We start from the raw sequence: 57,671 nt of genomic DNA, 5'->3' as shown, positions 1-57,671 counted from the left end.
AACCAGCTCACCGGCTCGGTGGTCAATTCCGGCGCTGACAGGCTGGAGAATGCGGGCAGAGCCGGCATTCCCCAGATCGTCGCGCCCGGGGCGATCGACATGGTCGACTTCCCGGCATGGCTTGGGGTTCCGAACGAGGTGTCGGATCGTCCATTCCACGCGCATAACCGGCTGCTTGCGTCGGCAACGTCGGGATCCACTGATCGCCAACGGATCGCCCGCGCGATTGCCGAGAAACTGTCCCAGGCTAGCGCTCCCGTTGCCTTCGTGCTGCCCGCCGGCGGCATCCAGCAATGGGATCGCGAAGGCGAAGCCTTGCACGATCCCGACGCCCTCGCCGCCTTCGTCGACGCCATGCGGTCGGCGATCAAGGCGCCGGTCGAACTGCACGAGATCAAGGATCACATCAACAGCGCGGCATTCAACGAAACGGTGCTCGGTATCTTCGACCGATGGGTCGCTGCCGGCATTGTCCCTCGCGGCCGCACCACGGCTGCCGCATGAGGAGGCAGCTTGCCCAGGCGCTGGTGCTCGACTTCGGCGGGGTGATCTCGAAGACATTGTTCGAGACCCATGACCTGACCGAGCGTACGCTCGGGCTCGCCCCGTGCACACTGAAATGGCTCGGACCGTTCGCGCCCGACAGCGATCCGCTCTGGACTTCCATGCAGCGTGGCGAAATTTCTGAGCGCGACTACTGGCTGACCCGCAGCCGCGAGGTCGGGCGCCTGGTCGGCGAGGACTGGCGCGACATGGAGACCTTCGTGAAGCGCGCGCGCGGCGCCGATCCCGACACCGTGATCCGCCCCGAGGCAGCGCGCGCGATCACCCTCGCCGCCGATGCCGGGTTGCGCCTCGCCATTCTCTCGAACGAGCTCGACCTGTTCTACGGTGCCGATTTCCGCAGCCGTCTTTCTATCCTCAAGCGCTTCGACACCATCGTCGATGCCACGCATACCGGGATCTTGAAACCCGACCCTCGCGCCTACCAAAGCGTGCTGGACGAACTGGCGCTGGAGGCAGACAATTGCGTCTTCGTTGACGACCAGCGCCGCAACATCGCAGGCGCCGCCGCATGCAACATGCGCACGGTGCTGTTCGATGTGCGCAATCCTGCCACGTCCTACAGCGAGGCGCTGCGGCATTTCGGGCTGCAATTCGACTAAAGCGCTTTCGAGCGAAGCGAGTACCGGTTCGCGTGAAGAAAGCGCATCAAAACTAGAATCTGGAGCCCCGTCCCGATTCCATCGGAACGGAAAAAGGCTCCAGCCGGACAGGGAACGATCATGCGCGACAGAAACTTCCTGGTTGAGAACAACGCCAAGCCGATCTGGCACCCGATGGCCCATCCCGCCGAAATGCGGGCGCAGCCGCCGCGGATCGTGATGAAAGGCGAAGGCGTTGAAGTTACCGATATCGACGGCAAGACCGTGATCGATGCGGTCGGCGGGTTGTGGAATGTCAATCTCGGCTACAGCTGCGATCCGATCAAGCAGGCGATCGCGGACCAGCTCAGCGCGCTGCCGTATTATTCGGGCTTCCGCGGCACCTCGAGCGGCCCCTCGATCGAGCTCGCCTACGAGCTCACCGAATGGTTCAAGCCGGAAGGCATGGTGCGCGCCTTCTTCACCTCGGGCGGATCGGACTCGGTCGAGACCGCACTGCGGCTCGCGCGGCAATACTGGAAGATCAAGGGCCAGGCCGACCGCACCAAGTTCCTGGCGCTGAAGAAGGGCTACCACGGCACCCATTTCGGCGGCGCCTCCGTCAACGGCAACGCCAATTTCCGCCGCAACTACGAGCCGATGCTGCCCGGCGTGTTCCACATCCCCGCGCCATCGACCTACCGCAATCCCTTCAGCGAGACCGATCCCGCAAGACTCGCGCAGCTGTGCGCAGCGGCGATGGAGGAGGAGATCGCGTTCCAGGGCGCCGACACCATCGCGGCCTTCATCATGGAGCCGGTGCTTGGGGCCGGCGGCGTGATCGTGCCGCCGGACAGCTTCATGAAGCTCGTGCGCGAGATCTGCGACCGTCACGGCATCCTGATGATCGCGGACGAGGTCGTCACCGGCTTCGGGCGCACCGGCGCGTGGTCGGGTTCGCGGCTCTGGGACGTGAAGCCCGACATGATGACGATGGCCAAGGCGATCACGTCAGGCTATTTCCCGCTCGGCGCGACGCTGATCGGCGAGCAGATCGCGGAGGCCTTCGAGGCCGACACGACCACGTTCGGCTCGATCGGCCACGGCTACACCTATTCCGGTCATCCGGTCGGCTGCGCCGCAGGTCTCGCGGCGCTCGCCGAGACCCGTCGCCTCAAGCTTGACGAGAATGCCGCCGCGCGCGGCGAGGAGCTTTCGCGGGCGCTCGCCGCGCTCAAGGCGAAGCATGCGCTGGTCGGCGACGTCAGGGGCAAGGGTTTGATGGCCGCGATCGAGCTGGTCGCCGATCGCGACAGCAAGAAGCCAGCCGACAAGAAGACGATGGCAAAGGTCGCCGATGCCGCCTACGAGGCCGGCGTGATGCTGCGCGTCTCCGGCAACAACCTGATCCTGTCGCCGCCCCTGATCCTGACGTCGACCGACGTGAGGCGGATCGCCGAAGGGATCGACGCCGGCCTCTCAGCGGCTTCCTGACAGCGCACTCACACAAGTCATGGCGCGCTCGAACAGCGCGCCATCCGCCTTGTCGCGGTCGAGGCAATCGGCCAGCGATATGGCCGACATGCGCTGGTCGGTGCAGAAGATGCGCATGAAATCGGCCGCCAGCGCCACCTTGCGCGGTGCAGACTGTCGTTCCCAGTCGCTACTGCTCAGATAGAGCAAGGACGCATCGTCAACCCTGCTTTCAGCCGCCACGCCGGCAGCGGCCGATCCTATCGCGAGCAACGCCAGCAGCGCGCCGGCCACCGCTCCGATGCGATGCGCGCGGCCGCTCATTTCGTCTCCCTGGCATTCACCATCGGCGGCACGTCGAGCGCGGGATTGCGATCGAAGAAGTTGAACGGACGCAGCCGGAAGCCATGCCACAGGCCGGGCATGACCGGCCAATCCTCGGCGCGCGGCACGTGGCGGAAGCCGACCGTATACCACAGCACGAGGTCGCGGTCCTCGATCGGCCGCTTCGCCGCGGTCCATTTCGGCAGGCCGTCGACCTCGGGGTTTCCGTTCGGATACATGCCCGCAGCGTAGCGCTCGTCCTTGGCGTAGGCCGAGGTCCACAGCGTGTAGGCGCTGAAACCGGCGCGCAGCTGGATCGGATCGTCCTTGGCGAGCAGCGAGACGTCGGAGTGACCGGGCATCAGCTGATAGCTCGTGCGATAGCCGCGGCTATTGGTCTTGCCCGTGCTCTCGATCCTGAACTGCGCCGCGTTCAGCGGCATCGTGATCGGCCCTTCGGTCGCAACCGGCCTGGTGTCGACCTGCCAGAGGCTCTTGCGCTGACCCTGCTCCAGCCGGCGGACATTGAAGCGATCCTCGACCAGCCGGTTCGAGGTGCCGTCGACGTCCATGTCGATCCGAAACGTCATGTAGTGATCGTGATTGACCGCGAGCAGCCGTTCGTCGACCAGCGTCCCAAAGGCGGTATCCTGCGCAGCCGTCGGGTCGCTCAGTGTCTTGCTCGCGACGCCCTTGGTCGCGTCGATGCCGTAGGCGCCGAGCCGCACGTCGATATTGCCGGCACGGTCGAACACGTAGTCCACCAGATAGTCGTAATTGCCGACCACCGGCGCCATCCGCACCACCAGCTCGTTGTTCGGCCGCACCTCGGCGGTGTTGTTGATCAGCTCGCTGTGGCGCCAGATCGGATCGCCGGTCGGGCGCTCGAAGATGCAGACCGCGCCCTTGGACACGACCGGCGCGCCCTTGGTATCCGAGATCGTCAGGTCGAGATAATGCGCGCCTTCGGGACAATCCACGCCGCGCTGCAATTCGCTGGAGAGCACGCCAAAACCGTACTCGCCGATATCCATATAGGCGCGGAACGACCAGGTCGGCGCAGGATCCATATAGGGCACGAACATCTCGCTCGCGGAGATCTGGTAGGCGATGTCGCGGAGCGTGCCGTGGTCATCGTAGCGGATCAGCGACAGCACGGCGCCGACGCGCGGCTCGAGGCGGACGTGGAACGACCAGTTGTCCCAGCGGACCTGGCCGCCCTCCACCTTCACATTGCTGCCCTCGGGCGCTGCGATTTCGATCGGCTTCGGCGGCTTGCGATATGTTCCGGAGTCGGCATAGGCGTGCGAGGGCGTCTGCGGCGGTGGCGGCACCACGCCGAGATCGGTCACCGACAGCACCGTCTTGCTCTTGAGATCGACCTGGGCGAACAGGTTCTCGATCGGCTTGCCCCAGAGATTGTTGGCGGCGCCCGTGGTGTCGACACAGGGAACGTTGAGCAGGCGGCGACCCCTCAGGGCCGGGTCGCTCACCGGCCCGACCGTCAGCGGCAGACACATCACGTTGCGGAAATCAGTGATGCCGCGCTTGGCCATCGCGGCGATCCAGCGCGGGTCCTGCTTCGGCAGGTCGCCGGCGGAGATCAGCTCGTCGATGGTCAACGCGGCCTCATGATCCCTGACTTCCTGCCAGCCGAGCAGGCTCCGCGCGGCGAGATCGATATGCGCCTCGTAGAGATGCCCGCCGCTCAACAGCGTGGCGCTGGCCCGGCGCGTGAATGGCTGTCCGGGCTTCCACGCCCGCACCTCGTCCTTGGGATCCTCCTCGACCGACATCGAGACGACCCGCGCCGAATCGTCGAGCTTGCCGGCGCTGCGAAGGATATCGGAGACCGAGCGGATTTCGTCGGTGGTGAGCCCGTCCATCGGGTGCGTTGCGGCCGCCTGCGGCCACATCCGGCGCTCGGCCTGCGCCGGCAGCGGCGCCGCCAATGTCGCGACCATCAGACCGGCCACTGCCGATACGCCATGCCTGAAAATCAGAGCCATTCCGCCCTCCACTCAAAGCCAGAACCGTCAGAATACAAGCAACGGTGGCGACGTGAAGGCCCGCCTCATCCGGTAACCTGTTCCGACGCCGCCGGCAGGATCGCGGCCGCGGCCGGGCGTGGCGCGGCGCGGTGGACATCGAGCAGCCGCACGCCGATGCGATCGCGCAAGGCCGGCCAGATGCCGCGCGGCGCCACGATCATCACCACGACGGCGATGATGCCGAGCCCGACCAGATACCAGCCGCCGGACAGCCCGAGCGGTCCGGTCATCAGTTCGCGCAGGCCGAAGAAGATGATGACGCCGAGGATCGGGCCTTCCAGGGTTCCGATACCGCCGATGATCACGATGAACATCATGTAGACGGACCAGTTGACGTCGAAGGCCGCGAGCGGCGCGATGAACAGATTGCCCATGAAGCTGAGCGCGCCGGCCAGCCCGCATCCCGCCGCCGAGAGCACGAAGGCGACGAAACGATTGTGCCGGACGTCGACGCCGACGCTCATCGCGGCAAGATCATTGTCGCGCACGCTCATCAGCCCGAGCCCGAAGCTCGACGTCATCATCCTGTACAGCGCCGCGATGGTGACGAGCGTGAGGCCGCCGGCGAGCCAGAACATGGTCGGCTCGAACCAGTCGAAATCGATCAGCTTGCTGGTCGCGAGCGGCACGCCCGATGTGCCGCCGACGGCCTGCGACTTCATCGTGAACGCGCCGATGATCTCGGCGAACACCCACATCGCGATCGAGAAATAGGCGTCGCGCAAGCGAAACAGCGGAAAGGCGATGATCGCCGCAACCGCGCCCGCCACCAGCGGCGCGACCGGCAGCACCCAGATCGGCGTGACCTCGAGCCAGCCGGAAGTCAGGAACAGCGCATAGGCGCCGAACGCGATGAATACCTGGTGGCCGAGCGACACCAGCCCGGCATAGCCCGCCAGCAGGTTCCACATCTGCGCCATCGTCAGCAGCAGCAGGCACTCGGTCGCGAGCCGCAGAAAACCCTCGTTCAGCACGAAGGGCGCGCCGGCAATCATCGCGACGAGCACGATGGCAGAGGCGGCAAGAATGGTCCGTGTCGGCATCGGCGTCACACCCTGCTCGACACGAGACCCGACGGGCGGATCAGCAGCATGATGAAGAACAAGAGGTGCGCGTATAGCAGCCCGGCATTCGGATCAATTTTCAGCCCGATCAATTGCGCCATGCCGAGCGCGATGCCGCCGAGCAGCGCGCCCCAGAACGAGCCGAGCCCGCCGAGCACCACGACCTCGAAGGCGATCAGGAGCCGCTCTGCGCCCGAGAACGGCGTGAAGCTCGAGCGCACCGCAAGCAGCACGCCGCCGATTGCGCCGAGCGCGAGCGACAGGCCCATGACATAGTTATAAACCCGGTCCGGCTTGATCCCGGACAGCCGGACGATGTCGCGGCGGTCGGCGGTGGCACGCACGATCCGGCCGAACTCGGTATGACGCAGCACGAGCTGCAGCGCCATGAACAGCAATGCGGCGAGCACCAGCGTCAGCAGCGGCATGATGCCGATGTTGAGGCCGGCAATCTCGAGGCTGGCGCGCGACAGCTCACCGACCTGGAGGCTGCGCACGTCGGCGCCGAACACCTCGACCATGACGTTGCGCAGTATCACCGAGACGCCGAAGGTCAAGAGCAGCGGCGACAGCGGATCGGGCGACGTCACGACGCGGTTGACGATGGCGGCCTGGTAGAGCCATCCGACCGCAAAGGACAGCGCAATCACCGGGATCAGCATCAACAGCGGCGAGACCTGCGGAAACAGATTGGCGAACAGCACGGCGCAGAACGCACTCAGCACCATGAACTCGCCATGAGCGATGTTGACCACGCGCATCACGCCGAACACCAGCGCGAGCCCGATGCCGAGCAGCCCATAGAGCCCGCCGAGCAGGGCCCCGTTGATCAATGTCTCAACCCAGATCATGTCGTGCCAATCCTGGCTAGTTACCGAAATAAGCGTGCGTCAGCTGCTCCGGCTGCAAGCCTTGCGCGGGGCCGGTCAGCGACACCCGCCCCTTCAACAGGCAATAGATCCGCTCCGAGGTCGCGAGCGCTCGCTTGACGTCCTGCTCGACGAGCACGACGGCGGTGCCCTCGCGGCGGATGTCGGCAAAGGAGCGGTAGATCTGCTCGACCACGACGGGAGCGAGCCCGAGCGAGATCTCGTCGCACAAGAGGAGCCGCGGATTCGACATCAGCGCGCGGCCGATCGCCGCCATCTGCTGCTGGCCGCCGGAGAGCTGGCCGGGAAACATCCGCCGCCGCTCCTCGAGGATCGGGAACAGGTCGAACACCCGCCGCAGGGTCCAGCTCCCTTCGCGCCGGTTGACGCTGCCCATCAGCAGGTTCTCCTCGATCGTCAGCGAGTCGAACAACAGGCGGCCCTCGGGCACCATGATGAGGCCGAGCCGCGACACCTCTTCGGCCGGCATCTGCGAGATGTCGACGCCGTCGAACTGCACCGTCCCTCGCCGCTCCTCGTTGAGACCGACCAGCGCCTTCAGGAACGTCGACTTGCCGGCGCCGTTGGCGCCGACCAGCGCCACCGCCTCGCCGTCCGCGACGGTGAAGTTCATGTCGAACACGGCTTGCAGATCGCCGTAGAAGATCTGCAGGCCGTTCACATCAAGCAACGCCATCGGCCTTCAATCCCATGTAGATCTCGCGCACCACCGCGCTGTCCATCACTTCGGCCGGCGGCCCCTCCAGCACCTTGCGGCCAAAGTCGAGCACCAGGATGCGGTCCGACACCGCGCGCAGCGCGTGCGGAATGTGCTCGATCCAGATCATGGCGTGATCGGCCTTCACCGACTGGATGATGGCAACAAGGCGCTCGACCTCCGGCTCGGTCAGCCCGGCGGCGATCTCGTCGAGCAGGATCAGCTTCGGCTTCGAGGCCAGCGCCTTGGCGAATTCCAGCCGCTTGCGGTCGATCAGCGGCAAGGCGCCCGCGAGCTTGTCCGCCTTGGCGTCGAGCCCGGTCCGCTGCAACACTTCCATCGTCCAATCTGAAGCCGCCTCGCCGGTGAGGCCCGCGCCGTAGGATGCCGCGATCAGCGCGTTCTCATAGACCGACAGATGCGGGAACGGCTGCGGAATCTGGAACGCCCGCCCGAGCCCCATCCGCGCCCGGCGATGCGGCGGCAGCGCGGTGATCTCCTTGTCGTCGAGCATGATCGAACCGCCGTCGGCCGTGAGCAGGCCGACGATCAGGTTCAGCAGCGAGCTCTTGCCGGCGCCGTTCGGGCCGATCACGCCGAGGCACTCGCCGCGCGCCAGCGCGAAGCTGACATTGTCGGCGACCACGATCTCGCCAAAGCGCTTGGACAGCCCGCTGACGCGCAGAAGCGGTGCCATCTCAGACCAGCTTGGAGAGCAGCTGGAGATCGGCCTGCTTCGGGATGAACGGCGCCGTTCCGTTGTGCACGATCAGGAGCTCGTATTTCGACTTGCCGCCCTTGGCCTTGCGCCATTGCCCCCCCGACAGCGAGGTCACCGCGACGTTCTTGATCGGGCTGTCCTTGAACTTGACCCGGCCGACCACGGTCTCCATGTCGAGGCCGGCGATCGCATCGCGCAATGAGTTCTTGTCCTTGGGATCGCTGTTCTGCAACGCCGCGAGCCCGACCTCCCACAGCGCATGGGCGTAGCCGATCGGCTGCGTCCACTGCTTGCCGGTGGTCTTCTCCCACTCTGCGGCGAGTTCGCCAGCGCTCTGCCCGGTCAGCGAAGACTTGAACGGATAGGCCGGCGTCCACCACACCTCGGTCGACATGCCGTCGCCGCGATCGCCGAGCGCATTCACCGCGGCCGGGAACAGGAAGGCCGCCGCCACCGTGCAGATCTGCGGCTTGAAACCGGCCTGCGCCGCCTGATTCCACAGCGTCACCCAGTGGTTGCTGAAGGTGAAGCCGGAGACGATATCGACGCCGTTGTTCTTGAACAGCGCGATCTGGTTGGTGAAGTCGTCGGTCGCGATCTGGAATTTGCCGGCCGAGAATTCCTGATAGCCGGCCGCCGAGATGCCCGCCGGCAGGCCGAGCTTCGGATCGGAGAACGCCTGGCCCGGCGGGTTGTCGATGTAGAGCGTGCCGACCTTCTTGTTGGTCTCGACCGACTGCCACATGCCCAGGAAATTTTTCGCGACGTCGTCGGCGCCCCAGAAGAAATGGTAGCTGTACGGAAAACCCTTGTCCGGCGTCGACTTGCGCGGGAACATCCAGCCCTGCCACGGCACCATGGTCGAGATGGTGGGAATGCCGCGCGCGTCGGCGAGCTCCTGCACCGGCGGCTGGGCATCGCCGTCCTCGATCAGGATCAGGTCGCACTTTTCACGCAGCACCAATTCACTAGCGATCACCGACGAGCGGTTCGGATCGGATTGGTTGTCCTTGAACACCAGCTCGACCTGGTAGGTCTTGCCGCCGATCTTCAGACCATCCTTCAGCCGCGCCTTGATGCGCTCATGGATCCAGGGATCGGGCTCGGCGAACTGCGCCCGGACGCCGGAGAGGCAGCCGACCCAGCCGATCTTGATGGTATTGCCGGCGGCCCGCGCGACATTGACCAGCGGCACGTTCATCGCCGATGCGAGACCGGTGGCCCCGGCCGCCTTCAAGAGCGTGCGCCGATTGAGCCGGCCCGATGCCGTATCGTTCTTTGTCTCAGTCATGTCCCTCTCCCTCCACAACCAATGATGAAAATGCCTGACGGCGGCTCACGCAGCCGATCGCTGGATCGCCGCACGGCTCACCGCGGCGAATTTGCATAAGGTGTTTTCGATGATCTGGCGCGGGATGCCGCGCACGATGAAGACGAGCCGCGAGCGCCGGTCGGCCGACGGCCAGTCGGCAAGCGTGATCGGCGGATGGAACACGTGCTGCACGCCGTGCACCACCATGGGCGCGTCGGGCTGCTCGGCAACGTGCACGATCGCCTTGAAGCGCAGCAGGTCCTCGCCTTTGAGCGCCGCGACATAGTCGAGCCAGCGCGCGAACGACTCGCGCTGGATCGGCTCGTCGATGATCAGGCTGTAGGATGACACGCCGGCATCGTGGGCATGATGGCTGTGGTGGCCGCACGCCTCGCCTTCGCAGTGATGATCCCCGTAATGGTGCGGCGCGTTGGCCGCCTGCGACGCCAGATCGAACCAGCGCACCACATCGGCGGAGCGCGCCGCCGGATCGAACAGCCCGGCATCGAGGACCTTTGCCGGATCGACGATCCCATTCCGCACTTTCGTGCGCGTCGCGACCGGATTGATCGCCGCAAGCTGCGCATCGAGCCGCGCCAGTGCGTCCTCGGCGGCCAGGTCGGTCTTGGTCACGAGCAGCCGGTCGGCGACGGCGATCTGCCTGACGGCTTCGCTGTGCGCCGCAAGAGTGTGCGTACCATTAACCGCATCGACGGTCGCGACCACGCCGTCGATCCGGTAGCGGCCGACGACATCGGGCGCCGTCATCAGCGTGTGCAGCACGGGCACGGGATCGGCGAGCCCGGTGGTCTCGACCAGCACCCGGTGGAATGGTGGGATCGTGCCGTCAGCGCGGCGCGATGCGAGGTCGGCCAGCGTCTCGATCAGATCCTCGCGCACCGAGCAGCAGATGCAGCCATTGTCGAGCAGCGCCAGGCGGTCCTCGCTGCTCTCGACCAGCAGATGATCCAGCGCCACCTCGCCGAACTCGTTGATGATGGCGACGACGCCGCCGAGCTCGGGCTGGCGCAGCAAATGGTTCAGCACCGTGGTCTTGCCGCTGCCGAGGAAGCCGGTCAGCACCGTGACCGGAATCTGATCCACCGCAATCATCACGCGCCCCGCTCGTAGACCTTGCGGCCCTCGAAGAAGGTCATCTCGACCCGCGTATCGGCCAATTGATCCGGCGGGATGTCGAAGATCATCTGGTCGAGCACGATCAAATCGGCGGATTTGCCGACCTCGATCGAGCCGATCGACTGGCCGAGCCCGGCCGCGCGTGCGGCGTCGATGGTGTAGATGTCGATCACGGTTTTGAGGTCGAGCGCCTGCTCCGCCCACAGCGACTTGCCGGGAAAATCCCCGGTCGGATTTTGCCGCGTCACCATGCCCTCGATGCCCTGCCAGGGATCGGGGATCGGGATCACCGGCCAGTCCGAGCCGCCGGCCATCAGCGCGCCGGCCTCTTTCAGATCCCTGTTCGGCCAGAAGCGCTGCGCGCGCTCCTCGCCCATCGCGGCCTTGTGCGCCTCGAGGAAGATGGTCGGATACCAGATGATCGGCGACAGATCGGCCGCGACCCCGAGCTCGGCGAAGCGCCGGACATCGTCGGGCGCTATATAGCTCGCATGCGCGATCTGATGGATCAGGTGAGTCGGGCCGTTGAAGCTGCGCACGACATCGATGGCGTCGAGCGCCTGGGTCACCGCGGCGTCGCCCGCGCAATGGATCTTCGCGGCAAGGCCGAGCTTCTCGCAGCGCCCGAGCCAGCGGATCAGGTCCGGCACGGTCAGCATGGTGGCGCCACGGAAGCAGCAGCCGCGCACGGGATCGGCCACATAGGGCTCGTGGAAGGCCGCGGTCTTGGCACCCGGCACGCCGTCGAGGAACACCTTCACATAGTCGGGCTTCACATGGGCGCCGCGGTAATCCTCGCGCAGCGCAAACAGCTCCTCGCCGGCCTTGCCGAACATGAAGCCCGGCTCGACCACCGGCATCGCGCAGACCGCCCAGGCGGAGAGCTCGCCGCGGTCGTCGAGCCCCTTCAGCGCCGCCATGATCGGCTGCATGCTGGCGGCGTCGATGAAGGCGGTGACGCCATATGCGTTCAGCACCGAGATCGAGCGCGCCACCGCCGCGCGATCCATCTCGGCCGTGTAGTGACCGGAGGCCGCGAGCGCCCGCTCGACCAGGCCGGAGGCGGCCTCGATCATGATCCCGGTGAGCGTTCCGGTCTTGAGGTCGCGGCCGATCTCGCAGTCGGTCGGATCAGGAGTGTCGGCCGCAACACCGGCCAGCCGCAACGCCGCCGAGCTCGCCCAGCGATTATGATAGGTGTCGTCGCGCAATACGACGGGATGCCCGAGGCAGGCCGCATCCAGCAGAGCGCAGGATTCCGCGGTGTTCATCTCGTTCAGCAGGTTGTTGCCGAACTGCCCGCCGACGATCCAGGCGCCCGGCGCAGCCACCGAGGCAGCCTTGTGCAGGGTCTCGGCGATCCTTGGAATGCTGTCGGCGTTGGAGAAGCGCAGCTCGTAGAGATCGGCCTGCCCGCCCATCATGATGTGATTGTGGATGTCGACGATCCCCGGCATCGCCATGCGTCCGCCGAGATCGACCGTTGCCGTCCCCTCGCCGATCAGCGTCGCGACGTCGCGCTCCTCGCCCACGGCGATGAACCGGCCGGCCTTGACGGCCGCCCAGCTTGCCCAGGGTTGCCCGCGGTTCGACGTGTAGATCCGGCCGTTGCGGAAGACCGTGTCGGCGAATGTCCTGTTCATACGGATCAAACTTCTCGATTGGGAAAGCCTGGAGCGATCAGCCTCTCGCCGTGCGGTGCACAGGGCTGAACCGCGCACGACGCCGGCATGATGGCCAAACGTTCGGCATGTCGGCATTTGGAACAATCCACCGTCCGGTGGATGCTCCGCCGTCTGCCGCGATACGGGCGGCGGCACGGCATAGAGCGCGGTGACTTCATTTCAAATCGTGCGGCAGGCCCCGCTTCACCTCGCCCCGCTTGCGGGGAGAGGTCGGAACGCATCGTAGATGCGTTCCGGGTGAGGGGGAGCCTCCGCAAACGCACTATCGCCGGATACGCAGAGACAGCCCCTCACCCCAACCCTCTCCCCGTAAGAACGGGGCGAGGGCGCAGTTCCGTTGCGGCCGTTAGTCGATATAGTCCCGTCGCCCTTCAGAAGCCCAGCGCCAGACCGTCCTTGCGGTGGTCGGAAGCGCCAAACAAGACACCCCTGGCATGGTCGATGCGGATCGCCTGGCAGCCGCCGATCGGCTCCTCCGAGAACCGGGCATCGTGGCCGCGGGCGCGTAGGTCGTCGCGTATCCCGGGAGAAATGGTCGTCTCCAGCGACAGCGCGCCGTCGAAGGCAAAGGAGCGCGGCGCCTCGGCCGCCGCCTGGATGTCCATCTGCATGTCGAAGATGTTCGACAGCAGATTGGCATGGCCCGCGGCCTGGTAATGCCCGCCCATCACGCCGAACGACATCACGGTCTTGCCGTCCTTGCGCAGCAGGCCCGGGATGATCGTATGCATCGGCCGCTTGCGCGGCCCGAGCGAATTGGGATGTCCGGGTTTGGCGCGAAAGCTCCAGCCGCGGTTGTGCAGCAGGATGCCCGACTTCGGCGCATAGATGCCGCTGCCGAACGGATAGAACAGCGAGTTGATCAGCGACACGGCGTTGAGGTCGCGGTCGACCACCGTGACATAGACGGTGTCGCGATGCTCGATATCGTCCCAGGTCACGGGCGTGGACGCGCGGCCCATGTCGATCTTGCTGCGGATCCTCCCGATATAGTCTTCGGCAAGGAAAGCGGCCGGATCGATCTTACTCATGGCGGGATCGCAAAAGAAGGCGTCGCGCGCGCGGTAGGCGGCCTTGGTGGCTTCGGCCAGCAAATGGATGCGATCGGCCTCTCCGAGCTTGCCGACGTCGAAGCCGGCAAGCGTACGCAGGATCATCAGCGCGGCCAGGCCCTGCCCGTTCGGCGGACACTCGACCACATCGTGGTCGTGGTAGCGTGCCGAGATCGGGCGTACATAGTCGGAGGTCTGGGCGGCGAAATCGTCGGTGCTGTGGGCGCCGCCCAGGGCGCGCAAGATGGCCACCATCTCATCGGCAGTCTCGTCCGCGTAGAACGCGTCGCGCCCGTGCTGCGCGATCCGGCGAAGGGTGCGGCCGAGCGCGGGCTGCGTGCGGATGTCGCCGACCTCAGGCGCCTTGCCACCGGGCAGAAACTGCGCCGCCGCATTGCCGTCGATCTCGATCCGGGCCCGGAAGCGGCGCCAATCCTCCGCGACGCGCGGCGTCACGCAAAAGCCCCGCTCGGCGGCCGAGATCGCCGGCCGGAAGATCTCCTCCAGTGACCTGCTGCCATGATCGGCGACCAGCCGGCACCACGCATCGATTGCGCCGGGCACGGTCACGGCCTCGGGCGCGGTCGGCGGAATGTCGCGCGCGCCACTTGCGGCAAATTTCCCGGCATCGGTCGCGGCCGGCGTGCGGCCCGAACCGTTCAGCGCGATCGGCTCGCCGGCGTCAGGCGAATACAACGCGAAGCAGTCTCCGCCGATCCCGGTCATCTGCGGCTCGACCACGCCCTGCACCGCGACCGCCGCCACCGCGGCATCGACGGCATTGCCGCCGGCCTTCAGCATCTCGACCGCGGCCAGCGTCGCCTGCAGGTGCGAGGTCGCGGCCATGCCGCGCTCCGCAACCGCCACCGAACGGCCGATGGCCATGAAATCGCGCATGTCGAATCCTCTGATGTTGCGAGCGGCAGCCGCTCGCCAACATTGTCGAATACGACACCGGTCCTTGCGGGACTCTCGGTCAGCGGCCAGGCAGGCAGCAATCCACCTAACGGTGGATCGGTGAATACGGACGAGGGTTGTCCCCGCCAGACGCTTCTTGGACGCGGCGAGTTGATCCGGCGTCAAACCTGCGCGTGATAAATTCTTTCGGTCTATCTTGCGTGCTCGCGGCAATTCTGTGGTGGGTAACTGGTTGCCAAGCCCGGAGCGCGATGGCACGTTGCCATGATCAATTTAGCTCATGTCGATTGCCAATGCCGATGTCATCTCTCAAAGAGCTTCGTGGCGCCAGACGAAGTCGGTTCGGTTGCGAGGCTGGTTGGTTACGCATTGCCTCGTCTCTGGTTTCACTGTCATGCTGCGCCGTCGTTCACAACGTGCGTGCAGCGTCACCTAATGAGGCGTCGAGTCGACAGGTGACGGCATCCGAACCGTCGGCTCAATCCGATGCCAACGGGAGCATATTGCCAGATGAGGATTACGTGATCGGAGGGATGGATCGAGCCTTCAGGCTAAAGCTGTTCTATTTGCTCCATGCAGGGGAACAGGCCGGACTGGCACCCGGGATCACAAGCGGATTCCGCGATGACTACCGCCAATCGATTGCAAACGGGCTGAAGGCCGCAAATGACAAATCTTATCACGGGGGCAGCTCGCGTGGAGGCTATGGTCACGGACTCGCCGCAGACGTCGTCAGCATGAATGGCGGCAGCAAGGAGGAGCGTGCAATCGAGACCAAGAGATTGTGGAAATGGATCGACGAGCACGAAAAGCAGTTCGGAGTTGGACGTCCATATTTGAATGGAGACCCTGCGCATCTCGCACCGGTCGATGGTCGGGAGTATGCTGCTCATCGTACGGTATCAAGGCACACAAGGCTGGCCGGCAAGCGACATACCCGAATTGCAGCATCTTCCAGACATGGCGTGACGACGCGCGCAAAGTCAAAGGCAGCGTCGAGAGCCGCGACGACGAGACTCAGCTCGCGCCTCTGATTGGCCTCTCCCTCCTGCGCTTCGTGCACTCCGGCGCGCCCCAGCTCAGGGGGTGAACTGGGGCTAACGGCGGCTTCGGAGGCCGTAGCGGCCAGCCTCCACCCATGACATTAGGCCTCTCTCCTGAATCTCATCTACCAGGAACCGCGATTGCTGCGCCGCGCTACTACTTCTGCGCTGTGGAGCCTGCTTGCCGCTGAATCCGTTACTCAGGGCTAGTCCAGAATGGCAATTGCCGCGTGCGCTTGTCGATTTATGATGTCCCTAGTCGTGCGGATTGGCCGACCTTTACCCACACCCGACCATGCACCTCGCGCGATCAGGGATCGCCGCTTCGGGCCCACGAAGCGACGGTCCCGCCCAATTCCGGATGCGACAGATCAGCCCGACGGGCAACTCAGCAAAACCTGTCAATCCTCGCGCGCGAAAATATTTCGCTTTATCCGAATCACAACTCGGTATATGGTTTCCCGGTCTCACCCGATCGAGGGGCGCTTCGCGGTCGTCACGAACGTGGGTCGAGATGCGGTGGACGCTGCGCGTGGTACTGACGAGAGCACGCAAGGCGGACGGCGAAATCGTGCAGGCCTGACGCCCTAGCGGCAGGTGTCCTCTCGCAAAGCGCGCCAGCACAGTCCGCGCCACACACTCCATGTCGTCCTGGCGAAAGCCAGGACCCATTACCCCAAATGAGAGTTGTTGCGCGACGCTGGGGCCACGATCCCGTTCGTGATCAAATGCGGTGGTTATGGGGTCCTGGCTTTCGCCAGGACGAGTGCTGAAAGAACCGCGAACCCTAATCGACAGCCCGCGCGTCAATGCGGCCGCGACATCATCGCCACCACGGCGGAGCGGGTCTCGACGCCGAGCTTCTCGAAGATATGGATCAGATGCGTCTTCACCGTCGCGAGACCGATGTTCAGGCACTCGCCGATCTCGCGGTTGGTTCGGCCGCAGCACAACAGCTCGACGACTTCCATCTCGCGCGAGGTCAGGCCAAAGCGCGCCGGCTCGTCGGCGTTCGACGACAGGCGGCTGGTCAGGTTGAACTCGAGATAGTCGTGGATCTTCTCCGCAATGTGCATGCTGCCGTCGGGAATCGCGCAGCCCGGCGCCCACAGCACGCTCATTCCGGCGACGATGCGGTCGTTGCGACGGAAGAAGAACTCGATCATGTCGGCGACGCCGCATTGGCCGGCGAAGGCGCGGTAGGTTGCGGCCTCATGGGTCGCGCATTGGTCGAGAGCTGTGCTCAGCCGCGCAATCGGCCGGTTGCTCGCCGAGCGCGGATGCAGCGGATCGAGCCGGTTCATGCCGGCAAGATACTGGTCGTGGAAACTCGGCGGCACGTTGCTGCTGAGCACGAAGCGGTTGAGGGTCAAATTGCCGTCGACCTCGTAGAACGCGGTCGCCGATCCCTCGAGAATGCCGCGCGCGAACTGAATGGCCTGCGTGGTTGCCGGATCCGGTCGGCCCAGAAGCGCGATCATGACCTACCTCCCGATGTTTCCCGATGGCGAACGTCTGCGCGTCGCATGCCCGTCACGCTGGGGCAGCCGCGGGCCATAGTCAAGCAAATTGCGGGCCAACCGCACGAAGCGCACATCCGGGGAAACGGTTACGCCGAAGTAACCCAACGGCCCCCTCCACCATCCGGTTGATTGCGAGCGACGCGAGCCATGCGGAACTTTCGCACATCATCCGATGTCATTGCTGGATCAAGAATGAATTCGCGTCGCATCATGGCCGCCTTCCCGTCGGCGGCCGACGAACAGGTCACGCTCGCCAACTGGTGTCAGCATCCTTTCAGCGAGTGGGCATTCCGCAATGTCCGCGAATTGCTGCCCACCGCGAATATCGCGCGCGCCGCGGCGCCGGCGCCGCTGTCCTTTGCGCCGCGCTATCTCGACGACGTCAGCTTCGCCAACCCGCGCGGCGAGACGGTCGGCGTCGGCGAAGCCCTGCGCGCCAGCTACACCGACGGCATCGTGGTGTCGCATCGCGGACAGGTCGCGTTCGAATGGTATGCCCATGGCCTCACGCCCGATACCCCGCACCTGATCTTCTCCGTCAGCAAGTCGGTCGCCGGAACGCTCGGCGGCATCCTTGCCGATCACGGCAAGCTCGATCCGGATGCTCCGGTGACGCGCTACATCCCGGAGATGGAAGGCTCGGTCTATGGCGGCAGCTGCACGGTGCGGCATCTGCTCGACATGAGCGTCGGCATCCGCTTCGACGAGGATTACATGGCGCGCGACGGCGACGTCATGAACTACCGGCGCTCGACCGGCTGGGAGCTGCCCGATCCGGCGATTCCGCCGAGCAATCTGCGCGACTATCTGCGCACGCTGCGGCCGAACGGCGCACCGCATGGAGAGACCTTCCACTACGTCTCGACCAACACCGATGTGCTCGGCTGGGTCTATGAGCGCGCCTGCGGCCTGTCCTACGCAAAAATCCTCTCGCACTATCTGTGGCAGCCGATGGGCGCCGAGCACGACGCCTACATCACGGTCGATTCACGCGGCGCAGGCCGCGTCGCCGGCGGCATCTGCGCGACGTTGCGCGATCTCGCCCGCTTCGGCGAGATGATGCGCAATCACGGCATCAGCAACGGACGACAGGTCGTCCCCGGCTGGTGGATCGACGACATCAGGCAGAACGGCAATGCCGAGGCCTGGTCGCGCGGCGACCTGACGAAGGTGTTTCCAAACGGCAATTACCGCAACAAATGGTACACGCTCGATCGACGCGAAACGCCGTTTGCCGCGGTCGGCATCCATGGCCAGTGGATCTATATCGATCCGGCCAACGAGACCGTGATCGCACGCGTCTCCTCGCAGCCGCTGCCGATGGATCTCGATCTCGATCACATGTGGATGCGCGGCTATCGCGCGATCGCGGCCAGGCTTGCCGGCAAGAGCTGACCGATTGCGACAGGGGGACACCATGGGACCATCGATCGACCGGCGCCGTCTGTTGCAGATCGGTGCGGGAGCAAGCCTTGGCATTGCGATGCCACGCATCGCGCGGGCCAGTTCGAAGACGATCACGGCCGTCATGCACGCTCCGCTGCGCGCCACCGATCCGATCATGACGACGGCGTGGACCGCGCGCAACCACGGCTACATGATCTACGACACGCTGTTCTCGACAAATTCGAAATTCGAGATCAAGCCGCAGATGGTCGAGGCCTGGGAGGTCTCCGCCGACGGCCTGACCTACACGTTCCGCCTGCGGCCCGGCCTCAAATTCCATGACGGCAGCGCGGTGACGTCGGCCGACGTGATACCCTCGCTGCAGCGCTGGGCCCGGCGCGACACGATGGGCCAGAAACTGTTCGAATTCGTCGCCGAGCTGAAGGCGGTCGACGAGCGCACCTTCCGCATGGTGCTGAAGGAGCCGTGCGGCTTCGTATTGGCGGCGCTCGGCAAGCCGACCGCCAATGTGCCCTTCATCGTGCCGGCGCGGATCGCCGCGACGCCCGCCGACCAGGCCATCACCGATCACCTCGGCTCCGGACCGTTCCGCTTCGTGACGGCGGAATTCCAGCCCGGCGTCAAGGCTGCCTACGAGAGGAACCCGGATTACGTCTCGCGCGACGAACCGTCCGACGGCACCGGCGGCGGCAAGGTCGTCAAGATCGGCCGCTACGAATGGATCAGTGTGCCGGATTTCCAGATCGCGACCAACGCGCTCGTCAACGACGAGATCGACTATTTCGAGGTGCCGCCGCACGACCATCATCCGATACTCGCGCGCGCTGCGAATGTCGAGCTGACCGATTACAACATGCTGGGCTTCTCCGGCATGTGCCGGATGAACTGGCTGGTGCCGCCGTTCGACCGGCCGGAGATCCGCCAGGCCGTGCTGCACGCGGTGAACCAGAAGGACTGGCTCGATACCCAGATCGGCAATCCCGATTACTACAAGATCACGCCGGCGATCTTCGTCGCCGGCACGCCGTTCGAAAGCGCGGTCGGATGGTCGACCAAGGCGGACACCGCGAAAGCCAGGGAGCTGCTCAAGCAGGGCGGCTACAAGGGCGAACCGATCACGATCCTGCACGCGACCGACGCCCCGATCATCACCGCGCTCGGCACGGTCACCGCCGAGGCGCTGCGGTCGATCGGCATGAACGTCAACCTGCTGGCGATGGATTGGGGTTCGGTGGTGGCGCGGCGCGCCAAACAATCGATGCCGGCCGAGGGCGGCTGGTCGCTCTACCATTCGACCTGGGCCAGCGCCGACCTCGTCAATCCGATCGGCAACGCCTGCGTCAACGGCGAGGGCAAGAACGGCGGCTTCTTCGGCTGGGTCGAGGACGCCGAGCTCGAGCGGCTGCGCGACAGCTTTGCCCGCGCCGTGGCGCCGCCGGACCAGAAGGCGCTGGCCGACAAGATCCAGGCACGCGCCTACGAGGTGGTCACCCACGTCCCGACCGGGCAGTACAATCAGCCGGCCGCGACGCGCAAGGCGCTGAAGGACATCGTCCGCGCGCCGGTGCCGCTGTTCTGGAATGTCGACAAGACCGGTTGAGGATCCCCTATTCGATCGGCGGCCGCCGCGTATGCCAATCCGTCACCGACTGGAACGCGGCGCCGGCGCGGACCAGGACGTCCTCGGAGAGATGCGGGCCGACCAATTGCATGCTGAGCGGCATCTGGTCCGAGGCCATGCCCATCGGCAGCGTGATGGTCGGGCTGCCGGAGAAGTCGAACACCGCCGTGAAGCGCAGAATGCTCAGGAGCACGCTGGGGTCGGCGCCGTATTCGCTCATCTTGGTCAGCGTCGGAATCGGCACCGGCATCGTCGGGATCAGCAGCAGATCGATATCTTCGAACATGGCGGCGAGGCTGCCGCTGAACTTCAGCCGCTCGTGATGGATCGCGGCAATATCGACGCCGCTCGTCGCCCGGCCCTGCTCGATCAGCTGCGCGAGGTCGGGTCCGTATTCCGACTTGCGCGACGGGTAGGTGTCCAGATGCGCCTCGGCCGTCTCCACCGAGCACATCGCAATCCACTGACTGACGAGCTTCTGATAGGGCGGGAAATGCACCTCGCGGATGTCGGCGCCGAGATCGGCGAGGGTGCGCTCGGCTTGCACCAGCGCGGCGACGACGTGCCGATCGATGCCCTCCTGGGTGTACCTGCGGTCAACGCCGATCCTGAGGCCCCTGATGCCGTCGTCGATGCCGGCCAGATAGTTCGGCACCGGAGCCCGCAAGGCGGTCGGATCGTTGATATCAGCACCCGCGATGACGCCGAGCATCGCCGCGGCATCCGCAGCGCTGCGGCACATCGGCCCGACGTGATCGAGCGAGTCCGCGAGCGGAAAGACGCCGTGCCGGCTGACCCGTCCCCAGGTCGGCTTGATCCCGGTCAACCCGCAGGTCGCCGACGGAAAGCGGATCGAGCCGCCGGTGTCGCTGCCGATCGCGCCGTAGCAGAGCCCCGCCGAGGTCGCGACGCCCGATCCGGTCGACGAGGAGCCAACCCAGTAGTTCACATTCCACGGGTTGAGCGGGGCCTGGATTGCAGGATGGTGGCTGGTGTAGGCCCCCTCCGTCATCTTCAGCTTGCCGAGCGTCACCGCGCCGGCGACTTCGAGCCGGTCCACGATCGTGGCATTGAAGGACGGCACAAACTTCGCATGGATCGTGGTGCCGCCCGCAGTCGGCGCAAACGAGGTGTAGCAGAGGTCCTTCAGCCCGATCGGAACGCCATGCAGCGGGCCGCGCCAGATGCCCTTGGCGATCTCCGCATCGTACTGCTTGGCCTGGGCCATCGCCCGCTCCGCAAGGACCAGCGCATAGCCGTGAAACTGTCCGTCCAGCTTCGCAATCCGGCCCAGCATCGCCTCGGTGATCTCCGAGGGCTTCGCCTCCTTGCGGCGAATGAGCTCGGAAATCTCGGTGATGGATTTGTAGTGCAATGAATCCGCTGACATCTGACGCCCTGCTGTTATCGGAATATGCCTGCTCGGACCGCCGCCGCGGGCGGCGATCTCACGGCTCTGCTGACGGCGCGCCCCGCCTAGAACTGGACGCCGCGCGTCAACGCGCCGTCCACCACGAGGTTGGTCCCCGTGATGAAGCTCGCCGCCTTGCTCGCCAGAAACACGGCGGCGTTCGCCATCTCCTGCGGCGTGCCCATGCGGCCGGTCGGATTGAGCGCCAATGCGGTCTTGTACAGTTCGGGATTGCCGTCCTTGATCATGTTCCAGACGCCGCCCTCGAAATAGGTGTTGCCCGGCGACACCGAATTGGCCCGGATGCCCTTGGAGGCGAGCTGGTAGGCGAGGCCCTGCGTGTAGTGGATGATCGCGGCCTTGAACGTTCCGTAGGGACCGCTGGCAAAATCGACCTCGCGTCCCGAGACGCTCGAGATGGTGACGATCGCGGCAGCGCCGCTCTTCTCCAGATACGGCATCGCCGCGTTGACGAGGCGCACCGTCCCCATCATGTCGGTGGAGAATTCCTTCTCCCAGCTCTCCTCGTCCTGCCCGATCGAGAGCGCGCTGACATTGGCGACCACGACATCGATGCCGCCGAGCTTGGACGCCATGTCGGCGACCCAGGCCTTCAGGGCCGGCCCGTTCGAGACATCGACGGCACTACCGAATGCCGCAACGCCCTTGGCCTTGAGCGCTGTGACCGCAGCATCGACGTCGCCCTGGTTGCGCGCGCAGATTCCGACATTGGCGCCTTCGGCCGCGAACGTGTCGGCGATCGCCCTGCCGATACCCTTGGTGCTGCCGGTAACGAGAACCTTTGCTCCCTTGAGTCCGAGATCCATGTCCATTCCCTCCGTTATTATCAATTATGCAACGCACTGATCCTCACCGCATGGCGCGGTCGATCACAGCAACAGCTGTGCGCGAACGTTGTCCGCGTTGACCTCCTCACCGGCCAGCGATCGCGTGATCTTGCCCTTCTCCATGATGTAGCAGCGCTGCGCGATCTCCAGGATGGTGTCGAGGTTCTGCTCGACGAACACGATCGTGGTCCCGAGCTCCGCCCGGAACGATTTCAGCGCCTCGCAAATGTGCTGCACGATCGACGGCTGGATGCCCTCCGACGGCTCGTCGAGGATCATCAGCGCCGGATTGCCGATCAGCGCGCGGCCGATCGCAAGCTGCTGCTGTTCGCCGCCCGACATGGTGCCCGCGATCTGGCGCCGGCGCTCCCTCAGGCGCGGAAAATACTCGTAGACGAGTTCGGGCAGCTTCTTGCCTTCGGGCCCGCCGATCAACTCGCCGACCTGCAAATTCTCCTCGACGCTCATCTGCGGAAACACGTCGCGGCCCTGCGGGATGTAGCCGAAGCCGGCGCGCGCCCGCGCATCGGCCTCGAGCTGCGTGACATCCTGATCCATGAAGCTGATGGTGCCGCGCCAGGTCTGCAGCAGACCGATCAGGCACCGCATCAGGGTGGACTTGCCGACGCCGTTGCGGCCGATCACGCCGACGATCTCGCCGCGCGAGACCGACATGCTGACGCCCTGGAGGATCGGCGTCGCGCCGTAACCCGCCCAAAGTCCCGACACCTCCAGAATGCGATCAGTGGGCATGAGTCTTACCCAGGTAGATTTCAGCGACTTTCTCGTCTTCCAGGATGGCCTCGAGGCTGCCGCGCGCGAAAATCTTGCCAAGATGCAGGACGGTGACGCGCTGGGCGACCTGACGCACGAACGCCATGTCGTGCTCGACAACCAGGACGGTCATGCCCTCGGCATTGAACGACTTGATCAGCTCACCGGTCTTGAAGGTCTCCTCGGGCGACATGCCGGCGGTCGGCTCGTCCAGCAGCAACAGCTGCGGCTGCAGCGCCAGCGCCATCCCGATCTCCAGCCATTGCTGCTGGCCGTGCGACAGCGCACCGGCGAGCTTGCCGCTATCATCAGCCAGATTGAGCAACGCGAGCAGCCGCTCCTCTTCGGCACGGCATTCCGCGCCCGAGATGCGTTCCTGTAGCGCGATCTGGATGTTCTGCCGCACCGGCAGTTCCTTGAATACGCTCGGCGCCTGCATCTTGATGCTCATGCCGCGCTGCACCCGCGCGTAGGGCCGCTCGGCGGTGATGTCGATCGAGTCGAAAAAGATGCTGCCCGTGGTCGGCGGATAGAGCCCGACAATCAATTTGAACAGCGTGCTCTTCCCGGCTCCGTTGGGCCCGATCAGGCAGTGCACCTCGCCGGCATTGACCGTCAGGTCGACATCGGACACGGCGGTCAATCCACCGAAACGTTTCGATACGCCTTTTACGTCGACCAACGCCATGATTCAGGTCTCATCCGATTGCAGGCGGGCGGTATCGGCCAGCGCGGGGGCCTCGTCGCGGCGCCGACGCCGCGTCCACCAATCGACGACCAGCTTGCCGATGCCGAGCACGAAGCCCTGCGGCGCCAGCATCACGGTGGCGAGCAGCAGCACGCCCATCAGCACCAGCGCCGCCTGCTGGCTGTAAACCGTGATGGTCTGGAAGCCGAACAGCAGCAGGAACGACCCGACCAGCGTCGCGGTCAGATCGTTGCGTCCGGAGAACGCCACCCACACGATCGGCATCGCGGCCGCCGGCAGGCCGATGCTGGATGGCGTGATGAACTGCCCCCACGACGTGTACAGTGCGCCGCTCAACCCCGCGAGCCCGCTGCCGATCACGAAGGTCAGAAGCTGATACTTGCGGACGTCGTAGCCGAGCATCTCGGCGCGCTGCGGATTTTCCCGCGTCGCCACGATCACATTGCCGACGCTCGAGTTCACCAGCATGCGCAGCGCGATATAGACGATCACGATCAGCGCGATCATGACGTAATAGAGCGCCGAGCCCTCGATGTCGAAGTCGCCGACCGTAAGCGGGTCCATTCCCTTCATGCCGTTGAAGCCGTTCAGCCGGGCCGGACCGATATGCCATTCGGGTCCTGCGGTCTGCCCGAGGAAGAACGCAAGCACCAGCGTCGCCGACAGCGTCACGATGCCGAAGAAAATCCCGCTGATGCCACCCCAGATCATGAAGTAGCCGAGGATCCCGGCCGCGATCATCGCGAAGACCACGGAGAGAACCAGCGCAGCGATCGTGGCCGTTCCCCCGCCCATATTGATGGCGAGCACGCCATAGCCGTAGCCGGCGATGCCGAAGAAGAAGGTCTGGCCGAACGACAGCATGCCGCCGTATCCCCACATCAAGCAGAGACCGAGCGCCATGAAGATCCAGATCAGGAAGTAGGCGAAATTGCCGACATCATAGGAATCAGCGAACAGCGGATAGATCAGTGCCCCCGCCAGCACGGCGAGGAAGCAGGACCAGAAGATCTTCCCGCGTCCGAGCGTCTGCGGGCCCTCGAGCAGCTTCAACATCAGAAATTCCCGTCTAGCGCCCACGACGAACCAGCACGCTGGATAGTCCCTCGGGCAGCACACGTATGATCAGGATGACAGCAAACAGCATGCCGATCTGGCCGATGATCTGCCCGTAGCTGGCATTCAATGCCATTCGGATCATCGCCAGGAACACGGCGGCCGGCGCAGTTCCGAGCAGGACATTGGCGCCGCCGATCACCACGGTGACAAAGCTCTCGACCACGAAGGTCGCTCCCATAGTCGGGATCAGCGTCATGGTCGGCGCGTAGAGCGCGCCGCAGAGCCCCGCGAGCGCGGTGCCGATGCCGAAGCTGATGGAATAGATCCGCCCGGTGCGCGCGCCGAGCGCCTTGGCCATCGCCGCGTTCTGCATCGTGGCGCGCGCGATCACGCCAAAGCGCGTCTTCATGAAGATGATATAGAGACCGGCCAGCACGGCCACAGCACAGCCGAACAGCACAAGGCGGTAGGTCGAGAACGTGTAGCCTCCGATCGCGAAGCTTCCTTCCGGCGTACCGATACCGCGCACCGCGGACCCGACGATCAGCAGCATCGACTGCGTCACGATCAGGCTGAGGCCCCAGGTGGCGAGCAGCGAGTCGAGCGGACGCTTGTAGAAGCGCCGCACGACGAGGTACTCGACGATCATGCCGATAATCCCCGCGGTCAGCGCAGCCAGAATCTGGGCAATCGGAAGCGGGACGCCGAGGTTGACGAGCCCCACGGTGACGTAGGCGCCGCACATGATGAACTCGCCATGCGCCATGTTGATGACGCCCATCATGCCGAACACGATGGCAAGGCCCGCCGCTGACAGGATCAGGAACGCGAAGACATCGGCGAACTGATAGAATACCGAGAAGAGTTCAGCCGACATTCCGGTCTCCCTGATCGCGGCGCCGCATCATTGCGGCGCCGGCTCGGTTCGCAGTCGTGATGCACAACACGAGCAAGATTCGTGCCTGCGCGCGTCACGATTTGCTGGGAAGATGACTCGGCGTGTACTGATCCTTGTCGTTCTTCTTGGTGAGGTCGCAGCCGATCTCGCCAAGCCAGTACGGCTGGATCGTCCCGTAGTCCTTCTCCACCGTCACCTCATGCTTGGGCCCGACCGAGATCAGGCGCATGCGGTGCGACGTATGCTGGCTCTTCGGGTCGATGCAGACCTTGCCCTCGGGAGCGTCGATGCAGGCATCGCCCGTTGCGATCACCTTGCGCATGTCCTCGAGCTTGGTCGACTTCGCCTTCTCGACCAGCGTCTTGTACATGTAGAGCGCATTGTAGGCGTTGTAGCCCATGTCGTTGATGTAAAGCTCATCGGGGAACTTGGCGTGCCAGCGCTTCTTGAAATCGTTGGCTTCGGGGGTATCGATCTCCTCGAACCAGTTCGCGGTCGCATGCATGTTGTTGAGCGCCGGCGGCTTGAACCGTTTGTGCTCGAAGCCGAGCATGATCTTGATCGAAGAGCCCATCGGCAAATTGAGGTTGGCCGCAGCCGCCTGCTCGAAGAACGAGTCTTGCGCCGCGCCGACATTGATCGTCAGCAACCAGTCCGGCTTCGCCTTCTGGATGTTCTGGATCGTCTGCGCGAACTGCGACACGCCGAGCGGGATGAATTCCTCTCCCACGACCTCGCCGCCGAGGTCCTTCATGATCTTGCGGTTCCACTCCGCGGAGATCTGGCCAAAATTGTAGTCGGCCGCGATGACATAGACCTTCTTGCCGAACTTCTGGACCATCCAGGGGATCAGGGTCGAGAACTGCTGCTCCGGCACCGCGCCCATGCTGATCATGCTGGCGTCGCAGACACCGCCTTCATACTGGTTCGTATAGAAGTACGGCGTGGTGGTGCGGTCGACGATCGGACGCAACGCCTCGCGCGACGCAGAGGTGATGCCACCGATCAGCACGTCGACCTTGTCACGATTGAGCAGCCGGCGGCCGAACTCCTGATAGCGGGCATTGTCACCCTGGGGATCAAGGTGAATCAACTCGATCTGCCGGCCGAGAATGCCGCCGCTCTTGTTGATCTCCTCGACCGCCAGCTGCGAGCCGTGCAGCTTCGGCATGCCCATGAAGGCGAGATCGCCGGAGACGTCCTCCAGCAAGCCGATCTTCAGCGGCGGCTCCGCCGCCTGGGCGGCACCTATTGCCGCGGTCCCGAGCATTGCACCAAGCAAAGCCATTCCGACTATACGCCCCGAATACATCGCGATGTCCTCTGTCGTTGAAGGATGTTTGAAGTCACGCCTTGAGGTAATTCTTCAGGATCGACGCCCCCATCGTGTATTTGGGGTCGACCATGTTGCCGAGCCGCATGCGGCCGGCCTGGCTGAGCAGCATGTAGGCATCGATTTCGTCGAAGCCGTAATCGGCGCTCATCCAGCGCACGAGCTCGCGATAGGCGATGCGCGCCGCGTCCTCGAGCGGGCGTGCGCTGCCGATCGTCATGATGAAGTCGCGCGTCTCGAGCCGCGGCCAGGCGAAGCTCCAGTTCTTGATCAGATCAATCTGCAAAGTGACAGTCGCGCGCTGCTCCAGCGCGACGCCCGAGAGCTCGCCGTCGCCCTGTGTGGCGTGGCAGTCGCCGACATAGAGCAGCCCGCCTTCGGCATGCACCGGCAGATAGATAATCGCGCCCGGTGCGACGTCGGGCAGGTCCATGTTGCCGCCGTGATAATCGGGCTGCAGCGAGGAGATCGCCTCGATCTCGGGCGAGACGCCGATCGTGCCGATGAACGGCTCATAGGGCAATGTGATCTTGTCGTTCCAGCGCACGCCGTTGCGGTCGACATGCAGCTTCTTGACACGTTCCGGCAGCGGCGGATTGAGCAGCGCCGTGGATGCGGTCCCGACCAGGCCACCGAACTCCGGAATGATGCAGGTCGTTCCGGCCGGCTGCGCGCCGCGGGTCTCGACGTCGCGGATATAGACGGCGAGGCAATCGCCCTTCTTGGCGCCCTTGACCGCGATCGGCCCGCATTGCGGGTTCAGATAGGGGAAGTTCAGCTTCGCCGTGGGGCTGTCGCTTTCGCTGGTGAGCACGCCGCCGAAGGCGTCTTCGGTCTCGACAACGATGACCCCGCCCGGATCGATCGACAGGGTCGGCTTGGCATAGGGCCCATAGACGTAATGGAAGCCGCCCTGCTGCTCGATCGTCAGGCTATGGGTCGTACCGGTCGCGCCCTTGGCAAGGGCGCGCTTGGCCATGATGGAACTCTTCAACCAATCTTCGGTCATGCGGTCGGCTCCTCAATTCAGATCGCGGGATGGCGCTTGTGCCAGTCGGTGACGCGCTGGAAGGCATCGCCCGCGCGAACGAGGCTTGCTTCGTCGAAGTGACGGCCGACGAACTGGAAGGCGACGGGCCCGCCGTTCGGTGCGAAGCCGCCGGGAAGCGTCACGGTCGGGCTGCCGGTCATGTCGAACGGGCAGGTGAAGCGCAGCAGCCCGGTAATCAGCGACGGATCCTCACCCAGCGCCGCCATCTTGGCCAATGTCGGCGCAGCGAATGCCTGGGCCGGAACGGCGATCAGATCGACCGTCTCGAACAACAGCCGCACCGCGCCGCGGAACGCTTCGCGCCGCAGCACGATCTTCTGATAGTTCATGCCGGATTGCGCCCGGCCGAGATCGAGCAGGCCGGCGAGCGCCGGACCATATTCGTCCTTGCGGGCCGGATAGGTCTCTTCATGCGCGACGGCTACTTCGATGCCGCACAGCGGGAACCAATCCTCGATCACGGCCTTCGCATCGGGGAACGTGATGTCCTTGATCTTCGCGCCCAGATCGGCGGCAACGCGCAGCCCTTCGCTGAGCACCTTGCCGGCAGCCTCGTCGGTGCCTTCGCTGGTCCAGCGCCGATCGACCCCGATCGTCACGCCGCGCAAGTCTCCGGACAGGCCGGCGAGATAGTTCGGCACCGGCAGCGGCACGGAGGTGGTGTCCTTGGGATCCTGGCCGGCAATCACAGCGAGGATCGCGCCGCAATCGGCCGCGCTGCGCGCCATCGGCCCGATGTGATCGAGCGTCGCCGCGAGTTCGAAAGCGCCATAACGGCTCACGCGTCCCCAGGTCGGCTTCAGGCCGGTGATGCCGTTGGCGGCCGACGGAAAGCGGATCGAGCCGCCCGTATCGGTGCCAAGCGAACCGAAGCAGAGCCCCGCGGCGGTGGCGACGCCGGAACCGCTCGACGATGCGCCCGACCACAAATCGGCGTTCCACGGATTCTTCGGCGGATCGATCTTCGGGTGGTGGTCGGCATAAGCGCCCTCGGTCTGCTGCAGCTTGCCGAGGATGATTGCGCCGGCATCCTTCAATCGTGCGACGACCGTAGCGTCCTCGCTCGGCCGGAAGTCGCGATGGATCGTCATGCCATGCGCGGCCGGCGCGCCCTTCGCCCAGCACAAATCCTTGACGGCGATCGGCACGCCGTGGAGCGGTCCCTTGATCTTGCCGGACGCGATGTCCTTCTCGGCTGCCGCCGCTTCGGCCAGCGCCGCCTCGCCCATCACATAGGCGTAGCTCTTGAGCTTGCCGTCGAGCTGCTCGATCCGCCCGAGCATGGCCTTGGTCACCTCGACCGGCGAAAGCTTTTTCGCCTGGATTTGCTGCCCGATCTCAATGAGCCCGAGATAATGAAGATCCGTCGTCGGCATCGTTTCTCATCCCCGCACTTGACATGACGCAAGCGCAGGTACTGCCCATCACCGCGCATGCGCCTCCGGCTTGGCGACACGGACGTGTCGCCAATTTGTTTAGCGGCAAAAGCAAAAAGCCACCCGCCCCTCCGAAACGAAGGTGACGAATGGCCCAAATGCCGCGGCTATGAACTATCGCACGGGTCCGGGGTCGAACGGAGCACTCTGCGCGGCGATCGGGACGTCATCGGCCAAATCGACGCACGCAAGGTTCGACAGGAAGCCCTGTAGGAGAAAATTCTAAGGAGGTGTGCAGCGCGTTGTCAACGAGGCTGGCTGCACAAATTTCGCGAGGTGCATGCGCAGCAAATCGGCATGACCTCTTGCACCGACCTCTGCCAAGATGATTTCCTTGATGCGTCGCGCCGCCGAAAGTACTCAATGACCAAGCCCTCCATTCCAGTTGGCATCATCTGCTCGCAGCACGGGCCCTATCAGGCCATGGGACGCGAGATCCTGAAGAGCGCCATGATGGCGGTCGACGAAATCAACAATCAGGATGAGTTCGACTTCGCGATATCTGCGCATGTCCGCGATCCCCGCGGAATCATTTCGGAGTACCACACGGTCTGCGACGACCTCATTCGCAACGTCGGCGTCGAGCACATCATCGGCTGCTACACCTCGGCCTCGCGCAAGCAGGTGCTGCCGATCGTCGAGCGCACCGACCGCCTGCTCTGGTATCCGGCGCGCTACGAGGGGTTCGAATGCTCCGACAACGTCATCTATGTCGGCGCCTCACCCAATCACAACGTACTGCCGCTGGTGCGTTACGTGCTCGATAATCTGTCGCGCGAAATCTTCTGTGTCGGCTCCAACTACGTCTGGACCTGGGAAACCAATCGCGTCACCCGCGAGCTCGTGACAGCGGCCAAAGGACGCATTCTCGCCGAACGCCTGCTCGAACTTGGTGAAAGCGCGGTCACGCACATCGTGGACGAGATCGTGCGGCGCCGGCCGCCGGTCGTCTTCAACACCCTGGTCGGCAGCTCAAGCTATGACTTCATCCGCGCCTTTCATGCGGCGACCGCCGCGGCCGGCCTCGACATCCCGATGCTGAGCTGCAGCCTGTGCGAGCCCGAGCTCAAGATCGCGGGTCCCGCATCGGCCGGATGCATCACCTCGTCGGCCTATTTCGAAAGCATTCGCCTGCCCGAGAACCGGGCCTTCGTGGCACGCTGGAAGGCGCGCTACGGCGAACACAGCAGCCCGTCGGTCGACGGGCAATCTGCCTATGTCGCGGTCTATCTGCTGGCCCGCGCGCTGCAGCGCGCCGGCACATCCAATATCGGCGAGGTGCGGCGCGCCGCGGCCGGCCACCGCTACAATTCGCCGCAAGGTCCGGTCTGGATCGACGGCAGCAACAACCACTGCGTCCTGACGCCGCGCCTCGCCGTCTCGAACGCCGAAGGACAATTTGACATCTTCTGGGAAGCTGAAGCGCCGGTCAGACCGGATCCTTACCTGACGCAGCTCGACATCGCCGCCAGCCCGGCAAGGGACGGAACGTTGCCGAATGCGCCGCATTTGCGGGTTGTGAAATGAGCAAACCGTCTTCATTTTCGCTGCGGGGGCGCAAGGCGCTCGTCGCCATCAAGGACGAGCGCGATGCCTCGATCGTCAGGCGGCAGTTCGAGCGCCTCGGGATCGAGATCGTCACATGGGAGCCCGGTGCCAATATCGACTGCCGTCCCGACGTGACGCTGATCGATGACGAGTTCCTGCCGCTCACCTCGCCGGCGCAGCGGACGTCGTTTGGGCGAAGCCCGGTCATCGCCCTGCTCGGCACCGAGACGCCGAGCCGTCTGAAGCTGGTGCTCGACCTCGATCCGGCGTCATTTCTGGTGAAGCCGCTGCGCTCGGCCGGCATCTATGCCGCGCTCGTCCTGGCTTTCGAGCGAAGCGAGCGCACCAGCGAGCTGAAGCAGCAGGTGCTCAAGCTGGAGCAGCGGCTGCGATCCCGCCGCGTCGTGCTCGCCGCGGTCCTTCAGGTCATGCACACCCATGCGCTGGCCGAGCCGGCTGCCTTTGCGCTGATCCGCCGCGCCGCCATGGAGCAGCGCAAGACGATCGAGGAACTCTCGGCGGAGATCACCGCAAAGGGCTCCCTGCCCCGGGCAACGGGCTAGAAGCACCCGCTATTTCTTCAGTTCCGCGTAGAGCTGCATCACCCGTTGCGGCAACACCTCGATGCGCGGCACGCGGAGCGCATAGCGCTCGCCGAAAATCCGATCGAGCTGGGGAAATCTTTGCTCGCCGATGCCAAAGGCAAAGATATCGGTGCCACGCCGCCGCAGCTGCTGGGCAGCACGGCGGGCGTCCTCGACGAGATATTGCGCATCCGGCACGTCGACGTCGGACGGCTCGCCGTCGGTCAGAACCAGCAGCACCTTTCGGAACGCGCGTCGTTCCGCGAGGTAGCCCCCGGCATGGCGCAATGCCGCGCCCAGCCGGGTGGAATGACCGCTGCCAAGGCCCGCGAGACGCGCACGAACCACTGCGTCCATCGGCTCCGCAAAGCCCTTGATGCGCAGGTAGCGCACGCGCTCACGGCCATCGGAGCTGAAACCATGCACCGCGATCGCATCATTGGCGGCCTCGACCGCGGCCGCCATGATCGCGGCCGCCTTGCGTTCGACGTCGAGGACCGTCCGGCCGCGGCGGTCACGGTCCGCGGTCGATTGGGACAGGTCCAGCAGCAGCAGGATGGCGAGATCGCGTGGTCCGGGCGCATCGCGCTGGTAGACCCTGGGCTCGCTGATATTGCCGGTGCGCCGCTCGATCGTCAGGGCGATCGCTGCGTCAATGTCGAGCGCGTCGCCGTCGCGCTGGCCCTTGTGTCGGATACGGCGGCCGATCGACGCGTCGCGGGTCAATTCCGTGATCCAGCGCATCGCCTCGGCGTCCGTCGAGGAATCGAAGGGCTGCGCGGAAACGGCGGCATCGGCTTCCAGAATCGTGGTCCAGTCCGGCCGCTCGGTACGCGCCGCATAGTCCCACTCCGGGTAGGTCGCGACCGGAAACCCATCCAGCAGCGTCACCGCACTGGCCTTCGCGCGCAACGTCTCGTCCGGCTTGGCGTTGTCGTCGGCCGATTGGCCACCCGCATCGTCGCGCCGCTCGATTCGGACGGAATCGACGGCAAGTTCGATCGTCTCGGCCGGACTGTCCGGCTGGTCGCCGAAATCCCACAGCGCCAGATTGTCGTCGCGATAGGCGGGTTCGACGACGTAGCTCTTGGCGTTGAACTGCAGCCGCATCTGCCCGATGTCGTTGCCGAGCAAGCCACCGATCTCGCGGCTGATGGCAGGATCGGTCCAACGGCCGGCGGCAGCGGCAAACAGCGTCCGCCCCTTGGTCACCCACGCGTCCGGATCCTGATAATCGGGATCGATCAGCGCCCGCGCCAACCGCATCATCAGTCCGGCTGCGGTTGCCTGGCCGGCTGGCGTCGCGCTGTGAAATGGCAGCCATAGCCGGCGCAGCCCGGGCATTTCGCGGAGCGCCAGCGTCTCGACCCGGGCGTCCTCGATCAGCGAGACCAGCGCGATCTGCAGCGCCTTCAGTCGCCCCACCGGAAAGCGGGCGGTGGAATGCACCAGATGCGTGCCGGCATGCACGACCGCCGCGAGATAGACGGCGTCCGCTCCCTCGCCTTCGAAGCCGGGAAAGGTCTGCGGCAGACCGACGAGGCCGGCGGCGAGCGAGGTCCGCCGCGGCACCGGCGTCGCTGCAACCGCAAGTTTGCGGAAACGCGGCTTTCTGTTCCACAACGCGATCGTGGTTGCAGCGAGCCGCTTCTCCAGCCGCGCGAAATCATCCCCGCTCCGGCCGGCTGCGAACAGCTGCGCCGAAAGCTGATCGTCGAGCGCGAAATAGGCACGGCGGCGCGATGCGCGACCGCCGCTCGCGCGCAAGCCGGCGGAAACCCACGCCGCAAACTCCTCGCCGCCGGCATGCGCCAGAAACTGCCCCAGCCGGCCGATCGCGAGGCCCGCCGACTCCGGCCCGGTGGCTGCGAGTTGATCGAACGCGGCGAGAACCGCGGTGAGTTCTCCTGCACCCGCAAGGCGCGGCAGCACCCTGGACAATTCGGTCAGCAACGCATGGGCGGCGCGGCTTCCGGTGCTGCAGCCGATGTCCCGGACCGCGCGGCCGATCGCGATCAGATCATCGGCCGATCGCTGCGCCGGCCACTGCTCCGATAGACGCAGAAAGCCCTGCACCACGGCTTGACCGAGATTGGCCTCGAACAGGGCGTGCACGGCCTCGTCCCAGATCGCCAGGTGATCGAACCAACCGGTTCGCTGCAGAGCGGTGCGCGCCGCCTGCACGGCCGCAGCTACATCGTCATGACCGCGCAACAGTGCCGCGAGCCGACGTCCGGACCGGAAGCTATCGAGCGAACTGATTTGCGCGACCGCCACCTGCAAACGTCCACTTACCCGCAGGCCGAGATCACGTCGCGCAACGTGTTCCTGGTGTCCGCATCATCGGTCAAGGGCACGACGATCGTGGTCTCGCAGGCCTTTTCGAGGCTGATGCCGCATCCGATCAAGCGGCCGGCATTGACCAGCATGCGGGTCGAGGCGCCTTCGTCGAGCCCCTGACCCTTCAGGTTGCGGCTATGCTGGGCGATCTTCACCAGGAGATCGGCGAGGTTCGGTTCGATGCCGGCTTCGCGCGACACCACCTCGGTCTCGACCGGCCGATCAGGATAGCCGAAATCCAGCGCCGCGAAGCGCTGCTTGGTGGATTCCTTGAGGTCCTTGATCGCGCTCTGGTAGCCCGGATTGTAGGAGATCACGAGCTGGAAGTCGGAATGGGCGTGGATCAATTCACCGCGCTTCTCCAGCGGCAGCACACGACGATCGTCGGTCAAGGGATGGATCACGACCGTCGTATCCTGGCGCGCCTCGACGATCTCGTCGAGATAGCAGATCGCGCCAAGACGCACCGCGGTCGTGAGCGGCCCGTCGCTCCACACCGTCCCCTCTGCGTCGAGCAGCCAGCGCCCCACCAGATCCGCCGCCGTCATGTCCTCGTGGCAGGCGACTGTGATCAGCGGGCGGCCGAGCCGCCACGCCATGTATTCGATGAAGCGGGTCTTGCCGCAGCCGGTGGGGCCTTTCAGCATCACCGGCATGCGGTTGGCATAGGCTGCACCGAACAGTTCGACCTCATCCTTGAGCGGCCGGTAATACGGCTCCTCCCGGATGCGGTACTGGTCGAGCAGCAGGGCGGGATTGGACAAGCTCACGCCTCCCATGATCGCGCAGGCAGCCGTTCGCAACCGGTCGATATCACGATGCGAGCAGTTCCTTGAGCTTAGTGTCGATGAAGTCGACATCGACCGGATTGGTCCCGGGCCCGCCGGCGAAGTGGCCCCAGATCGACGGCACCGGCACGAGCTTGGCGTTCGGCATGTTCTCGACCTCGAACGCGCTGTCCTCCGGCGGGAAATAGAGATCGGTCTGCCCCGGCATGACATAGGCCTTGGCCTTGATCGCTCTCAGCGCGGCCCTGAAGTCGCCGTCGTAGATTTCGTTGTCGCTGATGTCGCCGTGCTGCCACGTCCACAGCATGGTCAGTAGATTGTTGGGATCCTTCGGCAGGAAGAAGCCTTCCCAGAACGCCACCAGGAAATCCTCCAGCGACGAATAGCCCAGCGTCTTGATGTCGAGCTGCTCGCGATAGAAGGCCTGTGAAAAGCCCCAGCCGGCATAGACACGCGCGGCGGCGCGCAGGCCACGGGCCGGCTTGTCGGTGTACCAGCCCTCCTTCCACGCAGCATCCGCCGTGAGTGCCGCCTTGACGCCTTCGAGGAACACGAAGTTGTGGCGCGAGCACTTGGCCGAGCCGCAGAACGGCGCCAGCAAGTCCATCATATCCGGATACAGCGCACCCCAATGGAACGTCTGCAACGCGCCCATCGACCAGCCGACGACGAGACGGATGTGCTTGATGTCGAATTTCTCGGTCACCAGCCGATGCTGGGCGCGCACATTGTCATAGGCCGTCACCTGCGGGAAACGCGGTCCATTATACGGTTCCGGCGTGTTGCTCGGCGACGACGACAGCCCGTTGCCGAGCATGTTCGGGATGATGATGAAGTACTTTGCCGGATCGAGCGCCCTGCCCGGTCCGATCAGCCATTCATTGTCGTAATGCTGACCCGAGTACCAGGTCGGATAGACGATGACGTTGTCCTTGGCCGCGTTGAGCTGGCCATAGGTCTTGTAGGCGAGCTTGCAGTCGCGAATGGTCGCGCCGCGCTGCAAGGTCAAATTGCCGAGATCATAGATCTGATAGTCGACGCTCATTGATGTACCCTTCTTGCTTGATCGAGCTGATCGCTTACGCCGGACGCGCCACCTTTTCGGTCGGAGATTCCACCCGTGCGATCGCTCCGTACACGATGCCGGCGACTACCGCGGCGGAGATCGCAGTGGACAGCCCCGGCATCAGGTTTTCAACCGCAAAGGCACACAGCGACCCGATGCCCCAGGCGATGAACGGCTTCGCACGCCAGTCCACGTCCGCCCGCGCCTCGGCCCGCAGCAGGTACTGATCGACCAGGATGATCGCGCCGATCGGCGGCACCAGGATGCCGAGCAGCGACAGCCACTGGATGAAGAACGCCCAGACATTGCCGGCAGCGACCAGGATGCCAAGCGCGCCGAGCACCACCGCCATCAGCCGCATATTGGTCCCGAGGATGCGCGACCAGCCGGTGGCCGCATTGTACAGGCAGTGCGAGCAGACCGAGCCGAGATTGGCATAGAGGAAGATGAACGCGAGGATGCTGAGCCAGGTGAGCTGCTTGCCGTTCATGTAGCCGAACATGTTGTCGACACCGAACGGATTGGCGTTCGGCACGGCGAGCGCCGCCGTCATCACGCCGCCGACCAGCATTGCCACCAGATTGGCGAACGGAAACGCGCTGAACGTGGCGAACAGCGAGGCCCGTGGGCTCGGCGCCCAGCGGTTGAAGTCCGCCGTCACCGTGCCGGCGTCGATGAACAGCGCGAGCACCACCGTCAGCCCGACGCCCATCGACATGCTGGCGACGCCATTGTTGCCGGCATAGGCGAAGATCGCCGCCGACGTCGTGGTCGAGGCGGCATCGGCCGCGACCCAGAGGCCGAGTACGACAAACAGCGGCACCGACGCCAGCCCGATCCAGTGCAATCCCTTCACGCCGACGAAAGTAATTCCGATATAGAGCACGCCGGCGACGATGGTCATCGCCACATAATTGAGGCCGTAGGTCGAGGAGATCAGCGCGCCGGTGATGCCGGTCTGCACCGCATACCAGCCGAGCAGCAGGGTCGACAGCAGGCCCGACGCCAGCACATAGCCCTTCTTTCCGAACACGATGCTGGCGATCAGCGCGAAATTCATGCCTCGCCTGGTGCCGATCAGCCCGAGTGCGCCCACATAGGCGAACATGATCAGGTTGCCGACGATCATCGCCACCAGTGCATTCTTGAACCCCATGCCCAGCACCAGCAGCGAACCGGTCATCGCGCCGGTGATGATCATCGGAAAGCCCAGCCACACCATCGTGACCGAGAAGGCGCTGCGCCGGGCGCTCATCGGCACCGGCTCGTGCTCGAACTCATGGCCGAGAAGGTCGTCGATCTGCCCTTCGGTCTGCTGAACCAGCCCGCTATTCGATTGACCGCTCATGATGTCCCCCTGTTTCCTCCGCGAGGAAGTGTCCGCCGTTGCATCGAACCACGCCGGCGCGAAACATCGCGCCGGCGCCGATCATCGATGTCACTCAACGATGTGCGACTTTCTGGTTCGGAATGCCCTCGATCGGACATTCATCGGTCCCGACGGTCGGACGGGTCATGGCTTCAACCATCTCCCGCGTCCCTTCGGGGTCCGTGATCCAGTTCTTGTAGAAGGTGTACGGGCAGACCGCGTGGCCGCGATCGCCGTCGCCGGAGTTGATCAGGCCGGTATAGCCGCGATGCATCAGCTTGAAGAGATGGTTCTGCGACTGCATGTTGCGGCGGGCGTCGCGGATCAGCGACACCGAGAGCTGCGCGTACTGGATGCCGTTCTCCTCGGTGCCGCACTCGCCGAGCGTCCTTCCGTCGAAGCCGATGAGCGCGGAATGGCCGAAGTAGGAATAGACGCCGTCGAAGCCGGAGGCGTTGGCGACCGCCACGTAGCAGTTGTTGGCCCAGGCCATCGACTTCGAGATCTGGATCTGCTGCTCCTTGGCCGGATACATGTAGCCCTGGCAGCGGACGATCAGTTCGGCGCCGCGCATCGCGCAATCCCGCCAGATCTCCGGATAGTTGCCGTCGTCGCAGATGATCAGGCTGATCTTCAGCCCCTTCGGCCCCTCCGAGACGTAGGTGCAATCGCCGGGATACCAGCCCTCGATCGGCACCCACGGCATGATCTTGCGGTACTTCTGGACGATCTCGCCCTTGTCGTTCATCAGGATCAGGGTGTTGTACGGCGCCTTGTTGGGATGCTCCTCGTGGCGCTCGCCGGTCAGCGAGAACACACCCCAGACCTTGGCCTTGCGGCAGGCGTCCGCGAAGATGCGGGTCTCCTCGCCCGGCACGGACGACGCGGTCTCGTACATCTCCTTGGAGTCGTACATGATGCCGTGGGTCGAGTATTCCGGGAAGATCACGAGGTCCATGCCCGGCAGGCCGAGCTTCATGCCCTCGACCATCTTGGCGATGTTGCGCGCGTTATCCAGCACCTCGGCCTTGGTGTGCAGGCGCGGCATCTTGTAATTCACCACGGCAACGCCGACCGTGTCCTTGCTGCTCGATATGTCTCCATGCAACATGTCTAGACTCCCTTTCCTGAGCGATAAGTCCCGCTACACGGCCATGTGCAGCTGGATGAGATCATCGGTGAGCTCACCGATCGTACCCTTGGCGACGACGCGTCCCTTTTCGAGCAACGCGAAGCGGTGAGACGCACGCCGCGCGAACGCGACATTCTGTTCGACCAGCACGACCGTGATTCCGCGTTCGCGATTGAGGCTGACGATCACGTCTTCGATCTGCTCGACGATGTTCGGCTGGATACCCTCGGTCGGCTCGTCCAGCAGGATGACCTTGGGCTTGGCCAGCAGCGCACGCGCGATCGCAAGCTGCTGCTGCTGGCCGCCGGAGAGGTTGCCGCCGTAGCGATTGAGAAAGTCCTTGAGTACCGGAAACAGCTCGAGCACCCACTCCTCGATGCCGTTGGCCGATTTCGCGGCGAAGGTCCCGAGCGTCAGGTTTTCCCGCACAGTGAACTTCGGCAAAATCCCGCGGCCCTGCGGCACGTAGGCAATACCGGCCTTGGCGCGCTGGTAGGTCCGCAGCGGCGAAATGTCGGCACCGTCGAGCGACAGCCGTCCGGTACACCGGTCCATCAGGCCGAGGATGCTGCGCATCAGCGTGGTCTTGCCGACGCCGTTGCGGCCGAGCACCGAGAGGAATTCGCCATTGCCAACCGTCAGGTTGATGCCCTGCAGGGCGCGGCTGTTGCCGTAGAAGGCGTCGACGTCGGTCAGCTCAAGCATGGCTGATGCCTCCCGATCCGAGATAGGCGCGGCGTACTTCCGGATGTGCCTCGACTTCAGCGGCGGTGCCCTCAGCCAGCATCTGGCCCATATGCATCACGGAGATGATGTCGCCGATCGCCTTGACGAAGCCCATGTCGTGCTCGACCACGATCAGCGTGTGCTTGCCCTTCAGCCGAGCGAACAGTTCGGCGGTCTTGCGGGTTTCCTGCGCCGTCATGCCCGCGGTGGGCTCGTCCATCAGGATCAGCTCGGCGTCCTGGGCGACCAGCATGCCGATCTCCAGCCACTGGGTCTGACCGTGCGACAGATAGGCGGCCGGCCGGTCGAGCTGCTCGGTGAGCCCGACCAGTTCAGCGAGACGCTCGACATGCTCGCGCCCCGAGTTGCCGATATTCCAGCGCAGATTGCCGAAGACGCTCGTGCGCCGGGCTCGCGCCACTTCAAGGTTCTCGGAAACCGAGAGCTCGCGGAACACGCTCGGCACCTGGAACTTGCGGCCGACGCCGGCGCGGGCGATTTCGTACTCCTCGAGGTCCTGCAGCGCCGTTCCGTCAAAGCTCACCGTGCCGGCGCTCGGCTTGACCTTGCCGCAGATGATGTCCAGCGCCGTGGTCTTGCCGGCGCCGTTCGGCCCGATCAGGCAGCGCAGCTCGCCCTTGCGCACGCTCATGTTGAGACTGTTGAGCGCCTTGAAGCCGTTGAAGCTGACCGAGACATCGCGGAGGTCGAGATGGGAGCTCATGTGCTGCCCTCCGTCTGGCCGACGCCCTGTGCCACGCCGCCACTCGCGGTTTGTCGTCGCAGCACGATCCAGCGCAAGGCAGCTTGCGCGAGACCGGCGAGCCCCTTCGGCAGGAACAGCACCACGAGCACGAACAGCGCGCCCATCACCAGCGTCCAGGTTTCCAGGAACGCTGCGGACTCCGACAGCGCGCCCTGCATGCCCGCCACCAGCACCGCGCCAAGGAACGCACCGACCAGGCTCTGCCGACCGCCGACCGCGCACCACACCACCACCGAAAGCGAAAGCTGCACGCCGAGGAAGGTCGGCGAGGCAAACTCCATCACCACCGTGTAGAGCATGCCAGCAAGGCCCGCGATCGCCGCCGACAGCGCGAACACGAAGATCTGGTAGAGCGCGACGTCGTAGCCGAAGTAGCGCACCCGGCTCTCATGGTCGCGAATCGCCTGCACGATCAGGCCGGCCTTGGTCCTTGTGAAGGCGAAGGCGACAAGCAGGCTGAGCAGGACACAGCTGGCGACGAGATAGTAGGTTGCGCGGCCATAGGCATCGAACGCGACGCCGAAGATCTCGAGCTGGGCGAGATCGGTGATGCCGTTGAAGCCGCCGGTGTAGCTCTGCTGGTCGATGATGACGAGATTGATCACCACCATGGTGGCGAGCGTGATGATCGAGACATAGACGCCGGTGACGCGGCCCCGGAACATGAACCAGCCGAGCGCCGCCGCAACCAGCGCCGGCACGATCAGGCCGGCGGCGATCGCGAAGGTCAGCGAGCGGAACGGCTCCCAGAACCACGGCAAATGCTGGACATTGTTCCAGACCATGAAGTCCGGCAGTCCACTCGCTCCGGTATGCACCGGCACGGTCTTGAGCTTGAGCGCCATTGCCATGGCGTAGGAGCCGAGCCCGAAGCTCATCGCCTGGCCGAGATTCAGGATGCCGCCGAATCCCCAGGACAGCCCGAGCGATATCGTGAGGATCCCCAGCACCAGATAACGCGCGACCTTGTTGAGCAGGAAGTCGTTGTTGAGCAGCACCGGCAGCACGAACACCACGGCGCAGACGATCAGCAGAGGTGCCAGCTGCGCGATCAGGCGCTGCAATCCGTTGGGGTTGGGAACATGCGACGGCATAGATGAGCGATCTGTCTCAGGCCCGCACGCGTGCGGTGAAAAGCCCCTCGGGGCGGAAACGGATGAGCACGACGATGGCGAGCAGCACGATCGCCTTGGCCACCGTGTCGTTCTGCAGGAAGGCAATGCCGCCGGAGAGCTCGCCGAGGATGAAGGCGCTCGCCACGGTCCCGGCGAGGCTCTGCACCCCGCCGAGCACGACCACCATGAAGGCATCGACCACATAGCCGGTGCCCATATCGGGCGACACGCTCTTCAGCGGCGACACCAGCGCGCCGGCCAGTCCCGCCAGTCCCGCGCCATAGGCGAAAGTCAGCGCATAGACCCGTTTGGCGTTGATGCCGAACGAGGCGGCGACCGAACGGTCCTGGATGATCGCACGCAGCTTCATTCCGACTGTGGTGCGGTTCATCAGCAACCAGGTCGCCACGAACAGCGCGATCGACACCACGAACAGGAACACCCGATAGGACGACACCGGGATGCCGAACACGTCCATGCTGTCCGACAGCGCCGGCGGCAGCTGCACGTAGCGCAGTTCGCTGCCGACCATCAGCCGCACCGCCTGCTGCAGCATGATGCCGACGCCCCAGGTCGCGAGGATCGTATCCAGCGGCCGGTTGTTGAGCAGGCTCAGGACATAACGCTCGATGACCCAGCCGAACGTGGCGACCACGAGGAAGATCGGCACCAGGCTCGCCAGCAGGCCGAGCCCGAGATAGGTGTGGAACACCCAGGCCGCGTAAGCGCCGAGCATCACGAACTCGCCATGGGCGAGATTGATGATGCCCATCGACCCGTAGATGATCGACAGGCCCAGCGCGACCAGCAGCAGGATCGATCCGATGCTGAGGCCGGTGACGATTTGTTCGATGAATTGGTCCACGTCGGGATCCGCTTTTCGATAATCGTTTTGTGCGCCCTGCCCCTCCCACCCGTTCGTGCGAGAGGCCGCATTCGTTTTGGGGATGCAGGCCGCCGGCGCCGCACGCCGACGGCCTTCGTCAGCCCCCGTCGTCAGCTCTTCTCGACCAGGCCCTTCTCGGTACATGACTGTCCGGGATAGGCCGCGTAAGGCACCGGCTTCAGCCACTCCTTGGCCTCGACAAGAATCTCGAACTGTCCGTTCGACTTCGCCTGCGCGATCTTGGGCCACAGCCAGGTGTGCAGGTTCTCCGGCTCGATCCGGACCTTGCCCTGCGGTGCAATCACTTCCTGGCCCTTGACCGCGTCGCGGATATTCGGCGGCGTGAGGTCGCTGGTCGCAAGCTTCTCGACCGCCTGCTTGAACAGGTAGGTCTGGAAGTAGCAGGCCTCCGACACGAAATGCGTCACCTTGTCGGCGCCCCAACGCTTCTTGTAGGCCTCGACGAACTTCTCGTTCTCCGGCGACTTGTGCACCATGAAGTAAGGCGCCGAGGTGAAGTGACCGGCGGCTGCCTCGCCGCCCATCGCAGCGACCTCGTTCTCGGAGGTCGTCAGGCTCGCCATCGGCATCTTTTCGGGATCGAGGCCGGCCGCCTTGTACTGGCGATGCAGCGCGACCACGGAATCGCCGACCACGGTGGAGAAGATCACGTTCGGCTGCGTCGAGCGGATCTTGTTGATGACGGAAGAGAATTCGGAGTGGCCGAGCGGCACATATTCTTCCGCCACGACCTCGCCGCCGAGTTTTTCAAGCAGCTTCTTGCAGTAGTTGTTCTCTTCCTTCGGATAGATGTAGTTGGAGCCGATCAGGTAGAACTTCTTGCCGAACTTCTTGACCAGCCAGGGCACGAACTCGTCCTGCTGCTGGTTCGGCACCGCGCCGGTGTAGATGACGTTCTTCGAGCACTCGCGGCCTTCATAGAGCGTCGGATACCAATAGAGATTGTTCTGCCGCTCGAACACCGGGAGCACCGCCTTGCGGCTTGCCGAAGTGTAGGAGCCGAACACACTCACGCATTTGTCGCCGACGACGAGCTTGCGGGCCTTCTCCGAGAAGGTCGCCGGATCGGACGCGGGGTCCTCGACGATCGGGACGATCTTGCTGCCCTTGATGCCGCCTGTGGCGTTGATCTCCTCGATGGCGAGCAGCGTCGCCTTGTTGAGCGATTCCTCGATGATCGCGGTCGTTCCGGTCAGCGAGAACAGCACGCCGACCTTGATCTCGCCGCCGGCGGCGTAAGCAAGGTCGGCGTTCTTGATCCAGATGTGCGGCAGTCCGGCGCCGGCAAATGCGCCAAGCGCCGCGGTGTTCCTCAGCAAAGTCCGCCGTGAAATGCTCATCCTTAAGCTCCCTTCAGGACTGAAAAAACAAAAAGCCCTCCCGATGCGCGCTTACGCGAGCATTGGGAGGGCTTTGTTGCCGGTTGTGTCGAAGGCGGCGCTGTCGCCGCCGGCCCCGCTATTGGGGCTTACTGTTGATGATCGTAGCCAAGCAGTTCGAACGAGTCAACAATCGCCGCGGCGACGGCACTTGCCGACACGCGACGATCCATCGCCTGTCGTCTGATGAAGCCATAGGCCTCGGTTTCCGGCATCTGCCGCGTCGCCATCAGGATCGCCTTGGCGCGTTCCACCGTGCGCATCGAGCGCAGATTGTCATCGAGCTTCTCGATCTTGCTGCGAAGCCGCCGTTCATAACCAAATTGACTGCGCGCCAGCACCAGGCTGGACAGCACTGCATTCTGCGTGAACGGCCGCGGCAGAACGGCGTTCGGCGTCGCATGACACAACGCGTCGGCGTGCACGGTTTCCGTCGCCGGCAGGATCACGACCAGCGCCGAGCGCGCATCGCCGGGAATCCACGGCAGGCGCCGCGCCAGGTCAGGAGAATATTCGCAGTACACCACGTCGGCATCGGCCGGCACGCTCTCCGGCATCGGCCAGACCTGCCGCACGCGCATCCGGAACCGCTGCAACTCGCGCAGCAACATGCCGACCTGATCGTCGACCGGCGCGACCACCACCGCCGACAGGTCGGCAAGTTCCTGAACCATGGTCTTGCGTCCGCCGACGTCTCGGCTCAGCGACGGCTTACGCGACATTTCGTTCATTGGACGCTTCCTGTTTGCGTTGCACGACCATATCCGATCAGGAACGGATCCGCATGCACCGGCTCCTTCGACTGGCTGACGACATCGAACTGCCCCTGGCGGTTGGCGCGCCCGATGCGGGTCCAGAGGTCGGTATGGCCCGACATCGGGTTGACGGTGACCGCACCTTGCGGTGCATCGAAGCTGGTGCCGAACACCATCGAGCGGAGCACTTCGGTGTCGAGCGAATTGACCTGCTGGAGCGCCTTCGCGAACAGATGCAGCTGGAAGTACGACGCCTCGGCGCACATGTTGGTCGAGATATCGGCGCCGAACCGCTTCTTGAAGCGCTGCACAAACGCATTGTTGGCGCTGCCCTCGACGCCCTGAAAGTACGATGCCGCCGTGACGTGTCCCTCGCCGACATCGAACCCCATGGCGGCGATTTCGGCTTCCGTCGTGGTCAGGCTGGCGATCGGCACCTGCTTTGGATCGAGCCCGACATTCGCATAGGCCTGATAGAGGAACACCGTGCCCTCGCCAACGACGGTCGAGAAGATCACGTCGGGCCTGACACGCTTGATATCCTGGATGATCGGTACAAAATCCTGCCAGCGCGCATAGACATTGACATAGCGTTCGCCAACGACCGAGCCGCCATTGCTCTTGAGCAGCTCCCGCATCACCCGGTTGGACTCGCGCGGATAGATGTAATCCGACCCCACGAAATAGAACCGTGTTCCGAACGTATCCATCAAATAGCGGCACAGCGCGAGGCTGTTCTGGTTCGGCGAGGCGCCGGTGTAGATGACGTTGGGCGACGCCTCGAACCCTTCGTAAAGCGTCGGATACCAGAGCAGACCGTTCAGCCGTTCGACCACCGGCAGCACCGCCTTGCGGCTCGACGAGGTGTAGCAGCCGAAGATCGTGCTGACCTGATCCTCGATCATCAGCCGCTTGGCGTAATGGCCATAGGCGGCCGAGTCCGATCCGGGGTCATAGGCAACGGGAACCAGCTCGCGGCCGCAGACGCCGCCCGCTTCATTCACCTCTTCGATCGCGAGTTGCGTGCCCTGATACTGGGTCTCCTCGATCACCGACATGAAGCCGGTTCGCGAGAACAGCACTCCTATCCGCCACGGAGCGGATGTCGTCTGGGTAAGGTTCGACATGATCAGGCCCTCGACAGAATTGGAGGGACGAGAGGGATTATTGTTCTTGTTGCTCTCGAACAGCGTTGCCGGCTGCGGAAGATTGCATGCCATCTGCCACGAGACAAGGACCCTGGCCGCTCATCCTGTCAGCGAAGCTGACGCGAAAGCAGGCAGATTAATGTATCACCCGCGACGGATCACAGGTGCAGCGCTCCACGGGCCACCTATCTCCGGTAGCTGCACCACCGATTTCCCGTATCAAGGCATGTCCGGCCGGTCACCTCGCGTACATCAACCGGAAGGTTGAGAGCTGCGACGAGATTGCTCGTTAACCTGCGCCGCGACCGGGAGATGCCGCTGAACCCGCGAACAACTCCCGATCAGGAGTCCCCTCAGCGCAGGCTGGGCAGATCGAGCCCGTTGGCGCGGGCGCATTCGATCGCCGTGTCATAGCCGGCGTCGGCGTGGCGCATGACGCCCGTCGCCGGGTCGTTCCACAGCACGCGCTCGAGCCTGCGCGCCGCCTCCGGCGTGCCGTCAGCGACGATCACCATGCCGGCGTGCTGCGAATAGCCGATGCCGACGCCGCCACCGTGATGCAGCGACACCCAGGTGGCGCCGCTCGCGCAGTTGAGCAAAGCATTGAGCAGCGGCCAGTCGGACACCGCGTCGGAGCCGTCGCGCATCGCCTCGGTCTCGCGGTTCGGGCTCGCCACCGAGCCGCTGTCGAGATGATCGCGCCCGATCACGATCGGCGCCTTGAGCTCGCCGCGCGCCACCATCTCGTTGAAGGCAAGGCCAAGCCGATGGCGGTCGCCGAGCCCGACCCAGCAAATCCGCGCCGGCAGCCCCTGGAACTTGATGCGCGCCTTGGCCATGTCGAGCCAATTGTGCAGATGGCTGTCGTTGGGCATCAGCTCCTTGACCTTGGCATCGGTCTTGAAGATGTCCTCGGGATCGCCCGACAGCGCCGCCCAGCGGAACGGTCCCACGCCGCGGCAGAACAGCGGACGGATATAGGCCGGAACGAATCCCGGGAAATCGAACGCCTGGTTCAGGCCCATGTCCTTGGCCATCTGGCGGATGTTGTTGCCGTAATCTAGCGTCGGGATTCCCTGCGCGTGAAAATCCAGCATGGCCTGGACGTGATCGACCATCGAGGTCTTGGCCGCCGTCTCGACGGCCTTCGGGTCGGCCGCGCGTTTGGCTTCCCAATCGGCGAGCGTCCATCCCTTCGGCAAATAGCCATTGATCGGATCATGCGCGCTGGTCTGGTCGGTGACGATGTCCGGGCGCACGCCGCGGCGCACCAGCTCGGGAAAGATCTCGGCCGCATTGCCGAGCAGGCCGACCGACACCGGCTTCTGGCTCTTGACCGCTTCAGCAATGATCGCCAGCGCTTCGTCGAGCGTCGTCGCCTGGCGGTCGAGATAACCCGTGCGCAGCCGCATCTCGATGCGGCTCGGCTGGCATTCGACGGCGAGCATCGAGGCACCGGCCATCGTGGCGGCCAGTGGCTGGGCGCCGCCCATGCCGCCGAGACCTGCCGTCAGGATCCATTTGCCGGCGAGACTGCCGCCATAATGCCGGCGGCCGACCTCGACGAACGTCTCATAGGTCCCCTGTACGATGCCCTGGCTGCCGATATAGATCCATGAGCCTGCCGTCATCTGGCCAAACATCATCAGGCCCTGCCGGTCGAGCTCGTTGAAATGATCGAGCGTCGCCCAATGCGGCACCAGGTTGGAATTCGCGATCAGAACGCGCGGCGCGTCGGCATGGGTCCGGAAAATGCCGACCGGCTTGCCGGATTGCACCAGCAGCGTCTGGTCATTTTCGAGCTTGCGCAACGAGGCGGCAATCCGGTCAAAGCTCTCCCAGTCGCGCGCCGCACGGCCGATGCCGCCATAGACCACGAGCTCGCTCGGGCGCTCGGCGACGTCAGGGTCCAGATTGTTCATCAGCATGCGCAGCGGTGCTTCCGTCAGCCAGCTCTTGGCGCTGATGCCGGTGCCGCGGGGAGCACGGATGATGCGTTCGTTGTCCAGTCGGCGGTTCATGACGGATGTCCCTGCTAAGCAAGCCTTCTAAGTCAGTCTTGGAAATGGATCGGTCGGAAGCACCGCGATCGCAGCGGCCGGCAACGCGTCGGCTTCGATCAGCGCGGCTGCGCTGGCGAGATCTTGCGCCATGTAGCGGTCGGCGGCGAGAGCGGGAACGTGCTGCCGCAGCGCGGCAATGACCGCCGCGAGCGGTGCGCTGGTCGCATGCGGCGCGCGCAGCGTAATACCTTGCGCCGCGACCAAAAGCTCGATGCCGAGGATGGCGGCGAGATTGTCGGCCATGTCGGACAGCCGGCGCGCGGCATGGGCGGCCATCGAGACGTGATCTTCCTGATTGGCGCTGGTTGGCGTCGAGTCGATCGAGCAAGGCAAGGCGCGCTGCTTGTTCTCGGCATAGAGCGCCGCCGCCGTCACCTCGGCGATCATGAATCCGGAGTTGATGCCGGGGTCAGGCGTCAGGAACGGCGGCAGGCCGAAGTTCAAGGCGGGATCGACGAGGGTCGCGATCCGGCGCTCGCTAGTCGCGCCGATCTCCGCGAGCGCCAGCGCGATCTGGTCGGCGGCGAACGCCACCGGCTCAGCGTGGAAATTGCCGCCTGACACGATCTCGCCGGTCTCCACCAGCACCAGCGGGTTGTCCGTCACTGCATTGGCCTCAATGGTCAGCCCACGCGCGGCTTGCGCGAGCAGGTCGAGCACGGCGCCCGCGACCTGCGGCTGGCAGCGCAGACAATAAGGGTCCTGCACGCGCTCGTCGCCTTCGAGATGCGATTGCCTGATGTCGCTGCCGTCGAGCAGCGCGGTCAGGGCGGCGGCCGCAGCGATCTGGCCGTCATGGCCACGCAGCGATTGTATCTCGGGACGAAACGGCACCGTCGACGCCATCGCCGCATCGACCGACAGCGCACCTGTCACCAGCGCGGCACACGCCAGGCGATGCGCACGCAGCAGGCCGGAGATGGCATAGGCGGTGGAAAACTGCGTGCCGTTGATCAGCGCGAGTCCCTCCTTGGGGCCGAGCGTCAACGGCGCGAGGCCGGCAGCGGCAAGCGCTTCGCTCCCCGACACCAGCCTGCCATCAAGGATTGCCTGCCCCTCCCCGATCATGACCGCGGTCATATGGGCGAGTGGCGCGAGATCGCCGGAGGCACCGACCGAGCCCTGCTGCGGCACCAGCGGAGTGACGCCGCGCGCCAGCATGCCCTGCAACTGCTCGATCACATCGCGGCGCACGCCGGATGCGCCGCGACCGAGCGAAATCACTTTCAACGCCATCATCAGGCGCACGATCGGCTCGGGCGTGCTCGGACCGACTCCGCAGCAATGCGACAGGATGAGGTTGCGCTGAAGCAGCGCGGTCTGGTCGGGCGCGATGCGCGTCGATGCCAGCTTCCCGAAGCCGGTATTGATGCCGTAGACGGGAACGTCAATACGCGCCGCCTTCGCCACGATCTCCGCGGCCGCCTCGACGCGCGGCCAGCATGATGGATCGAGCACGATGGGTGCGCCGGCGAGCACGCGCGCCAGGACGTCGAGGCCGACGGTTCCGGGCGTCACGACGACAGGCGCATCCCGATCGCTCATTGCCCCCTCCACACCCGGCTGTGCAGCGGGTTGAAGCCGATGCGGTAGACCAGTTCGGCCGGACGCTCGATGTCCCAGATCGCCAGATCGCACCACTTGCCGGCCTCTAACGTACCGGTCTCGGCCAGCATGCCGAGCGCGCGCGCCCCTTCCCGCGTCACCCCTGTGAGGCATTCGGCGACCGTCATCCGGAACAGCGTTGCACCCATGTTCATCGCCAGCAGGAGCGAGGTGAGCGGTGAGCTGCCCGGATTGCAATCGGTCGCCAGCGCCATGTTCACACCGTGGCTACGAAACAGCTCGACCGGCGGCTTGTGCGTCTCACGAATGAAATAGAACGCGCCGGGCAGCAGGACCGCGACGGTTCCGGCCTTCGCCATCGCCGCGGCGCCGGCTTCGTCGGTGTGCTCGAGATGATCCGCTGACAGTGCCGAAAACTTTGCGGCCAGCGCCGCGCCGCCGAGATTGGACAGCTGATCCGCATGCAGCTTGACGGGCAGTCCCAACGCCCGCGCCGCCTCGAATACCCGCGCCGTCTGCTCTCCGGAAAACGCGATCCCCTCCATGAAGCCGTCGACGGCATCGGCAAGGCCGGCCTTGGCCACGGCCGGCAGCATCTCGTTGCAGACCAGATCGATGTAGCGGTCCTTGTCGCCATTGGCCTCAGGCGGCAACGCATGCGCTCCGAGGAACGACGTGCGGATCGCAACCTGCCGCAGGCGGGCGAGGCTGCGTGCCGCCGCAAGCTGCCGCATCTCGGTCTCGGCATTGAGGCCATAGCCGGACTTGATCTCGACGGTGGTTGCGCCCTCGCCGATCAGCGCGTCGAGTCGCGGCAGCGCACCGGCGACGAGCTCGGCCTCGGTCGCCTTGCGCGTTGCCGCGACGGTCGAGACGATGCCGCCGCCCGCCCGCGCGATCTCCTCATAGCTCGCGCCTTTCAGGCGCAGCTCGAACTCGTGCGCGCGGTTGCCGCCGAAGACGAGATGGGTGTGGCAATCGACCAGCCCGGGCGTGATCCAGCGGCCGGCGCAATCGATCCGTTCAACGGCGTCCGCATCCACAGGAAAATCCGACTGCACACCAGCATAGACGATGCGGCCGTCGCGCGCCGCGATCAGGCCCCGCTCGATCTCGCCGAGATGAGTGCGGTCGCTGCGCATCGTGGCGAGCCGGGCGTTGTGCCAGATACGGTCGAAGCGCTCTGCCATGCGATCGTCCCCTCGATGTGGGATGCTTGACTTATATGTCTAGACATATAATCGTGTCCGGGTTCTGTCCAGCCGGCGTGAAAAAATGACACGACTGCATTTCGCATTCGCGCTGCTGCCTTCGGGCTGGGCCAATGACGTGCAGGTCGTCGTTGCCGATGGCGCGATCGCGTCGGTGACGGCGGGCGTCGCGCCTAGCGCCGGCGACGAACGTCACCAACTGGCGGTTCCGGGATTGGCGAGCCTGCACAGCCACGCCTTTCAACGCGGCATGGCCGGCCTTGCCGAACTGCGCGGCGACACGACCGATACGTTCTGGACCTGGCGCGAGACGATGTATCGCTTCGCGCTGACCATGACACCGGACGACGTCGCCGCCGTCGCAACCCTGCTCTATGTCGAGATGCTCGAGCGGGGCTTTACCCGCGTCGGCGAGTTCCACTATCTGCACCATGATCGCGACGGCGCGCCCTACGCCAATCTCGCCGAGATGGCCGTGCGCATCGCGGAGGCCGCCAGCGCCTCCGGCATCGGGCTCACGCTGCTGCCAAGTTTCTATGCCCACAGCACGTTCGGCGGCGCCGCACCGCATGCCGGGCAGCGCCGCTTCATTTGCTCGGTCGATCAGTTCGCCACGCTGATGACTGCCTCGCGCGAGGCAATCCGAGATCTACCTGGCGCCAACATCGGCATCGCTCCGCATAGCCTGCGGGCAGTAGCACCCGACGAGCTCGCAGCCATCATTCCGCTTGCCAAGGCGGACCCGATCCAAATCCACGCCGCCGAGCAGGTGCGCGAGGTCGAAGATTGCCTCGCCTGGTCGGGACAGCGGCCGGTGCAATGGCTGCTCGAACATGCGCCCGTCGATCAACGCTGGTGCCTCATTCACGCGACCCACATGACGGAGCAGGAAGTCACAGCGCTCGCCCGCAGCGGCGCGGTTGCCGGCCTTTGCCCCGTCACCGAAGCAAGTCTCGGCGACGGCATCTTTTCCGCGCGCGAATTCCTCGCGGCGGGCGGCCGGTTCGGCATCGGAACCGATTCCAACGTACTGGTCGGGGTCGCCGACGAGCTGCGTCAGCTCGAATACGGACAGCGGCTGAAGCACCGCGAGCGCAACGTGCTTTCGGGGCGTCCCGGCGCATCCACCGGCCGCGCCCTGTTCGACCACGCACTCGCGGGCGGCGCGCAAGCTCTGGCACAGACCAAGGCCGGGCTCGCGCCCGGCGCGCGCGCCGACATCGTGTCTCTCGACACCGCGCACCCGTCCCTCGCGGGACGGTCAGGCGATGCGGTTCTCGACGGCTGGCTGTTTGCAACCGGCAGCGACGCGATCGATTGCGTCTGGGCCGGCGGCGACAGGGTCGTCGCGGGCGGACGGCACCGGTTGCGCGACAAGGCGCGCGAGCAGTTCAATGCCAGCGTGCGGAGGCTCGTCGCATGAGTCTCGCCTCCGACCAGGCCAAGCCGAATGCAGCCGGCAAGCCGACGCTCTACAAGCGGATCCGGCTCGACATCGAGACCCGGATCCTGACCGGCGAATGGCCGCCCGGGCATCGCATCCCGTTCGAGCACCAATTGATGGCGCGCTATCGCTGCTCGCGCATGACGGTGAACAAGGCGCTGTCGGAACTGGCGCAGGCCGACCTGATCGAGCGGCGGCGCCGTGCCGGCACCTTCGTGCGCCGTCCACAGCATCTGTCGGCGGTGCTCAAGATCGCCGACATCCGCGCCGAGATCACCGCGCTCGGCCGCAGCTATGGCTATCAGCTGATCGATTGCCGGCGCCGTACCGCAACATCGGCCGATCGGGCTCGGCTCGGCATGGACAAGACCGGCAAGGTGATCGCGATCGCCTGCCGGCACAGCGCCGACAACGTGCCATTTGCCGTCGAGGACAGGCTGATCGATCTCTCCACCGTGCCTGAGGCCGCGACGGCCGACTTTGCGCGCGAACCGCCGGGATCATGGCTGCTGCATCATGTACCGTGGACGGAAGCCGAGCATACGATCAGCGCGATTGTTGCGGACGATCGCACGGCAAAGGCGCTCGACATCGCGGTCGGCGCGCCCTGCCTCGTGATCGACCGCTACACCTGGCGCAGCGCGCGCACGGTGACGGCGGTGCGGCTGCATTACCCAGGCGAGACGCATCGCCTGGTCGCCCGCTTCAAGGGAGGCTGAGGACGCCTTGCGCGGCATATTTCATGCAATGCATCATGGGCCATCATCCGCCGACATGCTCCGTGCGGCAATCCGCCGCGACTGACGTCAAGACATCAACCGGGTTCAATCCATCGTTCAAGGGGTCGACAATCATGCGTTCTTTCAAGCTATTTTCCGCAATCGCAGTGTTGCTCGCGTCCACCGCCGCGTCAGCGGATGACGTCAAGGTCGGCGTCGGCATCTCCGGATGGACCGGCTTCGCGCCGCTGACGCTCGCCAAGGAATCCGGCATCTTCAAGAAGAACGGCCTCGACGTAACCTTGAAGAAAATCCCGCAAAAGGACCGCCATCTCGCGATCGCCTCGGGCGACATCCAGTGCGCGGCGACCACGGTCGAGACCTGGATCTCCTGGAACGCCAACGGCGTCGCGACCAAGCAGATCTTCCAGCTCGACAAGAGCTATGGCGCCGACGGCATGGCCGTGCGCAACGACGTCGCCGCGATCAAGGACCTGAAGGGCAAGACCGTCGCGGCATCGGCGCCGGGCACCTCGCCCTATTTCGCGCTGGCCTGGATGCTGAAGAAGAACGGCCTCTCGGTGAAGGACGTTACCGTGGTGAATCTGGAGCCCGCTGCCGCGGCGCAGGCTTTCGTCTCCGGCCAGAACGATGCCGCGATGACCTACGAGCCCTATCTGTCGACGGTGCGCGCCGCTCCCGACAAGGGCAAGATCATCGCGACCACGCTCGACTACCCGATCGTGATGGATACCTTCGGCTGCACGCCGAAATTCCTGACCGACAATCCGAAGGCGGCGCAGGCGCTTGCCGACAGCTATTTCGAGGCGCTCGACCTGATCGCCAAGGATCAGGCCAAGTCCTACGAGATCATGGGCGCCGACGTAAAGCAGAGCGGCGAGCAGTTCGGCAACTCGGCAAAGTACCTGCGCTGGCAGGACAAGGCCGCCAACCAGAAATTCTTCGCCGGCGACTTCCTCACCTTCAACAAGGACGCTGCCGAACTCCTGCTCGAGGTCGGCATCATCAAGGCCGCGCCGAAGGTCGAGGACATCTACGACGCCAGCTTCATCAAGTAACGCAGCAACCATTTCGGCCGGTCCCGCCTCGCGACACAGCGGGCGGGACCGGCGCATAAGATACGCCTGGATCAATTGATGCGTCCTCTCGAGCCCACGACATCGAAGCAGCGCGTGGCCTATGGCCTCGCCTTCTTCGTGCTGTTCGTCGCCCTCTGGTCCTGGGCGACGTTCGGCGGCCACGTGTCGAAGACTTTCCTCGCCAACCCGCTCACCATGGTGCAGGAAGGCTATGAGCTGCTCGCCAAGCAAGGCTTTCTGTTCGACATCGGGATGACGATCTGGCGCGTGATCGGCGGGTTTGTGCTTGCTGCCGTCATCGCGGTGCCGCTCGGCGTTCTGATGGGAGCCTACAAGCCAATCGAGGCCTTTCTCGAGCCGTTTGTGTCCTTTGCGCGCTATCTGCCGGCGTCGGCCTTCATCCCGCTGCTGATCCTGTGGGCGGGTATCGGCGAGTTGCAGAAGCTGCTGGTGATCTTCATCGGCGCGGTGTTTCAGATCATCCTGATGGTCGCGGTCACCGTCGGCGCCACACGGCGCGATCTGGTCGAGGCCGCCTACACGCTCGGCGCCCGCGACCATGGTATCATCCGCCGCGTGCTGCTGCCCTCAGCCGCGCCCGAGATTGCCGAAATCCTCCGGCTGGTGCTGGGCTGGGCCTGGACCTACGTCATCGTCGCCGAACTGATCGGCTCATCGTCGGGCATCGGACACATGATCACCGACAGCCAGGCGCTGCTCAACACCGGCCAGATCATCTTCGGCATCATCGTGATCGGGCTGATCGGCTTGATCTCCGATTTCCTGTTCAAGGCCTTCAACGCCTGGCTGTTCCCGTGGAAGCTCGCATGACCGCGCTCAGGATCGATCAGGTCTCGCGAACCTTCCCCGCTCGTGCCGGCAACGCGCCGACGAGAGCGCTCGAGCCGACCACGCTCGACGTCGGCGACAACGACTTCGTCACCATCCTCGGCCCCTCCGGATGCGGAAAGTCCACTTTGCTCCGGATCATCGCCGGGCTCGACCGGCCGACCAGCGGACGCGTCACGCTTGACGGGCGCGAGGTCACCGGCCCTGGCGCCGATCGCGGCATGGTGTTTCAGTCCTACACATTGTTTCCGTGGCTGACGGTGCGGGAGAATATCGCCTTCGGCCTGCGCGAGCGTGGCGTTGCGCAAGGCGAGCGCCGTGACATCGCCGATGCTTTCATCCGCCGGGTCGGGTTATCGGGCTTCGAAAATCACTGGCCCAAGCAGCTGTCCGGCGGCATGCAGCAGCGCACCGCGATCGCCCGGGCGCTGGCCAACGATCCAAAGATCCTGCTGCTCGACGAGCCGTTCGGCGCGCTCGACAACCAGACGCGCGCGCTGATGCAGGAGATGCTGCTCGGGATCTGGGAACGCGACCAGAAAACGGTGCTGTTCGTCACACACGATATCGAGGAAGCGATCTTCCTCGGCAGCCGCGTCATCGTGATGAGCGCGCGGCCCGGCCGCATCAAGGCCGAGATCACGGTCGATCTGCCGCATCCCCGCTCCTACAAGATCAAGACGACGCCCGAATTCGTCGCCCTGAAAGAACGGCTCGTGGAAGAGATCCGCACCGAGGCCCTGAAAGTCGCCGAGCAGGCCTGAGAGCCTGCTTCTCCGTCATGCCCGGCCTTGTGCCGGGCATCCACGTCTTTGCATCAATCGGGCAAAAGACGTGGATGGCCGGGACAAGCCCGGCCATGACGATGCAGCGCCAGTTTGAGGAAAACCGACGATAGGCTGCGCGGTCAGTGGCTGATCATCCAGGGCCGCGCGGTCGGAAAGCCCTTGGCGCCGCTCTTGGTCCTGGTCATCAGCCGCGCCGGCTTCTTCTTTCCGGTGGAGCAGCAGCCGCAGCCCGGGCCGTGCGCCGCCTTGTACTGATCGAGCGTCTTCGGCGCATGCCGGCTCTGCTCGTTGGTGGCGTGCGCCTTGCGCTTGTCGGAGGGCATGCAGAAGAACGCCGGCGCGGTGAGGATCACGCGCTGCGACGTCGCCTCGCATTGCGGGCAGTCCTGCGGCAGGTCGCATTCCGCCATCGGCCGCATGTCGGTGAACGGACCGCAACCGTTGCAGAGATATTCGTAGATCGGCATTTCCTTAATCCTTGCGCAGTCGTGTGACATCCGGCGATGGATGCGGGGCGGCCAATACGCAGCCGTCCCGCACCCTTCGCGCAGGGATCACTCAGGGATCATTTGTCGGGCGAGATCGGCATCTGCACGTCGCCCTTGATATGCTTGATCGGTCCCGCCGACGACGGCATGACGTCGAAGTCGAAGATCTCCGTCGGCAGCCACAGCGTGGCGCAGGCATTCGGCACGTCGACCACGCCGGAGATGTGGCCCTGGCACGGCGCGGTGCCGAGGATCGAATAGGCCTGGGCGCCGGAATAGCCGAACTTCTTCAGATATTCGATCGCGTTCAGGCAGGCCTGGCGATAGGCGATGTGGACATCGAGATAGTGCTGCTTGCCGGCCTCGTCCACCGAGATGCCCTCGAAGATCAGATAGTCCTTGTAGTTCGGCGTGATCGGGGACGGCTTGAACACGGGGTTCTTGATGCCGTATTTCGAGACGCCGTCCTTGATGAGATCGACCTTGATGTGCAGCCAGCCGGCCATTTCGATGGCGCCGCAGAAGGTGATCTCGCCGTCGCCCTGGCTGAAATGCAGATCGCCCATCGAGAGCCCGCCGCCCGGCACATAGACCGGGAAGTAGATCTTCGAGCCGCGCGACAGATCCTTGATGTCGCAATTGCCGCCATGCTCGCGCGGCGGCACGGTACGGGCGCCCTCGAGACCGATCTTCGCCTTGACGTCACCCTTGGCCTGGCCCGCATGCGCGGTCGGCGCGAACGGCGGATTGGCGAGGCCCGGCACCCGGGTCGGGTTGGTCGCGATCAGCTCGGCCTCGCGCTTGTTCCAGGCCGCCAGCATCTTGGCATCGGGCAGACAGCCGATCAGGCCGGGATGGATCAGGCCGGCGAAGTTCACGCCGGGAACGTGACGCGACGAGGTGTAGAGGCCCTTGATGTCCCAGATCGACTTCTGCGCCAGCGGGAAATGGTCGGTGAGGAAGCCGCCGCCATTCTGCTTGGAGAAGAAGCCGTTGAAGCCCCACAGGCTCTCCTTCAACGGACCGACGTCGAGCAGGTCGACGACGAGGAGATCGCCGGGCTCGGCGCCCTTGACGCCGATCGGGCCGGACAGGAAGTGCACGATCGAAAGATCGATGTCGCGCACGTCGTCGGCGGAATCGTTGTTCTTGATGAAGCCGCCGGTCCAGTCGACGGTCTCGATGATGAAGTCGTCGCCGGGGCTGACCCACTCGACGATCGGAACCTCCGGATGCCAGCGGTTATGGATCTTGTCGTTTTCATAGGCCGACTTGCTGAGATCGACCTTGATCAGTGTATCTGGCATCGCGATGCTCCCCTTGGGTTACACAGTTGAAAGTTTGAGCGTGATCTTGTCGGATAACCGCCTCACACCCTTCCGGATCACGCTCTGTTAGACGGACAAGTATTTCGAGATCTGTGCGGCATCGACGCCGGCGCGCGGATCGTCGCGGACGATCTCGCCGTTCTCGATGACGAGGACGCGGTCGGCGATGTCGAGCGCGAAGCTGAGAACCTGTTCGGAGACGACGATCGACAATCCCCGCTCATCGCGGATCCGCTTCAATGTGCGCGCCATGTCCTTGATGATCGACGGCTGGATGCCTTCGGTCGGCTCGTCAAGCAGCAGCACCTTGGGCTTGGTCGCCAGCGCGCGGGCGATCGCGAGCTGCTGCTGTTGTCCGCCCGAGAGATTGCCGCCGCGGCGGCCCTTCATCTCGAGCAGCACCGGGAACAATTCGTAGATATCGCCGGGCACCTCGGAACCGCCTGACACCACGAGCCCGGTCTCGATGTTCTCCTTCACCGTCATGGTGGAGAAGATCATGCGGCCTTGAGGGACGTAGGCGAGCCCCTTCGCCACCCGCTCATAGCTCTTCATCGCGCCGAGCTCGGTGCCGTCCATGGTCACCTTGCCGCTCTTGGCCGGCAGGATACCCATCAGCGATTTCATCAGCGTGGTCTTGCCCATGCCGTTGCGGCCCATGATCGCGACGATCTCGTTGGGCGCGACCGAGACGTTGAGGCCATGCAGCACTTCGCTCTGGCCATAGGCAACGTGAAGATCATTGATTGCCAGCATCGTCGCGCTCCTACCACCGGGGACTGTGCTTTACCTCTCCCCTTGTGGGAGAGGTCGGATCGCATCGCCCGATGCGATCCGGGTGAGGGGTTGCGCTCTTTCGTGGAACCTGAAGACCCTCACCCGGCGCTGCGCGCCGACCTCTCCCCGACGG

51 protein-coding genes (1 of these 51 running past the window's edge) are annotated in these 57,671 nt (G+C 64.7%); 13 read left to right on the top strand and 38 right to left on the bottom strand.

Features of this window, described 5'->3' with window-relative positions; translation table 11 throughout:
* From XI02_RS17365 to XI02_RS17355, 3 genes are all read left to right on the top strand, one after another.
* A protein-coding gene (locus XI02_RS17365; RefSeq protein WP_018270868.1) for a Tm-1-like ATP-binding domain-containing protein crosses the window boundary here: on the top strand, nucleotides 1-504 show its final stretch. The gene continues 759 nt to the left of window position 1, outside the view; only the last 504 of its 1,263 coding nucleotides appear in the window; its start codon lies off the left edge, out of view; its stop codon occupies nucleotides 502-504.
* Entirely contained in the window at nucleotides 501-1,166 is a 666-nt protein-coding gene (locus XI02_RS17360) for an HAD family hydrolase (RefSeq protein WP_018270867.1), read from the top strand. The genes XI02_RS17365 and XI02_RS17360 overlap by 4 nt, the downstream gene beginning before the upstream one ends.
* A gap of 120 nt (nucleotides 1,167-1,286) precedes the next feature.
* Nucleotides 1,287-2,639, top strand: a complete 1,353-nt coding sequence (locus tag XI02_RS17355; RefSeq protein ID WP_018270866.1) for an aminotransferase class III-fold pyridoxal phosphate-dependent enzyme — start codon at nucleotides 1,287-1,289, stop codon at nucleotides 2,637-2,639.
* Here the strand turns inward: XI02_RS17355 and XI02_RS17350 are convergent.
* The 10 genes from XI02_RS17350 to XI02_RS17305 all read right to left on the bottom strand — a co-directional run bounded on the left by XI02_RS17350 (nucleotide 2,625) and on the right by XI02_RS17305 (nucleotide 14,448).
* Entirely contained in the window at nucleotides 2,625-2,942 is a 318-nt protein-coding gene (locus XI02_RS17350) for a hypothetical protein (RefSeq protein WP_018270865.1), read from the bottom strand. The two genes, XI02_RS17355 and XI02_RS17350, sit on opposite strands and share 15 nt — an antisense overlap.
* Nucleotides 2,939-4,951, bottom strand: a complete 2,013-nt coding sequence (locus tag XI02_RS17345; protein WP_080650346.1) for a hypothetical protein — start codon at nucleotides 4,949-4,951, stop codon at nucleotides 2,939-2,941. The genes XI02_RS17350 and XI02_RS17345 overlap by 4 nt, the downstream gene beginning before the upstream one ends.
* Before the next feature lie 65 nt (nucleotides 4,952-5,016).
* Nucleotides 5,017-6,036 carry a branched-chain amino acid ABC transporter permease gene (locus XI02_RS17340; RefSeq protein ID WP_051110151.1) on the bottom strand — a complete coding sequence of 340 codons (1,020 nt, stop codon included), beginning with the start codon at nucleotides 6,034-6,036 and terminating at the stop codon, nucleotides 5,017-5,019.
* Nucleotides 6,037-6,041: 5 nt separating this feature from the next.
* Nucleotides 6,042-6,908, bottom strand: a complete 867-nt coding sequence (locus tag XI02_RS17335) for a branched-chain amino acid ABC transporter permease (protein ID WP_172648113.1) — start codon at nucleotides 6,906-6,908, stop codon at nucleotides 6,042-6,044.
* A gap of 16 nt (nucleotides 6,909-6,924) precedes the next feature.
* Nucleotides 6,925-7,623, bottom strand: coding sequence for an ABC transporter ATP-binding protein (locus XI02_RS17330; RefSeq protein WP_016845738.1), 699 nt, complete (start codon nucleotides 7,621-7,623; stop codon nucleotides 6,925-6,927).
* Nucleotides 7,610-8,341 (bottom strand): ABC transporter ATP-binding protein, encoded by a 732-nt coding sequence (locus XI02_RS17325; protein WP_016845737.1) that lies wholly within the window; start codon nucleotides 8,339-8,341, stop codon nucleotides 7,610-7,612. The genes XI02_RS17330 and XI02_RS17325 overlap by 14 nt, the downstream gene beginning before the upstream one ends.
* A 1-nt stretch (nucleotide 8,342) precedes the next feature.
* On the bottom strand, nucleotides 8,343-9,656 hold the full coding sequence (locus XI02_RS17320; RefSeq protein ID WP_172648114.1) for an ABC transporter substrate-binding protein: 1,314 nt from the start codon (nucleotides 9,654-9,656) through the stop codon (nucleotides 8,343-8,345).
* 45 nt (nucleotides 9,657-9,701) lie between these two features.
* Nucleotides 9,702-10,790 (bottom strand): GTP-binding protein, encoded by a 1,089-nt coding sequence (locus XI02_RS17315; protein WP_018270859.1) that lies wholly within the window; start codon nucleotides 10,788-10,790, stop codon nucleotides 9,702-9,704.
* Nucleotides 10,790-12,457: an amidohydrolase gene (locus XI02_RS17310; RefSeq protein ID WP_172648115.1), complete on the bottom strand. Its 1,668-nt coding sequence runs from the start codon at nucleotides 12,455-12,457 to the stop codon at nucleotides 10,790-10,792. Before XI02_RS17310 ends, XI02_RS17315 begins: the two co-directional genes overlap by 1 nt.
* A gap of 413 nt (nucleotides 12,458-12,870) precedes the next feature.
* Nucleotides 12,871-14,448 (bottom strand): gamma-glutamyltransferase family protein, encoded by a 1,578-nt coding sequence (locus XI02_RS17305; protein ID WP_172648116.1) that lies wholly within the window; start codon nucleotides 14,446-14,448, stop codon nucleotides 12,871-12,873.
* Nucleotides 14,449-14,924: 476 nt separating this feature from the next.
* Between XI02_RS17305 and XI02_RS17300 the strand changes: the two genes are divergently transcribed.
* Nucleotides 14,925-15,503, top strand: a complete 579-nt coding sequence (locus XI02_RS17300) for a hypothetical protein (RefSeq protein ID WP_370143669.1) — start codon at nucleotides 14,925-14,927, stop codon at nucleotides 15,501-15,503.
* Nucleotides 15,504-16,318: 815 nt separating this feature from the next.
* Here XI02_RS17300 and XI02_RS17295 read toward each other — a convergent pair.
* Entirely contained in the window at nucleotides 16,319-16,993 is a 675-nt protein-coding gene (locus tag XI02_RS17295; protein ID WP_018270855.1) for a LuxR C-terminal-related transcriptional regulator, read from the bottom strand.
* Between the two features lie 234 nt (nucleotides 16,994-17,227).
* Here XI02_RS17295 and XI02_RS17290 point away from each other — a divergent pair, with 234 nt between their 5' ends.
* Together XI02_RS17290 and XI02_RS17285 are read left to right on the top strand one after the other, a co-directional pair.
* Nucleotides 17,228-18,430: a serine hydrolase gene (locus XI02_RS17290; RefSeq protein WP_018270854.1), complete on the top strand. Its 1,203-nt coding sequence runs from the start codon at nucleotides 17,228-17,230 to the stop codon at nucleotides 18,428-18,430.
* A gap of 22 nt (nucleotides 18,431-18,452) precedes the next feature.
* Nucleotides 18,453-20,042 carry an ABC transporter substrate-binding protein gene (locus XI02_RS17285; protein WP_018270853.1) on the top strand — a complete coding sequence of 530 codons (1,590 nt, stop codon included), beginning with the start codon at nucleotides 18,453-18,455 and terminating at the stop codon, nucleotides 20,040-20,042.
* A gap of 7 nt (nucleotides 20,043-20,049) precedes the next feature.
* Here XI02_RS17285 and XI02_RS17280 read toward each other — a convergent pair whose 3' ends face one another.
* The 9 genes from XI02_RS17280 to XI02_RS17240 form a co-directional block, all read right to left on the bottom strand.
* Complete coding sequence (locus XI02_RS17280) at nucleotides 20,050-21,453, bottom strand: amidase (protein WP_016845727.1); 1,404 nt, start codon at nucleotides 21,451-21,453, stop codon at nucleotides 20,050-20,052.
* Nucleotides 21,454-21,539: 86 nt separating this feature from the next.
* On the bottom strand, nucleotides 21,540-22,301 hold the full coding sequence (locus XI02_RS17275) for an SDR family NAD(P)-dependent oxidoreductase (RefSeq protein ID WP_026192572.1): 762 nt from the start codon (nucleotides 22,299-22,301) through the stop codon (nucleotides 21,540-21,542).
* A gap of 63 nt (nucleotides 22,302-22,364) precedes the next feature.
* Nucleotides 22,365-23,075 carry an ABC transporter ATP-binding protein gene (locus XI02_RS17270; protein ID WP_016845725.1) on the bottom strand — a complete coding sequence of 237 codons (711 nt, stop codon included), beginning with the start codon at nucleotides 23,073-23,075 and terminating at the stop codon, nucleotides 22,365-22,367.
* Nucleotides 23,065-23,784, bottom strand: a complete 720-nt coding sequence (locus XI02_RS17265; RefSeq protein ID WP_018270850.1) for an ATP-binding cassette domain-containing protein — start codon at nucleotides 23,782-23,784, stop codon at nucleotides 23,065-23,067. Before XI02_RS17265 ends, XI02_RS17270 begins: the two co-directional genes overlap by 11 nt.
* Before the next feature lie 3 nt (nucleotides 23,785-23,787).
* Nucleotides 23,788-24,861 carry a branched-chain amino acid ABC transporter permease gene (locus tag XI02_RS17260; RefSeq protein ID WP_018270849.1) on the bottom strand — a complete coding sequence of 358 codons (1,074 nt, stop codon included), beginning with the start codon at nucleotides 24,859-24,861 and terminating at the stop codon, nucleotides 23,788-23,790.
* Between the two features lie 13 nt (nucleotides 24,862-24,874).
* Nucleotides 24,875-25,741, bottom strand: a complete 867-nt coding sequence (locus tag XI02_RS17255; protein ID WP_018270848.1) for a branched-chain amino acid ABC transporter permease — start codon at nucleotides 25,739-25,741, stop codon at nucleotides 24,875-24,877.
* Between the two features lie 94 nt (nucleotides 25,742-25,835).
* Nucleotides 25,836-27,050 carry an urea ABC transporter substrate-binding protein gene (locus XI02_RS17250; RefSeq protein ID WP_085964805.1) on the bottom strand — a complete coding sequence of 405 codons (1,215 nt, stop codon included), beginning with the start codon at nucleotides 27,048-27,050 and terminating at the stop codon, nucleotides 25,836-25,838.
* A 58-nt stretch (nucleotides 27,051-27,108) separates the two neighbouring features.
* A complete protein-coding gene (locus XI02_RS17245; RefSeq protein ID WP_018270846.1) occupies nucleotides 27,109-28,104 on the bottom strand; it encodes an acetamidase/formamidase family protein in 996 nt (331 codons plus the stop codon).
* A 17-nt stretch (nucleotides 28,105-28,121) separates the two neighbouring features.
* Nucleotides 28,122-29,522 (bottom strand): amidase, encoded by a 1,401-nt coding sequence (locus XI02_RS17240; RefSeq protein ID WP_018270845.1) that lies wholly within the window; start codon nucleotides 29,520-29,522, stop codon nucleotides 28,122-28,124.
* A 423-nt stretch (nucleotides 29,523-29,945) separates the two neighbouring features.
* On the opposite strand from XI02_RS17240, the gene XI02_RS17235 reads away from it, so the two are divergent.
* Nucleotides 29,946-31,109, top strand: coding sequence for a transporter substrate-binding domain-containing protein (locus tag XI02_RS17235; RefSeq protein ID WP_038379639.1), 1,164 nt, complete (start codon nucleotides 29,946-29,948; stop codon nucleotides 31,107-31,109).
* Nucleotides 31,106-31,693 (top strand): ANTAR domain-containing response regulator, encoded by a 588-nt coding sequence (locus XI02_RS17230; protein ID WP_018270843.1) that lies wholly within the window; start codon nucleotides 31,106-31,108, stop codon nucleotides 31,691-31,693. Before XI02_RS17235 ends, XI02_RS17230 begins: the two co-directional genes overlap by 4 nt.
* Nucleotides 31,694-31,702: 9 nt before the next feature.
* On the opposite strand, the gene XI02_RS17225 is transcribed toward XI02_RS17230, so the two are convergent.
* The 15 genes from XI02_RS17225 to hutI form a co-directional block, all read right to left on the bottom strand.
* Nucleotides 31,703-33,991 (bottom strand): VWA domain-containing protein, encoded by a 2,289-nt coding sequence (locus XI02_RS17225; protein WP_129964935.1) that lies wholly within the window; start codon nucleotides 33,989-33,991, stop codon nucleotides 31,703-31,705.
* A gap of 14 nt (nucleotides 33,992-34,005) precedes the next feature.
* On the bottom strand, nucleotides 34,006-34,833 hold the full coding sequence (locus XI02_RS17220; RefSeq protein ID WP_051110092.1) for a CbbQ/NirQ/NorQ/GpvN family protein: 828 nt from the start codon (nucleotides 34,831-34,833) through the stop codon (nucleotides 34,006-34,008).
* Between the two features lie 34 nt (nucleotides 34,834-34,867).
* Entirely contained in the window at nucleotides 34,868-35,887 is a 1,020-nt protein-coding gene (locus XI02_RS17215; protein WP_018270841.1) for an alpha/beta fold hydrolase, read from the bottom strand.
* Between the two features lie 34 nt (nucleotides 35,888-35,921).
* Complete coding sequence (locus XI02_RS17210; protein WP_018270840.1) at nucleotides 35,922-37,256, bottom strand: cytosine permease; 1,335 nt, start codon at nucleotides 37,254-37,256, stop codon at nucleotides 35,922-35,924.
* A 94-nt stretch (nucleotides 37,257-37,350) separates the two neighbouring features.
* A complete protein-coding gene (locus tag XI02_RS17205) occupies nucleotides 37,351-38,388 on the bottom strand; it encodes an aliphatic amidase (RefSeq protein ID WP_016845713.1) in 1,038 nt (345 codons plus the stop codon).
* A 33-nt stretch (nucleotides 38,389-38,421) separates the two neighbouring features.
* Nucleotides 38,422-39,114 carry an urea ABC transporter ATP-binding subunit UrtE gene (gene urtE, locus XI02_RS17200; protein ID WP_018270839.1) on the bottom strand — a complete coding sequence of 231 codons (693 nt, stop codon included), beginning with the start codon at nucleotides 39,112-39,114 and terminating at the stop codon, nucleotides 38,422-38,424.
* Nucleotides 39,107-39,859: an urea ABC transporter ATP-binding protein UrtD gene (gene urtD, locus XI02_RS17195; RefSeq protein ID WP_018270838.1), complete on the bottom strand. Its 753-nt coding sequence runs from the start codon at nucleotides 39,857-39,859 to the stop codon at nucleotides 39,107-39,109. Before urtD ends, urtE (XI02_RS17200) begins: the two co-directional genes overlap by 8 nt.
* The gene (gene urtC / locus XI02_RS17190; RefSeq protein WP_018270837.1) at nucleotides 39,856-40,995 is read right to left on the bottom strand and encodes an urea ABC transporter permease subunit UrtC; all 1,140 of its coding nucleotides are present in this window, start codon (nucleotides 40,993-40,995) and stop codon (nucleotides 39,856-39,858) included. Before urtC ends, urtD begins: the two co-directional genes overlap by 4 nt.
* 16 nt (nucleotides 40,996-41,011) lie before the next feature.
* On the bottom strand, nucleotides 41,012-41,881 hold the full coding sequence (gene urtB / locus XI02_RS17185) for an urea ABC transporter permease subunit UrtB (RefSeq protein ID WP_016845709.1): 870 nt from the start codon (nucleotides 41,879-41,881) through the stop codon (nucleotides 41,012-41,014).
* Nucleotides 41,882-42,012: 131 nt separating this feature from the next.
* Entirely contained in the window at nucleotides 42,013-43,263 is a 1,251-nt protein-coding gene (locus XI02_RS17180) for a transporter substrate-binding domain-containing protein (RefSeq protein WP_038376091.1), read from the bottom strand.
* A 128-nt stretch (nucleotides 43,264-43,391) separates the two neighbouring features.
* Nucleotides 43,392-43,946, bottom strand: coding sequence for an ANTAR domain-containing response regulator (locus tag XI02_RS17175; RefSeq protein WP_229157895.1), 555 nt, complete (start codon nucleotides 43,944-43,946; stop codon nucleotides 43,392-43,394).
* An 83-nt stretch (nucleotides 43,947-44,029) separates the two neighbouring features.
* Entirely contained in the window at nucleotides 44,030-45,184 is a 1,155-nt protein-coding gene (locus tag XI02_RS17170) for a transporter substrate-binding domain-containing protein (protein WP_038376092.1), read from the bottom strand.
* Nucleotides 45,185-45,558: 374 nt separating this feature from the next.
* The gene (hutU, locus tag XI02_RS17165) at nucleotides 45,559-47,226 is read right to left on the bottom strand and encodes a urocanate hydratase (RefSeq protein ID WP_018270836.1); all 1,668 of its coding nucleotides are present in this window, start codon (nucleotides 47,224-47,226) and stop codon (nucleotides 45,559-45,561) included.
* Nucleotides 47,227-47,253: 27 nt separating this feature from the next.
* Nucleotides 47,254-48,813 carry a histidine ammonia-lyase gene (gene hutH / locus XI02_RS17160; RefSeq protein ID WP_018270835.1) on the bottom strand — a complete coding sequence of 520 codons (1,560 nt, stop codon included), beginning with the start codon at nucleotides 48,811-48,813 and terminating at the stop codon, nucleotides 47,254-47,256.
* The gene (gene hutI, locus XI02_RS17155; RefSeq protein ID WP_018270834.1) at nucleotides 48,810-50,024 is read right to left on the bottom strand and encodes an imidazolonepropionase; all 1,215 of its coding nucleotides are present in this window, start codon (nucleotides 50,022-50,024) and stop codon (nucleotides 48,810-48,812) included. The genes hutH and hutI overlap by 4 nt, the downstream gene beginning before the upstream one ends.
* Before the next feature lie 85 nt (nucleotides 50,025-50,109).
* On the opposite strand from hutI, the gene XI02_RS17150 reads away from it, so the two are divergent.
* From XI02_RS17150 to XI02_RS17130, 5 genes are all read left to right on the top strand, one after another.
* Nucleotides 50,110-51,468, top strand: coding sequence for a formimidoylglutamate deiminase (locus XI02_RS17150; RefSeq protein WP_069278808.1), 1,359 nt, complete (start codon nucleotides 50,110-50,112; stop codon nucleotides 51,466-51,468).
* Nucleotides 51,465-52,208: a histidine utilization repressor gene (gene hutC / locus XI02_RS17145; protein ID WP_018270832.1), complete on the top strand. Its 744-nt coding sequence runs from the start codon at nucleotides 51,465-51,467 to the stop codon at nucleotides 52,206-52,208. Before XI02_RS17150 ends, hutC begins: the two co-directional genes overlap by 4 nt.
* A gap of 134 nt (nucleotides 52,209-52,342) precedes the next feature.
* On the top strand, nucleotides 52,343-53,287 hold the full coding sequence (locus tag XI02_RS17140) for an ABC transporter substrate-binding protein (protein WP_172648118.1): 945 nt from the start codon (nucleotides 52,343-52,345) through the stop codon (nucleotides 53,285-53,287).
* Nucleotides 53,288-53,365: 78 nt separating this feature from the next.
* Nucleotides 53,366-54,139 (top strand): ABC transporter permease, encoded by a 774-nt coding sequence (locus tag XI02_RS17135; RefSeq protein WP_172648119.1) that lies wholly within the window; start codon nucleotides 53,366-53,368, stop codon nucleotides 54,137-54,139.
* Complete coding sequence (locus XI02_RS17130) at nucleotides 54,136-54,921, top strand: ABC transporter ATP-binding protein (protein ID WP_018270829.1); 786 nt, start codon at nucleotides 54,136-54,138, stop codon at nucleotides 54,919-54,921. The genes XI02_RS17135 and XI02_RS17130 overlap by 4 nt, the downstream gene beginning before the upstream one ends.
* 143 nt (nucleotides 54,922-55,064) lie before the next feature.
* Here the strand turns inward: XI02_RS17130 and XI02_RS17125 are convergent, their stop codons facing one another.
* The 3 genes from XI02_RS17125 to urtE (XI02_RS17115) form a co-directional block, all read right to left on the bottom strand.
* A complete protein-coding gene (locus XI02_RS17125; RefSeq protein ID WP_172648120.1) occupies nucleotides 55,065-55,412 on the bottom strand; it encodes a zinc ribbon domain-containing protein in 348 nt (115 codons plus the stop codon).
* Between the two features lie 98 nt (nucleotides 55,413-55,510).
* Nucleotides 55,511-56,740, bottom strand: coding sequence for a formamidase (gene fmdA, locus XI02_RS17120; protein WP_016845697.1), 1,230 nt, complete (start codon nucleotides 56,738-56,740; stop codon nucleotides 55,511-55,513).
* 87 nt (nucleotides 56,741-56,827) lie between these two features.
* A complete protein-coding gene (urtE, locus tag XI02_RS17115) occupies nucleotides 56,828-57,517 on the bottom strand; it encodes an urea ABC transporter ATP-binding subunit UrtE (protein WP_172648121.1) in 690 nt (229 codons plus the stop codon).
* Nucleotides 57,518-57,671: the final 154 nt, after the last annotated feature.

The sequence above is a fragment of the Bradyrhizobium sp. CCBAU 21365 genome (genome assembly GCF_015291305.1).
Lineage (GTDB): Bacteria > Pseudomonadota > Alphaproteobacteria > Rhizobiales > Xanthobacteraceae > Bradyrhizobium > Bradyrhizobium elkanii.
This window is presented reverse-complemented; position numbering and strand designations above follow the sequence as displayed.

Coding starts and splice junctions, on each gene's coding strand:
- XI02_RS17360 (WP_018270867.1), top strand. CDS start 501: ATGAGGAGGCAGCTTGCCCAGGCGCTGGTGCTCGACTTCGGCGGGGTG.
- XI02_RS17355 (WP_018270866.1), top strand. CDS start 1,287: ATGCGCGACAGAAACTTCCTGGTTGAGAACAACGCCAAGCCGATCTGG.
- XI02_RS17350 (WP_018270865.1), bottom strand. CDS start 2,942: ATGAGCGGCCGCGCGCATCGCATCGGAGCGGTGGCCGGCGCGCTGCTG.
- XI02_RS17345 (WP_080650346.1), bottom strand. CDS start 4,951: ATGGCTCTGATTTTCAGGCATGGCGTATCGGCAGTGGCCGGTCTGATG.
- XI02_RS17340 (WP_051110151.1), bottom strand. CDS start 6,036: ATGCCGACACGGACCATTCTTGCCGCCTCTGCCATCGTGCTCGTCGCG.
- XI02_RS17335 (WP_172648113.1), bottom strand. CDS start 6,908: ATGATCTGGGTTGAGACATTGATCAACGGGGCCCTGCTCGGCGGGCTC.
- XI02_RS17330 (WP_016845738.1), bottom strand. CDS start 7,623: ATGGCGTTGCTTGATGTGAACGGCCTGCAGATCTTCTACGGCGATCTG.
- XI02_RS17325 (WP_016845737.1), bottom strand. CDS start 8,341: ATGGCACCGCTTCTGCGCGTCAGCGGGCTGTCCAAGCGCTTTGGCGAG.
- XI02_RS17320 (WP_172648114.1), bottom strand. CDS start 9,656: ATGACTGAGACAAAGAACGATACGGCATCGGGCCGGCTCAATCGGCGC.
- XI02_RS17315 (WP_018270859.1), bottom strand. CDS start 10,790: ATGATTGCGGTGGATCAGATTCCGGTCACGGTGCTGACCGGCTTCCTC.
- XI02_RS17310 (WP_172648115.1), bottom strand. CDS start 12,457: ATGAACAGGACATTCGCCGACACGGTCTTCCGCAACGGCCGGATCTAC.
- XI02_RS17305 (WP_172648116.1), bottom strand. CDS start 14,448: ATGCGCGATTTCATGGCCATCGGCCGTTCGGTGGCGGTTGCGGAGCGC.
- XI02_RS17295 (WP_018270855.1), bottom strand. CDS start 16,993: ATGATCGCGCTTCTGGGCCGACCGGATCCGGCAACCACGCAGGCCATT.
- XI02_RS17290 (WP_018270854.1), top strand. CDS start 17,228: ATGAATTCGCGTCGCATCATGGCCGCCTTCCCGTCGGCGGCCGACGAA.
- XI02_RS17285 (WP_018270853.1), top strand. CDS start 18,453: ATGGGACCATCGATCGACCGGCGCCGTCTGTTGCAGATCGGTGCGGGA.
- XI02_RS17280 (WP_016845727.1), bottom strand. CDS start 21,453: ATGTCAGCGGATTCATTGCACTACAAATCCATCACCGAGATTTCCGAG.
- XI02_RS17275 (WP_026192572.1), bottom strand. CDS start 22,301: ATGGATCTCGGACTCAAGGGAGCAAAGGTTCTCGTTACCGGCAGCACC.
- XI02_RS17270 (WP_016845725.1), bottom strand. CDS start 23,075: ATGCCCACTGATCGCATTCTGGAGGTGTCGGGACTTTGGGCGGGTTAC.
- XI02_RS17265 (WP_018270850.1), bottom strand. CDS start 23,784: ATGGCGTTGGTCGACGTAAAAGGCGTATCGAAACGTTTCGGTGGATTG.
- XI02_RS17260 (WP_018270849.1), bottom strand. CDS start 24,861: ATGTTGAAGCTGCTCGAGGGCCCGCAGACGCTCGGACGCGGGAAGATC.
- XI02_RS17255 (WP_018270848.1), bottom strand. CDS start 25,741: ATGTCGGCTGAACTCTTCTCGGTATTCTATCAGTTCGCCGATGTCTTC.
- XI02_RS17250 (WP_085964805.1), bottom strand. CDS start 27,050: ATGGCTTTGCTTGGTGCAATGCTCGGGACCGCGGCAATAGGTGCCGCC.
- XI02_RS17245 (WP_018270846.1), bottom strand. CDS start 28,104: ATGACCGAAGATTGGTTGAAGAGTTCCATCATGGCCAAGCGCGCCCTT.
- XI02_RS17240 (WP_018270845.1), bottom strand. CDS start 29,522: ATGCCGACGACGGATCTTCATTATCTCGGGCTCATTGAGATCGGGCAG.
- XI02_RS17235 (WP_038379639.1), top strand. CDS start 29,946: ATGACCAAGCCCTCCATTCCAGTTGGCATCATCTGCTCGCAGCACGGG.
- XI02_RS17230 (WP_018270843.1), top strand. CDS start 31,106: ATGAGCAAACCGTCTTCATTTTCGCTGCGGGGGCGCAAGGCGCTCGTC.
- XI02_RS17220 (WP_051110092.1), bottom strand. CDS start 34,833: ATGGGAGGCGTGAGCTTGTCCAATCCCGCCCTGCTGCTCGACCAGTAC.
- XI02_RS17215 (WP_018270841.1), bottom strand. CDS start 35,887: ATGAGCGTCGACTATCAGATCTATGATCTCGGCAATTTGACCTTGCAG.
- XI02_RS17210 (WP_018270840.1), bottom strand. CDS start 37,256: ATGAGCGGTCAATCGAATAGCGGGCTGGTTCAGCAGACCGAAGGGCAG.
- XI02_RS17205 (WP_016845713.1), bottom strand. CDS start 38,388: ATGTTGCATGGAGACATATCGAGCAGCAAGGACACGGTCGGCGTTGCC.
- urtE (WP_018270839.1), bottom strand. CDS start 39,114: ATGCTTGAGCTGACCGACGTCGACGCCTTCTACGGCAACAGCCGCGCC.
- urtD (WP_018270838.1), bottom strand. CDS start 39,859: ATGAGCTCCCATCTCGACCTCCGCGATGTCTCGGTCAGCTTCAACGGC.
- urtC (WP_018270837.1), bottom strand. CDS start 40,995: ATGCCGTCGCATGTTCCCAACCCCAACGGATTGCAGCGCCTGATCGCG.
- XI02_RS17180 (WP_038376091.1), bottom strand. CDS start 43,263: ATGAGCATTTCACGGCGGACTTTGCTGAGGAACACCGCGGCGCTTGGC.
- XI02_RS17170 (WP_038376092.1), bottom strand. CDS start 45,184: ATGTCGAACCTTACCCAGACGACATCCGCTCCGTGGCGGATAGGAGTG.
- hutU (WP_018270836.1), bottom strand. CDS start 47,226: ATGAACCGCCGACTGGACAACGAACGCATCATCCGTGCTCCCCGCGGC.
- hutH (WP_018270835.1), bottom strand. CDS start 48,813: ATGAGCGATCGGGATGCGCCTGTCGTCGTGACGCCCGGAACCGTCGGC.
- hutI (WP_018270834.1), bottom strand. CDS start 50,024: ATGGCAGAGCGCTTCGACCGTATCTGGCACAACGCCCGGCTCGCCACG.
- XI02_RS17150 (WP_069278808.1), top strand. CDS start 50,110: ATGACACGACTGCATTTCGCATTCGCGCTGCTGCCTTCGGGCTGGGCC.
- hutC (WP_018270832.1), top strand. CDS start 51,465: ATGAGTCTCGCCTCCGACCAGGCCAAGCCGAATGCAGCCGGCAAGCCG.
- XI02_RS17140 (WP_172648118.1), top strand. CDS start 52,343: ATGCGTTCTTTCAAGCTATTTTCCGCAATCGCAGTGTTGCTCGCGTCC.
- XI02_RS17135 (WP_172648119.1), top strand. CDS start 53,366: ATGCGTCCTCTCGAGCCCACGACATCGAAGCAGCGCGTGGCCTATGGC.
- XI02_RS17130 (WP_018270829.1), top strand. CDS start 54,136: ATGACCGCGCTCAGGATCGATCAGGTCTCGCGAACCTTCCCCGCTCGT.
- XI02_RS17125 (WP_172648120.1), bottom strand. CDS start 55,412: ATGCCGATCTACGAATATCTCTGCAACGGTTGCGGTCCGTTCACCGAC.
- fmdA (WP_016845697.1), bottom strand. CDS start 56,740: ATGCCAGATACACTGATCAAGGTCGATCTCAGCAAGTCGGCCTATGAA.
- urtE (WP_172648121.1), bottom strand. CDS start 57,517: ATGCTGGCAATCAATGATCTTCACGTTGCCTATGGCCAGAGCGAAGTG.